Origin of the sequence: Cobetia sp. SIMBA_158, from assembly GCF_046566945.1 — a bacterium.
Classification (GTDB): domain Bacteria; phylum Pseudomonadota; class Gammaproteobacteria; order Pseudomonadales; family Halomonadaceae; genus Cobetia; species Cobetia amphilecti.
The window spans coordinates 57,672-115,342 of record NZ_JAWJYL010000003.1; the positions used below are offsets into that span (position 1 = coordinate 57,672).

Annotated in this window: 51 protein-coding genes (2 of these 51 cut by a window edge); 30 read left to right on the top strand and 21 right to left on the bottom strand. The window is 63.4% G+C overall.

Annotated elements, in window-relative coordinates; genetic code table 11:
• The 10 genes from cheA to R2R70_RS06290 form a co-directional block, all read left to right on the top strand.
• Positions 1–1,285, top strand: the 3' portion of a protein-coding gene (gene cheA, locus R2R70_RS06245) for a chemotaxis protein CheA (RefSeq protein WP_410977602.1). 1,007 nt of this gene lie to the left of the window's left edge; 1,285 of the gene's 2,292 nt are visible here — the last part of the coding sequence; its start codon lies off the left edge, out of view; it ends in the stop codon at positions 1,283–1,285.
• Positions 1,286–1,360: 75 nt separating this feature from the next.
• The gene (locus tag R2R70_RS06250) at positions 1,361–1,900 is read left to right on the top strand and encodes a chemotaxis protein CheW (protein WP_176503356.1); all 540 of its coding nucleotides are present in this window, start codon (positions 1,361–1,363) and stop codon (positions 1,898–1,900) included.
• Between the two features lie 280 nt (positions 1,901–2,180).
• Positions 2,181–3,977: a methyl-accepting chemotaxis protein gene (locus R2R70_RS06255; RefSeq protein ID WP_410977603.1), complete on the top strand. Its 1,797-nt coding sequence runs from the start codon at positions 2,181–2,183 to the stop codon at positions 3,975–3,977.
• Positions 3,978–4,048: 71 nt separating this feature from the next.
• Entirely contained in the window at positions 4,049–4,894 is an 846-nt protein-coding gene (locus R2R70_RS06260; protein ID WP_410977733.1) for a CheR family methyltransferase, read from the top strand.
• 176 nt (positions 4,895–5,070) lie between these two features.
• Complete coding sequence (locus tag R2R70_RS06265) at positions 5,071–6,306, top strand: protein-glutamate methylesterase/protein-glutamine glutaminase (RefSeq protein WP_410977604.1); 1,236 nt, start codon at positions 5,071–5,073, stop codon at positions 6,304–6,306.
• Between the two features lie 167 nt (positions 6,307–6,473).
• Complete coding sequence (cheY, locus tag R2R70_RS06270) at positions 6,474–6,863, top strand: chemotaxis response regulator CheY (RefSeq protein WP_131432094.1); 390 nt, start codon at positions 6,474–6,476, stop codon at positions 6,861–6,863.
• Positions 6,864–6,986: 123 nt separating this feature from the next.
• Positions 6,987–7,745, top strand: a complete 759-nt coding sequence (gene cheZ / locus R2R70_RS06275) for a protein phosphatase CheZ (protein WP_410977734.1) — start codon at positions 6,987–6,989, stop codon at positions 7,743–7,745.
• Positions 7,746–7,994: 249 nt separating this feature from the next.
• Positions 7,995–9,335 (top strand): flagellar biosynthesis protein FlhB, encoded by a 1,341-nt coding sequence (gene flhB, locus R2R70_RS06280; protein ID WP_410977605.1) that lies wholly within the window; start codon positions 7,995–7,997, stop codon positions 9,333–9,335.
• 159 nt (positions 9,336–9,494) lie between these two features.
• Complete coding sequence (flhA, locus tag R2R70_RS06285; protein WP_131432092.1) at positions 9,495–11,591, top strand: flagellar biosynthesis protein FlhA; 2,097 nt, start codon at positions 9,495–9,497, stop codon at positions 11,589–11,591.
• Positions 11,592–11,823: 232 nt separating this feature from the next.
• Positions 11,824–12,264 (top strand): flagellar protein FlhE, encoded by a 441-nt coding sequence (locus R2R70_RS06290; RefSeq protein WP_410977606.1) that lies wholly within the window; start codon positions 11,824–11,826, stop codon positions 12,262–12,264.
• Between the two features lie 262 nt (positions 12,265–12,526).
• Here the strand turns inward: R2R70_RS06290 and R2R70_RS06295 are convergent, their stop codons facing one another.
• From R2R70_RS06295 to flgA, 3 genes are all read right to left on the bottom strand, one after another.
• On the bottom strand, positions 12,527–13,000 hold the full coding sequence (locus tag R2R70_RS06295; protein ID WP_176677167.1) for a flagella synthesis protein FlgN: 474 nt from the start codon (positions 12,998–13,000) through the stop codon (positions 12,527–12,529).
• Positions 12,997–13,275, bottom strand: coding sequence for a flagellar biosynthesis anti-sigma factor FlgM (flgM, locus tag R2R70_RS06300; RefSeq protein ID WP_054556606.1), 279 nt, complete (start codon positions 13,273–13,275; stop codon positions 12,997–12,999). The genes R2R70_RS06295 and flgM overlap by 4 nt, the downstream gene beginning before the upstream one ends.
• A gap of 326 nt (positions 13,276–13,601) precedes the next feature.
• Positions 13,602–14,471, bottom strand: a complete 870-nt coding sequence (flgA, locus tag R2R70_RS06305; RefSeq protein ID WP_410977607.1) for a flagellar basal body P-ring formation chaperone FlgA — start codon at positions 14,469–14,471, stop codon at positions 13,602–13,604.
• Between the two features lie 380 nt (positions 14,472–14,851).
• Here flgA and flgB point away from each other — a divergent pair, with 380 nt between their 5' ends.
• From flgB to flgL, 11 genes are all read left to right on the top strand, one after another.
• Positions 14,852–15,247, top strand: coding sequence for a flagellar basal body rod protein FlgB (gene flgB / locus R2R70_RS06310; protein ID WP_318833290.1), 396 nt, complete (start codon positions 14,852–14,854; stop codon positions 15,245–15,247).
• Positions 15,247–15,723 carry a flagellar basal body rod protein FlgC gene (flgC, locus tag R2R70_RS06315; RefSeq protein WP_054556609.1) on the top strand — a complete coding sequence of 159 codons (477 nt, stop codon included), beginning with the start codon at positions 15,247–15,249 and terminating at the stop codon, positions 15,721–15,723. The genes flgB and flgC overlap by 1 nt, the downstream gene beginning before the upstream one ends.
• Before the next feature lie 54 nt (positions 15,724–15,777).
• The gene (locus R2R70_RS06320; RefSeq protein ID WP_131432086.1) at positions 15,778–16,467 is read left to right on the top strand and encodes a flagellar hook assembly protein FlgD; all 690 of its coding nucleotides are present in this window, start codon (positions 15,778–15,780) and stop codon (positions 16,465–16,467) included.
• A gap of 131 nt (positions 16,468–16,598) precedes the next feature.
• Positions 16,599–17,858 (top strand): flagellar hook protein FlgE, encoded by a 1,260-nt coding sequence (gene flgE, locus R2R70_RS06325; protein ID WP_410977608.1) that lies wholly within the window; start codon positions 16,599–16,601, stop codon positions 17,856–17,858.
• Between the two features lie 75 nt (positions 17,859–17,933).
• Positions 17,934–18,701: a flagellar basal body rod protein FlgF gene (locus R2R70_RS06330; protein ID WP_410977609.1), complete on the top strand. Its 768-nt coding sequence runs from the start codon at positions 17,934–17,936 to the stop codon at positions 18,699–18,701.
• A 26-nt stretch (positions 18,702–18,727) separates the two neighbouring features.
• A complete protein-coding gene (gene flgG / locus R2R70_RS06335; protein WP_054556613.1) occupies positions 18,728–19,510 on the top strand; it encodes a flagellar basal-body rod protein FlgG in 783 nt (260 codons plus the stop codon).
• 121 nt (positions 19,511–19,631) lie between these two features.
• Entirely contained in the window at positions 19,632–20,309 is a 678-nt protein-coding gene (locus tag R2R70_RS06340) for a flagellar basal body L-ring protein FlgH (RefSeq protein WP_410977735.1), read from the top strand.
• Positions 20,310–20,428: 119 nt separating this feature from the next.
• Complete coding sequence (locus tag R2R70_RS06345; protein WP_054556615.1) at positions 20,429–21,568, top strand: flagellar basal body P-ring protein FlgI; 1,140 nt, start codon at positions 20,429–20,431, stop codon at positions 21,566–21,568.
• On the top strand, positions 21,568–22,998 hold the full coding sequence (flgJ, locus tag R2R70_RS06350) for a flagellar assembly peptidoglycan hydrolase FlgJ (RefSeq protein ID WP_410977610.1): 1,431 nt from the start codon (positions 21,568–21,570) through the stop codon (positions 22,996–22,998). Before R2R70_RS06345 ends, flgJ begins: the two co-directional genes overlap by 1 nt.
• Before the next feature lie 158 nt (positions 22,999–23,156).
• Complete coding sequence (flgK, locus tag R2R70_RS06355) at positions 23,157–24,788, top strand: flagellar hook-associated protein FlgK (protein ID WP_410977611.1); 1,632 nt, start codon at positions 23,157–23,159, stop codon at positions 24,786–24,788.
• Between the two features lie 10 nt (positions 24,789–24,798).
• Positions 24,799–26,058, top strand: coding sequence for a flagellar hook-associated protein FlgL (gene flgL / locus R2R70_RS06360; protein ID WP_410977612.1), 1,260 nt, complete (start codon positions 24,799–24,801; stop codon positions 26,056–26,058).
• Positions 26,059–26,178: 120 nt separating this feature from the next.
• Here flgL and fliR read toward each other — a convergent pair whose 3' ends face one another.
• The 13 genes from fliR to fliF all read right to left on the bottom strand — a co-directional run bounded on the left by fliR (position 26,179) and on the right by fliF (position 38,052).
• Positions 26,179–26,976, bottom strand: a complete 798-nt coding sequence (gene fliR, locus R2R70_RS06365) for a flagellar biosynthetic protein FliR (RefSeq protein ID WP_410977613.1) — start codon at positions 26,974–26,976, stop codon at positions 26,179–26,181.
• 60 nt (positions 26,977–27,036) lie between these two features.
• Positions 27,037–27,306: a flagellar biosynthesis protein FliQ gene (gene fliQ / locus R2R70_RS06370; protein WP_054556620.1), complete on the bottom strand. Its 270-nt coding sequence runs from the start codon at positions 27,304–27,306 to the stop codon at positions 27,037–27,039.
• Positions 27,307–27,423: 117 nt separating this feature from the next.
• Positions 27,424–28,224: a flagellar type III secretion system pore protein FliP gene (gene fliP / locus R2R70_RS06375; protein ID WP_410977614.1), complete on the bottom strand. Its 801-nt coding sequence runs from the start codon at positions 28,222–28,224 to the stop codon at positions 27,424–27,426.
• Entirely contained in the window at positions 28,221–28,829 is a 609-nt protein-coding gene (gene fliO / locus R2R70_RS06380) for a flagellar biosynthetic protein FliO (RefSeq protein WP_410977615.1), read from the bottom strand. The genes fliP and fliO overlap by 4 nt, the downstream gene beginning before the upstream one ends.
• A gap of 13 nt (positions 28,830–28,842) precedes the next feature.
• Positions 28,843–29,313: a flagellar motor switch protein FliN gene (fliN, locus tag R2R70_RS06385; protein WP_107334750.1), complete on the bottom strand. Its 471-nt coding sequence runs from the start codon at positions 29,311–29,313 to the stop codon at positions 28,843–28,845.
• A complete protein-coding gene (gene fliM / locus R2R70_RS06390) occupies positions 29,306–30,322 on the bottom strand; it encodes a flagellar motor switch protein FliM (RefSeq protein ID WP_107334751.1) in 1,017 nt (338 codons plus the stop codon). Before fliM ends, fliN begins: the two co-directional genes overlap by 8 nt.
• A 6-nt stretch (positions 30,323–30,328) precedes the next feature.
• Positions 30,329–30,817, bottom strand: coding sequence for a flagellar basal body-associated protein FliL (fliL, locus tag R2R70_RS06395; protein ID WP_054556624.1), 489 nt, complete (start codon positions 30,815–30,817; stop codon positions 30,329–30,331).
• A gap of 177 nt (positions 30,818–30,994) precedes the next feature.
• On the bottom strand, positions 30,995–32,467 hold the full coding sequence (locus R2R70_RS06400; protein ID WP_410977616.1) for a flagellar hook-length control protein FliK: 1,473 nt from the start codon (positions 32,465–32,467) through the stop codon (positions 30,995–30,997).
• Between the two features lie 26 nt (positions 32,468–32,493).
• The gene (gene fliJ / locus R2R70_RS06405) at positions 32,494–32,943 is read right to left on the bottom strand and encodes a flagellar export protein FliJ (RefSeq protein WP_410977617.1); all 450 of its coding nucleotides are present in this window, start codon (positions 32,941–32,943) and stop codon (positions 32,494–32,496) included.
• Positions 32,944–32,983: 40 nt separating this feature from the next.
• The gene (gene fliI / locus R2R70_RS06410; protein WP_410977618.1) at positions 32,984–34,342 is read right to left on the bottom strand and encodes a flagellar protein export ATPase FliI; all 1,359 of its coding nucleotides are present in this window, start codon (positions 34,340–34,342) and stop codon (positions 32,984–32,986) included.
• A gap of 10 nt (positions 34,343–34,352) precedes the next feature.
• Complete coding sequence (locus R2R70_RS06415) at positions 34,353–35,258, bottom strand: FliH/SctL family protein (RefSeq protein ID WP_410977619.1); 906 nt, start codon at positions 35,256–35,258, stop codon at positions 34,353–34,355.
• Positions 35,259–35,282: 24 nt separating this feature from the next.
• A complete protein-coding gene (fliG, locus tag R2R70_RS06420; protein ID WP_176503331.1) occupies positions 35,283–36,281 on the bottom strand; it encodes a flagellar motor switch protein FliG in 999 nt (332 codons plus the stop codon).
• Entirely contained in the window at positions 36,274–38,052 is a 1,779-nt protein-coding gene (gene fliF, locus R2R70_RS06425; protein WP_410977620.1) for a flagellar basal-body MS-ring/collar protein FliF, read from the bottom strand. The genes fliG and fliF overlap by 8 nt, the downstream gene beginning before the upstream one ends.
• A gap of 269 nt (positions 38,053–38,321) precedes the next feature.
• Here fliF and fliE point away from each other — a divergent pair, with 269 nt between their 5' ends.
• The gene (gene fliE / locus R2R70_RS06430; RefSeq protein WP_284726055.1) at positions 38,322–38,684 is read left to right on the top strand and encodes a flagellar hook-basal body complex protein FliE; all 363 of its coding nucleotides are present in this window, start codon (positions 38,322–38,324) and stop codon (positions 38,682–38,684) included.
• Positions 38,685–38,889: 205 nt separating this feature from the next.
• Here fliE and R2R70_RS06435 read toward each other — a convergent pair whose 3' ends face one another.
• Positions 38,890–40,179, bottom strand: coding sequence for a FliC/FljB family flagellin (locus R2R70_RS06435; protein ID WP_410977621.1), 1,290 nt, complete (start codon positions 40,177–40,179; stop codon positions 38,890–38,892).
• A 426-nt stretch (positions 40,180–40,605) separates the two neighbouring features.
• On the opposite strand from R2R70_RS06435, the gene R2R70_RS06440 reads away from it, so the two are divergent.
• A complete protein-coding gene (locus R2R70_RS06440) occupies positions 40,606–41,364 on the top strand; it encodes an RNA polymerase sigma factor FliA (RefSeq protein ID WP_410977622.1) in 759 nt (252 codons plus the stop codon).
• Positions 41,365–41,564: 200 nt separating this feature from the next.
• On the opposite strand, the gene R2R70_RS06445 is transcribed toward R2R70_RS06440, so the two are convergent.
• Positions 41,565–43,166, bottom strand: a complete 1,602-nt coding sequence (locus R2R70_RS06445; protein WP_410977623.1) for an MFS transporter — start codon at positions 43,164–43,166, stop codon at positions 41,565–41,567.
• 739 nt (positions 43,167–43,905) lie between these two features.
• On the opposite strand from R2R70_RS06445, the gene R2R70_RS06450 reads away from it, so the two are divergent.
• From R2R70_RS06450 to R2R70_RS06480, 7 genes are all read left to right on the top strand, one after another.
• The gene (locus tag R2R70_RS06450; protein WP_279838796.1) at positions 43,906–44,895 is read left to right on the top strand and encodes a DctP family TRAP transporter solute-binding subunit; all 990 of its coding nucleotides are present in this window, start codon (positions 43,906–43,908) and stop codon (positions 44,893–44,895) included.
• A 232-nt stretch (positions 44,896–45,127) separates the two neighbouring features.
• Complete coding sequence (locus R2R70_RS06455; RefSeq protein ID WP_410977624.1) at positions 45,128–45,634, top strand: TRAP transporter small permease; 507 nt, start codon at positions 45,128–45,130, stop codon at positions 45,632–45,634.
• A complete protein-coding gene (locus R2R70_RS06460) occupies positions 45,624–46,919 on the top strand; it encodes a TRAP transporter large permease (protein WP_410977625.1) in 1,296 nt (431 codons plus the stop codon). The genes R2R70_RS06455 and R2R70_RS06460 overlap by 11 nt, the downstream gene beginning before the upstream one ends.
• A gap of 444 nt (positions 46,920–47,363) precedes the next feature.
• Positions 47,364–47,606 (top strand): DUF1656 domain-containing protein, encoded by a 243-nt coding sequence (locus tag R2R70_RS06465; RefSeq protein ID WP_054556634.1) that lies wholly within the window; start codon positions 47,364–47,366, stop codon positions 47,604–47,606.
• A gap of 105 nt (positions 47,607–47,711) precedes the next feature.
• Positions 47,712–48,692: an efflux RND transporter periplasmic adaptor subunit gene (locus tag R2R70_RS06470; RefSeq protein WP_410977626.1), complete on the top strand. Its 981-nt coding sequence runs from the start codon at positions 47,712–47,714 to the stop codon at positions 48,690–48,692.
• Between the two features lie 3 nt (positions 48,693–48,695).
• Positions 48,696–50,945, top strand: a complete 2,250-nt coding sequence (locus R2R70_RS06475) for an FUSC family protein (RefSeq protein ID WP_410977627.1) — start codon at positions 48,696–48,698, stop codon at positions 50,943–50,945.
• Between the two features lie 140 nt (positions 50,946–51,085).
• Positions 51,086–51,409 carry a hypothetical protein gene (locus tag R2R70_RS06480; RefSeq protein ID WP_054556636.1) on the top strand — a complete coding sequence of 108 codons (324 nt, stop codon included), beginning with the start codon at positions 51,086–51,088 and terminating at the stop codon, positions 51,407–51,409.
• Between the two features lie 151 nt (positions 51,410–51,560).
• Here R2R70_RS06480 and R2R70_RS06485 read toward each other — a convergent pair whose 3' ends face one another.
• The 3 genes from R2R70_RS06485 to R2R70_RS06495 form a co-directional block, all read right to left on the bottom strand.
• Entirely contained in the window at positions 51,561–52,949 is a 1,389-nt protein-coding gene (locus R2R70_RS06485; protein ID WP_410977628.1) for a GntP family permease, read from the bottom strand.
• A 522-nt stretch (positions 52,950–53,471) separates the two neighbouring features.
• Positions 53,472–55,460, bottom strand: a complete 1,989-nt coding sequence (locus R2R70_RS06490; RefSeq protein ID WP_410977629.1) for a beta-galactosidase — start codon at positions 55,458–55,460, stop codon at positions 53,472–53,474.
• A gap of 70 nt (positions 55,461–55,530) precedes the next feature.
• Positions 55,531–57,671, bottom strand: the 3' portion of a protein-coding gene (locus tag R2R70_RS06495) for an alpha-galactosidase (protein ID WP_410977630.1). The gene runs 82 nt beyond the window's last position; 2,141 of the gene's 2,223 nt are visible here — the last part of the coding sequence; its start codon lies off the right edge, out of view — the gene reads right to left on this strand; it ends in the stop codon at positions 55,531–55,533.

Below are 57,671 nucleotides of genomic sequence, written 5' to 3' on the forward strand. Positions count from 1 at the left end.
GAGTGGCGAGCGACGCAGCCAGCCGGGGCGGCGCGCCACTGATGCGCCTACCGAGCAAGGCTCCATCCGCGTCGGCGTCGACAAGGTCGATACCATCATCAACCTGGTCGGCGAGCTGATCATCACCCAGTCGATGCTGGAGCAGACGGCATCGGCGACCACGCCGCCGGATCAGGCCGCGCTGGTCAGTGGCATCAGTCAGCTGCAGCGCAATGCACGAGATCTGCAGGAAGCGGTGATGTCGGTGCGCATGATGCCGATGGACTACGTATTCTCGCGGTTTCCGCGCCTGATTCGTGACCTTGCCTCGCGGCTGGGCAAGCAGGTCGAGCTGGTCAGCCAGGGGCATGACACCGAGCTGGACAAGAGCCTGATCGAGCGCATCATCGATCCGCTGACCCATCTGGTGCGCAACAGCCTCGATCATGGCATCGAATCGCCCAGCGAGCGTGAGGCGAGTGGCAAGAGCGCCCACGGCACCCTGACGCTGTCTGCCCGCCATCAGGGCGGCAATATCGTCATCGAGGTGATGGATGACGGCGCCGGCCTCGATCGCGCGCGCATTCTGGCCAAGGCGCGCAGCAACGGCCTGGCGGTCAGCGATGGCATGAGCGACGACGAGGTCTGGCAGCTGATCTTCGCCCCCGGCTTCTCGACGGCCGAGCAGGTCAGTGACGTCTCGGGGCGTGGAGTCGGCATGGATGTGGTCAAGCGCAACATCCAGGCGCTGGGCGGGCATGTGGAGCTTGCTTCCGTGACTGGGCAGGGCACCACCACGCGTATCGTGCTGCCGCTGACGCTGGCGATCCTCGAGGGCATGGCCATTCGCGTCGGCGAGGAAATCTATATCCTGCCGCTGTCGGTGGTGGTGGAGTCGTTGCAGCCGCAGGCCGACATGCTGTTCAGCATGGTCGGCAATGATCGCCTGCTGAAGGTGCGAGACGAATACCTGAGCCTGGTCGCCTTGCATAAGGTATTCGCGGTACCTGGCGCCCAGACCCAGCCCGAGCAGGGCATCGTGGTGGTGGTGCAGGGCAAGGGGCGCCACTACGCCTTGCTGGTGGATGAGCTGATCGGTCAGCAGCAGGTGGTGGTCAAGAATCTCGAAAGGAATTATCGCAAGGTGCCGGGCGTCTCTTCGGCGACGATCCTGGGCGATGGGCGGGTGTCGCTGATTCTGGATGTCTCGGACCTGCATCGCCTCGCCAACCAGATGCCAGCGGTGCAGAGGCAGGCAGAGGTCGTCACTGAGTCCGCCATGCCCCAGGACGCCATTGTCAGCTGAGGCGATGGCCGTTCACCGGCCGCATCCTCGCCCCTTGCGCCTCGGCGCGAAGCTCCACCCCATCACAGACAGGAGATGAGCATGTCTCACACTCAAGTTGCCGCGGCGCAGACGTCCAATGTCGGCCTGGCGCAGGACCACGCCTCCAAGGTCAATGACGGCGGCGAATACCTGGTATTCAGCCTCGGCGAGGAGCACTACGCCGTGGATATCCTCAAGGTGCAGGAGATCCGCGGTTACGAGAACGTCACGCGTATCGCCAATGCACCGGCCTTCATCAAGGGCGTGACCAACCTGCGTGGTGTCATCGTACCGATCGTCGATCTGCGGCTGAAGTTTCAACTGGGCCAGGCTGAATACACCGCGCAGACGGTGGTGATCGTGATCAATATCGGTGAGCGTGTAGTCGGCATCGTCGTCGATGGCGTCTCCGATGTGATCAGCCTCGCGGCCGATCAGGTGCTGCCGCCACCGGAATTCGGTGCGCGCATGAACAGTGACTTCCTGGCGGGGCTGGCGACCGTCAATGATCACATGCTGCTGATCATGGATATCGAGCACATGATGACCAGTGATGAAATGGCACTGATGGAGCCCGCGGCGCAGCCGGCATGACCTGCTGTCTCGCGGCATGAGTCAGGCACAAAGCGCGGCATGTTGCCTGCGGCGTGTGCTCGCCTGATCTCGCGAGCTTTGCCACCCGTTTCGTCTCGAGCGCCGCTGGCCTGCTGGTCAGCGGCGTTCTGCGTTCAAGAACTGCCGACAGCGGCCGATAAGGTGTGCACCACAAGGTCGTGGGCGGCTGTACCGGGCAATGACGGTCATGCTGCCGGTCAGTGGTCTCGCCGGGTCAATGACGATCACGCTGTGACGAGTACGAGGCTAAGCAAGGGCAATGCGAAACAATCAGCCGGTGACGGCAAGGGAATACCCCATTGGTGAGCATGACTACCTGATCTCGCGTACCGATCTCAAGGGACGCATCACCTACGCCAACTCTGTCTTCATCGAGGTCAGTGGCTTCACGCGTGATGCCTTGATCGGTGCGCCGCACAATCTGGTGCGCCACCCCGACATGCCAGAAGCTGCCTTCGAGAATCTGTGGTCGACGCTCAAGCAAGGCGAAAGCTGGCAGGGACTGGTCAAGAATCGACGCGAGAATGGGGACTATTACTGGGTCGACGCCTGTGTGACGCCGCTGATCGAGCAGGGCGAGGTGATGGGATTTGCCTCGGTGCGCGTCAAGGCAAGTCGCGAGCAGATCGCCCAGGCCGAGCAGGTCTACGCGGGCCTCAAGCAGGGCAAGCGCGACTATCGCCTGATCAAGGGTCGCATCGTGCGTGCCGGCCTTACGGGGGCCTTCCAGCGTCTCGTCCAGTGGCGCATGGCGCCACGTATCGCGCTGCTGGCCGCACTGCCGCTGGTGGCCGGAGCCATGATGGGCAGCGAGCTGCTGCAGGTGCTGGCCGATAGCCAGGCGCATGCACGTACCGTGCTGACCCAGCTTGCCGCCGAGCTACCCGCGGCGCAGCTGGCGACGCTCGAGCAGCGCCAACAAGCGCTTGAGGCGAGCCATGCGCGTCTGGAGTGGGGGCTGTGGGCCGCCTTCGCTGGCGTGGGCGTGGTGTCGCTGTGGTTGGCACTGCGTACCTACCGCAGCCTGGTTCGCCCGCTGCGCAGCACCCTGGATTTCGCACGCCAGATCGCCGCGGGCAATCTTTCCCAGTCGATGACGCTGGAGGGCAATGACGAGATGGCACGCCTGGTACGAGCGCTGGACAGCATGCGCAAGTCGCTGGTCGGCATCGTCAGCGAGGTCAATGCGGGCATCAATGTGGTCAGGCCTGCCGCTGGCGACATGGCACACGGCAATCAGGAATTCTCGGCGCGGGTCGAGCAGCAGGCGGCATCGCTGGAAGAGACGGCGGCCAGCATGGAGCAGATGACCGGCACTGTGCGCCAGAATGCCGACAATGCCATCCAGGTCTCGCAACTGGCTGATCAGGCCACGCGCTCCTCCAATGAAGGTGGCGAGGCGATGCAGGCGGTGGTGGTGCGCATGCAGGGGATTACCGCCACCTCTGAAAAGATGGCCGACATCATCAAGGTGATCGATTCGATCGCCTTCCAGACCAACCTGCTGGCCCTCAATGCCTCGGTGGAGGCCGCACGCGCCGGTGAACATGGCCGCGGCTTTGCCGTGGTGGCCGGTGAGGTGCGCAATCTGGCCTCTCGCAGTGCCGAGGCGGCGCGCGAGATCAAGACCCTGATCGACACCACTCAGCGGGAGATCAGCGACGGCGGTGATCAGGTCGAGGCGGCGCGCGGCACCATGGAGGCGATCGTGACCGGCATCTCGCGGGTCAATGATCTGATCGCCGAGATCTCCTCGGCCTCGCGTGAGCAGAGCGGCGGCATCGAGCAGATCAATACCGCCATCAACGAGATGGACCAGGCCACTCAGCAGAACGCCCAGCGTGTGATGAGCAGCGCCCATCTGGCGCAGGATCTCGAGCGTTCGGTCGCGGGGCTGTCGCATGCGGTCAACGTCTTCCGCTTTGGCGGCGAAGGGCCGGAGCAGATTCCCGCACGCCTGCCGGGGGACGCATCAGCCGAGCAGTCTTCTTCTGTGCACACTCAAGCCGCGACTCGAGCGCAGGTGCCTGGTGGCTCACAGGGCCCGCGACGGTGACAGATCTCACGCCGCCACCCGTCTGGTCCGCCCCGTCACCGGCCTCCCATGCCCTCGGGCGGGACCTGGTGATGACCGATGACGACTTCGAGCGCATCGCGCGCCTCATCTATCAGCGCGCCGGCATCGTGCTGGCGCGTCACAAGCGTGAGATGGTCTACAGCCGTCTGTCGCGCCGGCTCAGAGTGCATGGTCTGACGCGTTTCCATGACTATCTGACCATGCTGGAGGCCAGCCTGAGTCGCAGTGATCACGACGAGTGGCCTGCCTTCATCAATGCGCTGACCACCAATCTGACCGCGTTCTTTCGCGAGCCCCATCACTTCGTCATGCTCGAGAACTTCCTGCGCGAGCGCCTCCAGCGCCAGGCGACGGGTCAGCGAGCGCCGCTGCGTATCTGGTGTGCGGCCGCCTCGACCGGGGAGGAGCCCTATTCCATCGCGATGGTGCTGCGCGAGGTGTTGGGGGCCGCGGCGAGTCAGGTCGAGCTGATCGCTACCGATATCGACACGGACGCGCTGCGGGAAGCCGAACTCGGCATCTACCCCTTCGAGCGCATCGCCAAACTGGGTGAGCAACGCTGCAAGCGCTTCATGCTGCGTGGCAGCGGCAGTCGCCAGGGGCAGGTGAGGGTGCGCCCGGAGATCAAGCAGCTGGTGCGCTTTCGCCACCTGAATCTGCTGGATAGCCACTGGGAGCTCGGTAGCGGCTTTGACGTGATCTTCTGTCGCAACGTGATGATCTACTTCGACAAGCAGACCCAGTCACGCCTGCTGGACCGCTTCGCGCTGATGCTCAAGCCCGATGGACTGTTGTTTGCCGGTCATTCCGAGAATTTCTCATGGCTCAATGATGCCTTCACGCTACGCGGCCAGACGGTCTATACCCTGTCTCGCCGCCGGACGGAGGGCGCGTGATGCGTCGTGATGGCTGGTCATGATTCCCTTTCCCTTACCCACTCTCCAGGAGTGTCTGGATGCCTACCCCCGCTTCATCGTCATGCTCGGTCTCAAGGTCAAATGCTGGTTCAAGGTCAGATTCGAACTCAAGTGCAGCTGCTGGCGCAGGCACGCCCCAGGCCGGGGCGGGGCGCATGATTCGTGTGCTGTGTGTCGATGACTCCGCGCTGATCCGTGAGTTGATGGCCGAGATCATCAATGCCCAGCCTGACATGCAGGTCGTGGCCACCGCGCCGGACCCGCTGGTCGCGCGAGACCTGATCAAGCGTCACGAGCCGGATGTGCTGACGCTGGATGTGGAAATGCCGCGCATGGATGGGCTGGACTTCCTCGAGCGCCTGATGCGTCTGCGGCCGATGCCGGTGGTGATGGTGTCTTCGCTGACCGAGCGCGGTGGGGAAATCACGCTGCGCGCGCTGGAGCTGGGTGCGGTGGATTTCGTCTCCAAACCGCGCCTGGGAATACGTGGCGGCATGCTCGAGTATGCCGAGACGATTGCCGACAAGATTCGCGCCGCCGCGCGGGCGCGTGTGCGGCCTGCGGGTCGCGCCGTGACGTTGCCATCTGCTGGCGGTGCACAGGCCGGCTCGGCTCTGTTCAATTCGACCCTATCCAATCCGGCTCAGTCCAGCCTGTCTCAGTCCAATCCATATCAGTCCAGTCTGGCAGACAGGTCAGTCGCCGCTTCGGTCAGTCAGGGTGCGGTCAGTCACGGTGCGGTCAGTCAGGAAACGGTGCCGCCTGTGACCGCTGCTGCCAGTCGCCGGCCATTGCTGTCGAGCGAGAAGCTGATCGCGGTGGGGGCCTCGACCGGCGGGACCGAGGCGATACGCGCGGTGTTGCAGTCGTTACCGGCGGATGCGCCGGCCATTCTGGTGACTCAGCACATGCCGCCGGGCTTCACGCGCTCGTTCGCCGAGCGACTCAATGGACTGTGTCGTATCGCCGTCAAGGAAGCTGCGCACGGTGAGCGCATCCTGCCGGGGCATGCCTATATCGCGCCTGGCGACGCCCACCTGACGCTATCGCGCAGCGGGGCCAACTATGTGGTAACCCTCGATCAGCATCCGCCGGTCAATCGTCACCGCCCATCGGTGGATGTGCTGTTCGATTCCGTGGCGCGGGTGGCCGGTCGCAACGCCGTGGGCGTGATCCTGACCGGCATGGGCCGCGACGGCGCGCGGGGGTTGTTGCAGATGCGCGAAGCCGGCGCCCACACCATCGCCCAGGACGAGCAAAGCTGCGTGGTCTACGGCATGCCGCGGGAAGCCGTCGAGCTCGGGGCCGCACAAAGCGTGTTGCCGTTGAGTCGCATCAGTGGGCAACTGCTCCACCTGGTACAGCTGGCCGGGCGTTCGCAACGCGTCTAGACCGCTTCGATCTGCCTGGGCGTGGAGGTTAAGTAGGAGTAAGTTGCCGGCAAGAAGAAGATGGGCGCAGAGGGTAAAGTCTGCCGGCTTGTGGCCGATAACCCCCTCACAAGGCTGGAATTTTCAGCCGTTCCCTCATGTGATTCTGGAAGAGAGCCCGACCGCTGATGGCCGACAAGAACCTGCGAATCCTCGTCGTCGACGACTTTCCCACCATGCGTCGGATCGTGCGCAACCTGCTCAAGGAGCTCGGCTTCACCAATGTGGAGGAAGCCGAAGATGGGCAACAGGCATTGGAGTTCCTGAATCAAGGCAGCTTCGAACTGGTGATCTCCGACTGGAACATGCCCAACCTCGATGGGCTCGAGATGCTCAGACGCGTGCGTGCCAATCCCGCCACGGCCACGTTGCCGGTGCTGATGGTCACCGCTGAGGCCAAGAAGGAAAACATCATTGCCGCCGCTCAGGCCGGCGCCAGTGGCTATGTGGTCAAGCCCTTCACGGCGGCGGTGCTGGAAGAGAAGCTGGGCAAGGTCTTCGAGAAACACGGCCTCTGAGCCATCGGGCCACGTTGGCCGGGCCGCGCTGGTCGCGTAGTTGGTCACATCAAGGAGGGTGTCATGAGTCATCTGGAATCATCATCTGAACCCCAGTCATCCTCGGGCGCTGATCCTGGTGTGATGGCGCGCGATGGGGCAGCCAACCTCGCCAGGACGGGGGATAGCAGCGAAGACCTGATTCGGCGTATCGGCCAGCTGACGCGCATGCTGCGCGACAACATGCGTGAGCTGGGGCTGGATCGCGAGATCGAGCGTGCTGCCGAGGCGATCCCCGATGCTCGTGATCGCCTCAATTATGTGGCCAGCAAGACGGAGCAGGCAGCAGATCGTGCCCTCAATGCCTGTGAGCGGGCCCAGCCGCTGCAGGATGCCCTGGCCAGTGAGGCGAAGTCGCTCAGCGGGCGCTGGGACGCCTGGTTTGCCGAGCCGGTGGCCCTGGATCAGGCGCGTGAGTTGGTGATCGATACGCGTGCCTATCTGGCCGTGGTGCCTGATCAGACCAGCGCCACCAACAGCGAATTGCTCGAGATCATGATGGCGCAGGATTTCCAGGACCTAACCGGTCAGGTGATCAAGCGCATGATGGATGTCATCCAGCAGATCGAGATGCAGCTTTTGCAGTTGCTGCTCGACAATGTCCCGGAGGGCCATGCACGTTCGGCGCTGGCGCCTTCCGGACAGGCCGCCACCACGGCGGCCGCTGCGGGGCTTTCGGCAGCAGCGCTTTCAGCCTCGGCGCTGGATGAGCAGGCAACCCCCGGCGACGTTGACGCCCAGTCTGGCGCCTTGCTCAATGGCCCCCAGGTGCGAGCCGATGCCCCGGGGGTGGTCGCCAGTCAGGATGAGGTCGATGACCTGCTGGATAGCCTCGGTTTCTAACCGCCTTCCCGGTAGTGGCACCTGCTGGTCCTTGTTCTTAATACTCTCGTCCTTCATGCCCTTGCCCATCACGCCCTGCGTGGCGGGCAAGGGCGTTTTTGGGCGCTATTCCGCGCTTTGATCCCCGCCGTGCTTGTCACAATGAGGCCCATTCTCGGCATGATGCGTTCGCCGTGCGCGCCAGTGTGAGCGAGCGTCATGCTCCCCGGCAGTTCAGGCAGATGCAATCCCAGGCAAGCGGAGTAGCCGGTGGCTGACGAGCAGAGCAGCGACGACAAGACAGAAGACGCCACGCCTCACCGAATACAGAAGGCCCGCGAGGAAGGGCAGGTGCCCCGTTCGCGGGAGCTTGCGACCTTTCTGTTGCTGGGCGGAGGTGCGGCAGGCCTGTGGCTGTTGGCGGGGCCGCTTGGCGACACCCTGGAGCGTGTGCTGGGCGCCTCGTTCGGCTTTGATCGCGCTCAGGCACTCGACAGTCGCGTGATGCTTGCCAACGCCTTGATGCTGGGCCAGGAGGCCTTGCTGGCACTGTTGCCGTTGTTCGCCCTGCTGATGGTGCTGGCGTTGGTCGGCCCGGTGTTGCTGGGCGGCTGGATGTTCTCCACCAAGTCGCTGGCGCCGTCGCTGGGCAAGCTCAATCCCGTCAAGGGGCTGGGCCGGATGGTGTCCTCCCAGGCGCTGGCCGAGCTGCTCAAGACCATCGCCAAGTCGATACTGGTCGGTGGCGTGGTGGTGATGTATCTGCATGCCCAGCGCCAGGAATTGATGGCGTTGATGATGATGCCGCTGGGCAACGCCATGGCGGATGCGCTGGCGATCGTGGCGCGCTGTACGGCGCTGGCGATATTGATGCTGATCGTGCCGACGCTGATGGATGTGCCGTACCAGCTGTGGAGTCACGCCAAGAAGCTGCGCATGAGCCTCGAGGAGATCAAGCGCGAGCACAAGGAGACGGATGGCGACCCGCAGATCAAGGCTCGCATCCGTCAGCAGCAACAGGCCATGGCGCGCGCGCGCATGATGAGCGCCGTACCCACTGCCGATGTCATCGTCAACAACCCGACGCACTACTCGGTGGCGCTGGTCTATCACGAGGGCGACATGCGCGCACCGCGGGTGGTGGCCAAGGGGCGTGATGAGGTGGCACTGCGCATTCGTGAAGTGGGCGAGGCGAACGGGGTGCCGATGCTGAGTGCGCCGCCCCTGGCGCGTGCCCTGCACACCCATGTCGATCTCGAGCAGGAAATTCCCATTGCGCTCTATCAGGTGATCGCCGAGGTGCTGGCCTGGGCGATGCGACTCAAGCGGGCCCGCCAGCAGGGTGGCCTGCGCCCGAGCTTGCCGCCAGATCTGTCCGTTCCCGATGAGTATCAGGTGCCCGAGGAGGCGCAAGGGACGGCTGAGGAGGCTGGTCCGCCAGGCGCCGAGCGTGATGACGGGGAGCCGGCAGCCGAAGCTGAGGCTTCAGCCACAGGCGCGATGTCTTCTGATCATGATTCTGATGACGCCGATGCCGGGGCGGTGTTCCAGCCCAGCGCCAAGCCAGGGCCGGACGGTGACGCGACGGCGGATCCTCGTGTCGGAAGTTGATGACCGCAGTTGATGGCCGAAGTTGAGGCCCGAACTTGATAACCGTCCTGCTGCCCGATGCTGCTGCCCGAACCCCATGACTGACCGCCATTTCCGCACCCCAAACCCGGGCCGCTGCGCAGCACGCGCAACGCCCTTCACGATCGATGAGCCGCTTGCATGAATACCTTGCTGACACTGTTTGACCGCGTGGGGCTGAACACCTCCAGCCAGCTGAAGGTGCTGGCCGGGCCGCTGCTGATCATGATGATCCTGTCGATGATGGTGTTGCCGCTGGCGCCCTTCATCCTCGATCTGCTGTTCACCTTCAATATCGCGCTGTCGATCATGATCCTGATGGTCAGCATGTTTGCGCAGAAGCCGCTGGACTTCTCGGCCTTCCCTGCGGTGCTGCTGTTCTCGACCTTGCTGCGCCTGTCGCTCAATGTCGCCTCGACGCGGGTGGTGCTGCTGGAAGGTCACAACGGCGGTGACTCGGCGGGCAAGGTCATCGAGGCCTTCGGCCAGTTTCTGGTCGGCGGCAACTTCGCCGTCGGTCTGGTGGTGTTCTCGATTCTGGTCATCATCAACTTCATGGTCATCACCAAGGGCGCCGGGCGTATCGCCGAGGTCGGCGCACGCTTCACGCTGGACGCCATGCCCGGCAAGCAGATGGCGATCGATGCCGACCTCAATGCCGGCCTGATCGGCGAAGACCAGGCGCGCGAGCGCCGCCGGGAAGTGTCGCAGGAATCCGATTTCTTCGGCTCGATGGACGGTGCCAGCAAGTTCGTGCGTGGCGATGCGGTGGCGGGACTGGTGATCATGGTGGTCAATATCATCGGCGGGCTGATCATCGGGGTCGGGCAGCACGACCTGAGCATGTCCGATGCGGCGCGCACCTATACGCTGCTGACCATCGGCGATGGACTGGTGGCCCAGATTCCGTCGCTGGTCATCTCGACTGCCGCGGGCGTGATGGTGTCGCGGGTCAACACCAATGAAGACGTCGGTCAGCAGATGATCGGCCAACTGTTCAAGAGCTCGCAGGTACTGTGGTTGGCCGCTGGCGTGATGGGGCTGCTGGGTCTGGTGCCGGGCATGCCCAACATGGTCTTCATCCTCTTCACCTTGCTGCTGGCGGGGCTTGGGTGGTGGGCCTCCCAGCGCGAGAAGGAGGTCAGCAGCGAGGCGAAGGAAGAGGCGGCGCCTGCGCCTGCGGCGGCCGTGCAGGAGGTCAGCGAGGCCAGCTGGGATGATGTGCGACTGGTGGAGCCGCTGGCGATGGAGGTCGGTCATCGCCTGATCGCGATGGTCGACATGCGCCAGGGCGGTGAGTTGCTGGCGCGCATCAAGGGGGTGCGTCGCAAGTACGCCCAGGAGATTGGGTTTCTGCCGCCGGTGGTGCATATCCGCGACAACCTCGAGCTCGGGCCCAATCAGTATGTGATCAGCCTGAAGGGCGCCGAGGTCGGGCGGGGCGAGGCCTATCCGGGCCGCTGGCTGGCGATCAATCCGGGCAAGGTGTCCGGCAAGCTGCCGGGCGTGGCCACCACCGAGCCGGCCTTCGGCCTGGCCGCCACCTGGATCGAGCCGGAAACCCGCGAGCAGGCCCAGGTCTATGGCTACACGGTGGTCGATACCCCGACCGTGATCACGACCCACCTCAATCATCTGATGACCCGCCATGCCGATCAGCTGCTCGGGCGCAGTGAGGTCAGCAAGCTGCTCGAGAAGCTGGGCCCGCAGGATGGCGGCCTGGTGGAGGAGGTGGTGCCGGCCTTGATCAGTCAGGGCACCCTGCAGCGTATCCTGCACAACCTGCTGGATGAGGAGGTCTCGATTCGCGACATGCGCACCATCCTCGAGGCACTTGCGGAACATGCACCGCACAGCAAGGACCCCAACGACCTGACCGCCATGGTGCGCGTCGCCCTCGGGCGCGCCATCACCCAGTACTGGTTCGGCGCCGAGCGCGTCTTGCGCGTGATCGGTCTGGAGGCGCAGCTCGAGCAGGTGCTGATGCAGGCCTTGAGCAGTGGCAATGCGCTGGAGCCCGGCCTTGCCGATACCTTGATGCAGCATGCCGAGAATGCCGTCGCCGCGCAGGACGCCAATGGCGAGCCCAGTGTACTGGTGGTCGGGCATGCGCTGCGACCCTTGGTGGGGCGCTTCCTGCGTCGTCGCTTCAAGAGTCTGGCGGTGCTGTCCCAGGCAGAGATTCCCGATGACCGCGAGCTGCGGGTCACCCAGATGATCGGGGGTCGTGCGGCGTGACGCCAGGGCAGCGCGACTCACCACCGAGCAAGACAACAACATGCGGCAAAGGCAGAGAAGTGCGACAGGGAAGGCGCCGGCGAGGGGTGTGTCGAGCGTCTGCAGCAAGACGGATCTGAAGGAGTCAGCGGTGCAGAGAAGAAGGCGAGTGGCGACAGGATTCAGGAAAGCCAGGGCGGGAGTGGCGTCGAGAGCGAAGCTGAGTGCGAAGCCTGGAAGCAGGACGGCACCGATGGCGGCCTTGATGACGGCAGCAGCGCTGTGGGCCGCGACGCTGGCCACGCCGGTGCAGGCCGCCAGCGCGGCGGTGATGATGTCCGTCGAGTCGCTGACCATCGCTCAGCGGGGGCATTGGTATATGCGCCCTCTGGCAGTGGCAGATGCCGTGCGTGATTCAGGTCTGATGGCGCCTGACAGGACGCGCGTCACCGCGATTCATTGGCGCTATTCGCTCACGAGTGCACCGGGGGAATGGCAGGTCATGCTCTGCCTGGAGGAGCGCTGCGCCATGCTTGAGGCGAGGCGTGGCAAGTTGACCCTGCCCACCCGGGAGCTGGCGACGGCGCCATTTTCGCTGAAGGTCTATCGCAATGGGCGTGGCGTACTCAAGCCGGCGGCACATCTGGATGACATCCAGCTGGTGATCGACGTCGAAAGCCTGGAAGGCGCGTGACAGGCAGCGTTGTCAGCGAAAGGGGGCTGTCTTTGAATGACTGGCGATGAGTGGCTGACGATCGCTGGCTGATTGGCTGGCGAGTGGAATGAATCAGCTGTATCTGGAGGCTCGGCAGAATGCCGGGCCTCGCGTGTATCTGGGGCTCGTGTGTTTCTGGGGCAGTAGGGGCGGCGTTGCAGTCTGGGTGTGCAGCCCGCGGGTCTCACGCCTGAGATATTCAAGCTGGGTCATTCAGGTCATGACATTCAAGCCTGGGCATTCAGGCCGAGACGTTCAGGCGTGAGGCTCCCGCCGCAGGCCGTCCATCGGCGCCGTAATGGCCGGGGGAACGTTGATGCAGGCTGTCGAGAATCTTGCTGTGCAGTGCCATGCGCTGACCGATCAGCTCACCATTCAGGCGATTGCGTGCCTGGGCGCGGCGCGTCAGTGTCACCAGATGCCACCACTGGGTGGCCAATACCGGCTGGCTAGCGAGCACCGTATGCAGTTCCAGTGGGTCATTGGTGAGCCCGGCGTTGCTCAGCCAGCTGCGCCGGCGGCTCTCCAGCGCTTCCAGTCGGGCGGCGTTGGCCAGCTTGGCTTCGCGCGAGGCCTCAAGGTCTGCCGCACTCGGCAGGCGTTGGCCCAGCAGGCGCTGTTCTTCCTCGAGCAGGGCGATGAAGTCATTCAGCTCCTGCTCAAGGCCGGAAAAGATCTCGCCCAGCAAGGCCGTCGAGGCGTCATCGAGTGTCATGCGTCACCCTCGAAGGCATCGATCAGCCCTTGTGCGATGCGGTCGACATCGATCTTGATGCTGCCATCGGCGATGGCCTGCTTGAGGCTGTCGACGCGCGCCTGGTCGATGTCCTGGCCTGCATCGATCGCGCTGCTGGAAAGCTCGACCTGGGTGGAGTCGGCCGTGGAGGTCGCCGCCGTGGTGGCGGTGGTGTCCTTGGCTGTCTCGGGACGCAGTTCGCGCGGGGCTTGAGTGTCGCTGCGCTGTATCGGGCCGCCATGTTCAATCTTCATTGACTGTCCTCTCTGGCCGTCGGGCCGGGCTCGACGACGAGCCTGTCATGGATGGGTTGCGTGCGTCATCTGCGCGCTTGAATCGACTATCGGCCATGCCAGCACAAGCTTTACCCCACACAGGCAATATGGTCCCTCAGGAATGAGGTATCTGGTGCCGGTGGCGGCTTGTCAGTATCAAGCATTTCGGCCTTCGAGCGTCAGCGTGTCGTTCCGGTGCGTCAGCATGTCTTTCCGGTGCGTCAGCGTGTCGTGGCCGGACGTGCGCAGTCAACAGGATGACTCGGATTGGCTTGGCGCGGCTTATCTCAACTCAACTGAAGTCATCATGGCGCTACCCGCCGCGGCCCGATGACGCGGGCGCGCACCCAGTCGCCCGGAGCGAGTTCGATGCGGATGCGCTCATCGAGCCCCCCAGCCTCCAGTGCCCGCGCACTGCGCTGCATGCTGAAGCCTGTGCCGCTGACCTGATAGGTCACGGTATCGCCGAAGTTTACCAGCGGGATGGCGCGCACGCTGTTGCGGGTGATGACTTCGCCGGCGCGCAGGCGTCGGCGTACCTCGAAACCTGACAGTGTCGCGGCGCTCTCGAAGCCATTGCCACGCAACTTGCCCAGTGGCGTCAGCACCGGCGTCAATCTCGCGGGTGCCAGCGGCGTGCCGCTCGCAAGTGGTTGTGGCGTGCTCTGGCGCCAGGCGTAGCGTTCCATGCGAACGCTGACGATATGTTGCTTGCCGTTGGCGCACAGCAGCTGCAGGCGTTTGAGTCCCGGTGCATGGCGGTCACTGCGCGCGGCGTTGAGGCTCAGTTGGGGTGCCGAGCATTCTTTCAGGCGGGCGGGCAGGCGACGCAGCTCGAGTTGTACTGAGGCCTCGCTGGGCGCGCGCAGTGGCGGCTCACCGGGCATGCGCACTCTGACGGAGCCGCTGTCCTCGGCGGTGAAGAAGTCGCTCAATTGCCAGCGCAGGGCCTCGACGGCGCGTGTCTGCGCGTCCTTGACTGAAGGCGCTGTTGTTGAGGCTATTGATGAGGTTGTTGCTGTTGCTGATGCCTGGGCGGCAGACGGCTGAATGGCAGAGCCGATCGTGTCTGAGGTGTTGGCATGCACAGCGGCCCCCGCGGGCAGCAGGACCAATAGCCCGGTGCTGGCGATGGTGCGCCACAGGCCTGTTGCCGTCGTCAGGCCTTTTGTCACAAACAGTCCTTTTGCAACAGACAGTCCTCTAGCCACAGACAGACCTTTCGCTACGCTGATTTTCGGCATGCTGTCTCTCATCGCGAGTGGCGTCCGGGGCGGAAGGCGGGGTCAAGCGCCCCTGGTTCAGGGCACAAGGTTCAGGGCGCTGGATCAGTGCCGCGAGAGATTGTAAGCCGCCCCTGATAACGACATGGCCAGAAATAGCCGCGATAAAGTGGCTTGTTCTTACCTTCATCCTGGCGCTGGCTGACTATTCTCAGTCCTGCTTTCCGTCATGCTCCCCTACGCGTGAGCTGATCGATGGATGTTCCCTCGCTCACATCAGGGCGAGGTGCCGACAGCGGGGCACTTCCATGTTTGATCGACTTGATTCCCTCATGAGCTTTCACCAGCAGGCGCTGGGCCTACGCGCCGAGCGTCAGCAGGTGCTGGCCACCAATATCGCCAATGCCGACACGCCGGGCTATCTGGCGCGCGATATCGACTTCTCCGCCACCCTGGCCAAGGCGACGGCGGGCAATGCCGCGCCGGGGCCGCTTGCGCTTAACACGACCCAGGCCGGCCACCAGGCCGCCAGCGGGGCGGGGCTGTCGCTGGGCGCGGACCTGCTCTATCGCGTGCCCACACAGCCGAGTCTGGACGGCAATACCGTCGACATGGATGTGGAGCGGGTCAATTTCGCGGACAACAGTCTGCATTACGAGGCCAGCCTTGAGCTTCTGACCGGCAAGATCCAGGGCCTGCGTCTGGCCATGCAATCGGAGAACAGTTGATGGCAGCGTTCAGCATCTTCAACGTCGCGGGTTCCGCGATGGCGGCCCAGTCGCAGCGCATCAATGCCGTAGCCAGCAACATGGCCAACGCCGACAGCGTGGCGGGCCCGGATGGCAAGCCCTATCAGGCGCGTCAGGTGGTGTTCGAGTACGCGCCCCTCGCGCGTCAGGCCAATGCCTCGCTGGCGACGGCCAACCTGGCCGGTGGCGGTCTGGCGACACAGATGGCGTCGCGTAGTGCAGGTCTCGGTGGTGTCAGGGTCAGCTCGGTGGAGTTGAGCGATGCCCCGGCGCGCCAGGAGTATCGCCCCGATCATCCCCTCGCCGACGAGCAGGGCTATGTGACCTTCTCCAATGTCGATCCGGTCGCCGAGATGGTCGACATGATCGCGGCTTCCAAGTCCTACGAGGCCAATGTCGAGGTCTTCAATACCTCCAAGTCCCTGCTGCGCAAGACGCTGACGCTGGGGGAATGATCCTCGCTCGGGGCTTTGGCCTTCTGACCGCTTTTTCTGATTTCGGGTAACCGCATGGCGACGCTAGACACCAGTGTGCTCAATAGCATCAACCAGACCACCACGACCTCCGGCGTCACCGACAGCACGCAGTCGGTGAGCAGTACCGAGGAGCTCAATGATCAGTTCATGACCCTGCTGGTGGCGCAGATGCAGAACCAGGACCCGATGGACCCGGTGTCGAATTCCGACCTGACCGCGCAGCTGGCCCAGATCAGCACCGTCAGTGGTATCGAAGAACTCAACACCACCCTTGAGGGCATCACGGCGCAGATTTCCAGCAGTGAAGCGCTGCAGGCGGCCAGTCTGCTCGATCAGGGCGTGCTGGTCGGCGGCAATGCGGTGCTGGTGGGCAACGCGACCTCGACACCCTTCGGCCTTGAGCTGGCCGACGATGTCGACAATGCCACCGTCGAGGTGCTGGGCGCGGATGGCAGTGTGGTCAAGACCTTCGAGTTGGGCGCATTGGAGGCGGGTATTCATGGCTTCGTCTGGGACGGTTTGCTGGATGATGGCACTGAAGCCGCCGATGGCTCCTACCAGCTGGCCGTGACGGCCGAGCGGGCAGGCGAGAGCTATGACGACCTGCAGACGCTGAGTTATGGCGTGGTCAGTGGCGTCAATCAGACCGACAGTGGTGCTCAGCTGGACCTGGGCCCGGTGTTGGGCGTCGTCAGTCTGGACGCCGTGCGTCAGGTGCTTTGAGCTGAGCCCATGGCGTAGGGATAGCGCCAGCGAGCCCGCCGGACGGGCCACCAGTTTCAGGCCTTTTGGCCGCCCCGAGCTCGCTGACAGGTCTCGGGCTTTCATCTTCATCGCGATCAAAGGGACAGACCATGGCGTTTTCACAGGCATTGAGCGGCTTGAGTGCGGCGGCAACCAATCTGGATGTGATAGGCAACAACATCGCCAACTCGGAAACGGTAGGCTTCAAGTCCTCCGAGACCCAGTTCGCGGATCTTTATGCCAGTTCCCAGGCGGCGGGTATCGGGGTCCAGGTTGCCTCCATCTCCCAGGACTTCTCGACCGGTTCGCTGGAAACCACCGGGCGTGATCTCGATATCGCGATTTCCGGCGAAGGCTTCCTGCGTTTTGCCGACAGCACCGGTCAGGTGGTCTATTCGCGCAATGGCCAGCTCAATGTCGATGCCGATGGCTATATCGTCAATACGCAGGGCGCCCAGCTGACGGGCTATTCCGGCGAGCGAGTCACTGGCGAGCCCGTCGTGCTGCAGGTGCCGACCGCGCCCCTGGCGGCCAGTGCGACTCAGGATAACCTTGCCAACAGCATCTACGGCGCGCAGATATCCATCAATCTGGATTCCGAAGCCGAGCCGACCACCACGACCTTCGATCCGATGGATCCGACCAGCTATGACTACGCGTCGTCGATGACCGTCTATGACAGCCTGGGCAGCGAGCATGTCGTGACGTCGTTCTATACCAAAACCGGCAGCAACACCTGGGATGTTCAGCATGTCATGGACTTCGCCGGCAAGTCGGCCGAATACCAGTCGGATGTGAATGCCGGCATCACCCCGACGGTGGATTTCGATGTCCAGGTGGAGCCGATCAGCTTCGGCACCAATGGCCAGCTGAATAGCGACTACACCCAGACAGCCATGACCTACACCCTCGCGAACGGTGCCGAAGACATGAACTTCAGCATCGATCTGACGGGCAGTACCCAGTACGCCAACGACTACGAAGTCACCTCGCTATCCCAGAACGGCTACACCTCGGGCAGCCTGGTGGGTATCTCCATCGACGGTGACGGGCGGGTGATCGGCAGCTACTCCAATGAACTGACCCAGACGCTGGGCACCATCGCGCTGGCCAACTTCGCCAACGATCAGGGCCTCAAGCCCAATGGCGACAACAGCTGGCTGGCGACTGCGGAATCCGGTGAGCCGCTGGTCGGCGTGCCGGGCGAGGGGGTATTCGGTGATGTGGTCTCGGGTGCGGTGGAAGCCTCCAACGTCGACCTGACCACCGAGCTGGTCGATCTGATCATCGCCCAGCGCAATTACCAGTCGAATGCCCAGACCATCTCGGTGCAGGACGAAGTCCAGCAGACCGTGATCAATCTGCGTTGATCCGGGCTGACTGATGCCATGTCGCCTGACAGCGCCAGCGCTGCGCGTGTTATCTGACCAGATCGGAGTCGGCTGATGGATAGAATGCTCTACACCGCCATGAGCGGCGCCCAGCGCAGCCTGGCGGCTCAGGATGTCGCCAGTCATAACCTGGCCAACCTCTCGACCACCGGCTTTCGCGAGATGCTGACGCTGTCGCGGGCGGTGGATGTGCAGGGCGAAGGGCTGGCGACACGCATCTCCAGTCAGCTGACCACCGCGGGGGCCTCGATGGCCCAGGGCACGATCCAGACCACGGATCGCTCGCTGGATGTCGCGCTGGACGGCCCCGGCATGCTGGCCGTGCAAGGCGCGAATGGCGAGGAGCTCTACACCCGCAACGGCGCGCTGCAGATCGATGCCGATGGTGTCCTGACCTCCAGCGGCTTGCCGGTGCTGGGCGATGGCGGGCCGATCGAGCTGCCGCTCAACGCCATCGTGCATATCTCCGCCGATGGCAGCGTGAGTGCGCGCTCGGCGGCGGATGCACCTGACACCATGGTGCTGCAGGCCCAGCTCAAGCTGGTCAATCCCGAGGCCATTCCCGGCAGTCCGGCGCTTGTGCGCGGCGAGGACGGCTATTTCCGTCAGCCGCCGACTGCGGCGGGAGAGGCCGCGCCACCGCTGGCTGCCGACCCGCTGGTGCGGGTCGTCTCCGGCGCCCTGGAGAGCAGCAACGTCTCGGCGACCGACGCGATGGTCGCCATGATCAACAACGCGCGCAGTTTCGAGATGCAGATGAAGAGCATCGATACGGCAGAGCGCATGGCCGAGCGTGGCAACAGCCTGCTTGGTACCGACTGACCCCGTAATCACGGCGGAGCCCCCTGATGATTCGTGCCCTATGGACAGCCAAGAGCGGCCTTGAAGCTCAGCAGATGCAGATGGACGTCACGGCCAACAACCTGGCCAACGTCTCGACCAATGGTTTCAAGCAGTCGCGCGCGGTGTTTGAAGATCTGCTTTACCAGAACATGCGCCAGCCCGGCGCTGCCTCCTCTGCCACCACCGAGCTGCCCTCGGGGCTGCAGGTGGGCACCGGGGTGCGCACCGTGGCCACCGAGCGTCTGCACATCCAGGGCAATCTGGAGCAGACCGAGAACTCCAAGGATGTCGCGATCAATGGTCAGGGCTTCTTCGCGGTGATGCTGCCGGATGGCACCAATGCCTATACCCGCGATGGCTCCTTCCAGCTCGACAGCACCGGCCAGATGGTCACCGCCAGTGGCTACCCGCTGGACCCGGCGATCGTCATTCCGGCCAATGCCCTGAGTGTCGATATCGCCTCTGATGGCGTGGTCAGTGTCACCCAGCCCGGTTCCACCAACAGCACCGAGGTCGGCCAGCTGCAGCTGTCCACCTTCATCAACCCGACGGGCCTGTTCAGTCGCGGCGAGAATCTGTATTCCGAGACCGACGCCTCGGGGCCGCGCAGTGACAACGTGCCGGGCTTCAATGGTGCGGGCACTCTCTATCAGGGCTTCGTCGAGACCTCCAACGTCAACGTGGTGGAAGAGATGGTGGGCATGATCCAGAACCAGCGTGCCTACGAGATCAATTCCAAGGCCGTGACCACCACCGATCAGATGCTGGAGCGTCTGGTCCAGATGTAAGGGTTGTCGCATGTCGCTTTCGCGTGATCTCCCGGTGGTGGCACTGCCATCCCTGTCAGCTGTTTGCCCAGGCCAGAATGGCTTGGCGTTGCCTGGATTGGTATTGCCTGGCTGGCGTCGCATGCGCCGCGCGCTGGCTGGATTGGCGATGCTGGCCATGACGCTGGTAGGCGCCGGGTGTGCCCATATCCCCAGCGAGCCTCTGGTCGATACCACGCCAATGGAGTCGACGATGCAGCCGCGCCCGGAACCGATGGCCAATGGCGCCATCTTCCAGCCGCTGTATGGCAACCAGCCGCTGTTCGAGGATCGCCGCCCACGTGCCATCGGCGACATCATCACCATCCTGCTCGACGAGAATGTCAGCGCCAGCAAGAGCTCGGCCAGCAATGCCAGCCGTGACGGCAGCCTCGGTTTCTCGCTGACCGCCATCCCCGATTTCATGACGGGGCTGCTGGATGGCACCGATGCCGATATCGAGGGCGAGAATGACTTCACCGGCAGTGGTGGCTCGAATGCCAACAACAGTTTCACCGGCACCATCACCGTGACGGTCAGTCAGGTGCAACCCAATGGCAATCTGGAGGTGCGCGGCGAGAAGCGCATCGCGATCAATCAGGGCACGGAGTCGATTCGCTTCTCCGGGGTGGTCAATCCGCGCACGATTTCCTCGGCCAATACGGTGCAGTCCACCCAGGTGGCCAGTGCACGCATCGAATATGTCGGTGATGGCTATATCAACGAGGCACAGAACATGGGCTGGTTGCAGCGCTTCTTCCTCAATCTGGCGCCGTTCTGAGCCTGGCGTGCTGATTGCCGCGCAATGTCCTGGAGAGACTTGTTCTGCCGCGAATTGCCTCGCCCTGAATGGCCCGTCCCGATTTCTCACCACGCTGTCCCATCATGAGTCGCTATCCGATGCCTGAGATGCTCCCTTATCCCCGCTGGCGCGCTGCGCTGGCCGCCTGCCTGATGCTGGTGAGCTGCCTGACCTTGACGTTGCAGTCGGCGCAGGCCGATCGCATCAAGGACCTCGCCCAGGTGCGCGGCGTGCGCGACAACCCGCTGGTCGGCTACGGCCTGGTGGTGGGGCTGGATGGCAGTGGGGACCAGACCACCCAGGCGCCGTTCACCGGCCAGAGTCTGACCAACATGCTCTCCCAGCTGGGCGTGACGGTGCCATCGGGCACCAACATGCAGCTCAAGAACGTGGCGGCGGTCATGGTCACCGCCAGCCTGCCGGCCTTTGCAAGCTCCGGTCAGCCCATCGATGTCGTGGTGTCGTCGCTGGGCAATGCCAAGAGTCTGCGCGGTGGCACCCTGTTGATGACGCCGCTCAAGGGCGTGGATGGCCAGGTCTACGCGCTGGCGCAGGGCAATCTGATCATCGGTGGCGCCGGTGCCCAGGCCGGCGGTTCCAGCGTGCAGGTCAACCAGCTGACCGCCGGGCGCATTCCCAGTGGTGCGACGGTGGAACGCGGTGTGCCGACGCGTCTCGGGGATGAGAATGGCGTGATCCATCTCGATCTGTTCGAGGGCGATTTCAATCATGCCCAGAACGTCGCCAGCGCCATCAACCGCAACTTCGGCGGCTCGCTGGCCTCGCCGCTCAGCAGCCGCGATATCGTGGTGCAGGCACCGCGTGACCTCAGTCAGCGTGTCGGGTTCATCGCCAGGCTCGAGAACATCGAGGTCGCGCTGGGCGTGCCGCGTGCGCGTGTGGTGGTCAATGCGCGGACCGGTTCGGTGGTGATGAACTCCGAAGTGCGCCTGGCGCGCGCTGCGGTCACCCACGGCAATCTGTCGGTGGTGATCGACGCCAATCCGGTGATCAGTCAGCCTGCGCCGCTGTCCCAGGGGCAGACGGCAGTGGTCAACGACCCCGATATCAGCGTGAATCAGCAGGGCGGTGCGCTGCGCATGGTCGAGGGAACTGCCAGTCTGCAGGAGGTCGTCGATGGCCTGAATGCGCTGGGCGCCACGCCGCAGGACCTGGTCTCGATTCTGGAAGCGCTCAAGGCAGCCGGTGCGCTGCGTGCTGATCTCGAGGTGATCTGATGAGTGTGCTTGGTAGCGGTGCCAACGTGGATGCCGGTCGTCTGGCCTTCGACACCCAGGGTCTGGCGAGCCTCAAGGGGGCGGCCAGCAGTGGCGGCGAGCGTCAGCAGGAGGCGCTGGAGGAGAGTGCGCGTCAATTCGAGGCCTTGATGCTCAACATGATGCTCAAGCAGATGCGCTCGGCCACCGAGAACTCAGCGCTGACCGGCTCCCAGCAGCAAGAGATGATGACCTCGATGCTGGACCAGCAGCTCTCCCAGCAACTGGCCAGTGTCGGTGACGGTATCGGCCTGTCGAAGATCCTGATTCAGCAGTTGTCCTCCAGCACGGCAACAGGTACGAACACGGATAGCAGCACCGCAATCTCCCCTAGCGCAGCAGTGGATAGCGAGCCGGTCGCTGAACAGGGGGCCGACGGCTGGTTGTCGGCGGTGGGCCTGACCCCGGAGGTGGGCGCGGCTCGCGAAGGTGACTGGCAGGCGGCGGTGGAGACACGCGACGCAGATGAGGTCACCGGCTTCATGGCGATGCTCGATACGCTGGCCCCCGGCGGCATGGCGCGAGGCGTCTATGCCGAGCTGCCGATGGCGACGACAGGCAAGGATGACGTGTCTGACACCGTCAGCCCGGTGGCAGTGACCGACGTGGCAGCGCTCAGCGAGCAACAACGTCGTCAGCCCGAGAATGTGCAGCGCTTCGTGGCGGAATTTGGTCCCGCCGCACAGGCGGCCAGTCGCGAAAGCGGGCTGCCCGCAGAATTGATTCTGGCGCAGGCCGCGCTGGAAACGGGCTGGGGTGAGCGCCGTATCCACACCGAGGCCGGCACCGATAGCCATAACCTGTTCGGCATCAAGGCTGGCAGCAGCTGGCAGGGCGACAGCACCACGGTGCTGACCACCGAGTACCGCGATGGGCGTCGCATGCGTCTCGAGGACAGCTTCCGCGTCTATCCCGATCAGGCCAGTGCGCTGCGCGATCATGCCGCGCTGCTGACCGGCGCCCAGCGTTATGCCCACGTGACCCGGTCGCCGGACGCCCAGAGTGCCGCGCGCGCCTTGCAGGAGGCAGGCTACGCCACTGACCCGCACTATGCCGACAAGCTGATCTCGATCATGAGTCGGGTTGGCCCGCTGGAGGCCAGCGGGCCTCTCGAGACAGCGGGGACCCGCCTGGCGTCACGCGATACCGTGCCTGCGTCATCGTCTGTCGCAACCGCCAATTCAAGCTCCCCGCGCGGGCTGCTTGAGGCCTCCGCGCCGCTGTTTGCCCTCGACGCGCGCGATGCTCAGCCGCTGGTCGAGCTGGCGTCTGCGGCGGATGTGGCGTCTGTGGCGTCTGCGACGAATAAAGAGGTCGGTACTGGCAACGAAAGCACTGCATCAGGGGCCATCCAGTTGGCGATGGGCCGTTCAGAGCCGCTCTTCCGCTAGAGCCGCTGATGACGATTCACTGTCGATGAATTGCTGGCAACTATTGCTGCCTACGGTCTCAAGTTGGCGTCTGGCGCGCCGATAATCACAGCATCCGTACGCCGGTGTGGCGTCATTCACCTTCTCCCTTTTCCCATTGTTCCTTTCAGGTAAACGCCATGGCCAGCAGCATGTTGAGTATCGGTGTCAGTGGTCTGCAAGCCGCCCAGACGGCGCTTGCCACCAACAGCAACAACATCGCCAACGTCTACACGCCGGGCTATAGCCGTGAAACGGTCGAACTGAGTGGCAGCAGTGGTGGCGGTGTCAGCGTGGCGTCGATCAGCCGTCAGACCGACAGCTATCTCTCGGCGCAGCTGGACAGTGCCATGAGCGCCAGCACGGCGCTTGAGACCCATGAAGCCAACATCAGCCAGATCGACAATCTGCTCGCCGATGACGAGGCGGGCCTGGCGCCGTTGATGCAGGAGTTCTTCGGCGCCATCGAAGGCGTGGCCAGTCAGCCGAGTAACCCGGCGGCGCGCGAGAGCCTGCTGGGCAGCGCCGAGAGCCTGGCCGGGCAGGTCAATGCCTTCTCCGCCTATCTGGATGACATGGACTCTGCGGTCAATTCACAGCTCGGCGATGTGGTCGGCGACATAAACACTGCCACCAGCCAGATCGCCTCGCTCAACGAGCAGATTTCCCTGACGCGTGCGCGTACCGGCGAAGAGCCACTGGGCCTGCTGGACCAGCGCGATCAGGCGGTGACCGACCTGCAGTCGCTGGTCGGCGTCGAGGTGCAGGAGCAGGATGGCCGGCTGAGCGTCAGCCTCGGCAATGGCCAGCTGCTGGTCAACGGCAGCAGCAATTACGAACTGGCCGTGGAGCCAGACCCGCAGGACATGAGCCGTTCGGTGGTCACCTACAGCGTGGCGCCGGGCGTGACCAGCGCCATCGATGAGGCGCAGCTCGAAGGCGGCACCCTGGGCGGGCTGTTGAGCTTCCGCGCCGATAGCCTCGAGCCGACCCAGAATCAGCTCGGCCAGTTGGCAGCGGGTCTGGCGTTGACCTTCAATGCTCAGCACGCCGACGGTGTCGACGCCAATGGCAACGCGGGGGGCGACTTCTTCACTCTCGGCGATCCGGAAGTGCTGCCGGCCAGCGGCAATGCCGCCGGAGCGGACCTTGAGGTGACATTCGCCCCCGCCACCCAGCAGGACGGTGACGATTTCTACAGCGTCGCGCTGACCGGCGATGACTACCGCCTGAGTCTTGACGGCGGCACCTATCAGCTGGAAAACCTCAGCAGCGGCGCCGTGCAGACCCTGACCCCGGACAGCGAAGGCGTGATGCGCCAGGATGGCCTGGTGTTCACCGCCACCGGCATGGCGGACGGTGACAGCTTCACCATCCAGCCGACGCGCAATATCGCCGACACCTTCGGGGTCGCGATCGATGAGGGCGCCGAGATCGCCGCGGGTTCCAGCGACGCCAGCCTCGACAACCGCAACATTCTCGCCCTGCAGTCACTGCAGAGCAGCGACGCCCTGGGCAGCGCCGGCAGCTTCAATGATCACTACGCGTCACTGGTCAGCCAGGTCGGCAACCAGACCCGCCAGGTGCAGGTCAACCTGGAGGCTCAGCAGGGCCTGACCGAGCAGCTGTCGGCGGCAGACCAGTCGATCTCGGGGGTCAATCTGGATGAAGAAGCCGCGGACCTGATCCGTTATCAGCAGTATTACCAGGCCAACGCCCAGGTCATCCAGACCGCATCGACGGTGCTGGATACCATTCTGAACATCCGCTAACGAGGCCGTGATGCGCATCAGTACCCAAACCCTCTATGCCCAGGGCGTCACCTCGATGCTGGATCAGCAGGCGGCGTTCTCCAAGGTGTCCGAGCAACTGGCCACCGGCAAGCGCGTGGTCAATCCCTCGGATGACCCGAGCGCGGCCAGCCAGGCGGTGACGATCTCGCAGTCCCAGGCCGTCAATGAGCAGTTCAGTGACAGCCGCACCACGGCGCGCAACAACCTGTCCATCGAGGAAAGCGCGCTCAATCAGGTCACCGACACCATCACGCGAGTCCAGAGCCTGATCGTGCAGGCGGGCAACGGCACCCTCAGTGACAGTGACCGTGATGCGCTGGCCACCGAGCTTGAAGGCAGCCGCGAAGTGCTGCTGGGGTTGGCCAACAGCACCGACGGCAACGGCAACTATCTGTTCGGCGGCATGAGCGGTGACACGGCGCCCTTTGGCGAGGATGGCACCTATCGCGGCGATGATGAGCAGCGCCAGCAACGCGTCGACAGCTCACGCCTGATGGAGGTCAATCATACCGGCAGCCAGATCTTTGGCGGCGTGGCATCCGGCAATCAGCAGCTGGCCCGCCAGACCAGCGAGAGCGAGTCGTCACTGCCGATCACCTTCAAGGGGCCGGAAGTCGTCGATGCCGCGGCGCGGGTCGATGGCGCGGCCTACAGCGTGAGCATTGATGCCGCTGGCGTCACGATCAGCGGCACCGATGCCGATGGCAATGATCTTTCGGTCCTGGATGACGAAGGCAACCCGCTGCCATCGCCCATGGCGTACAGCGATGGCATGACGCTTGAGTTCAATGGCCTGTCGATGACGCTGTCCGGTGATGAGCAACAGGTCGCTGAAGCTCAGACCTCCGGCAAGGCAACCCAGCTGGTGGTCGAGGAGGGTGAGGCCAGTGCCAATCTGTTCGCCAACCTGGATGGCCTGATCACTGCGCTGAGCACGCCGATCGAGAGCGAGGCCGACCAGGCCGCCTTCAACAACGCCATCTCGACCGCCAGTCGCCAGTTCAGCAACAGCCTCGACAATGTGCTGACGGTGCGCGCCGATGTCGGCACCAAGCTCAACGAGCTGGATTCGCTGGATATCATCGGGGATGACCGTGAGCTCAACTATGCCTCGACCCGCTCGGACCTGATCGATCTGGATTACAACGAGGCGATCTCCGACTACTCGCTGACCCAGGTGGGGCTGCAGGCCTCCCAGCAGGCGTTCTCGGATATCTCGGGCATGTCGCTGTTCGACTATCTGCGCTGAGTGATGGCGTGACCGCGTTCGAGGAATGATGAAAAAGCCGCACTGGATACTCGCTCTCGCGATGGCATTCGGTGCGGCTCTTGCGTGCTGGTGGTTGCTTTTCAGATCACTGCTTGCGTGTCATGGCATCGTGCCCAGGCCTTCATGCACGGCCTGGAAGGCGCCCAGCGCCTGACGGAACAACAGCGACAGCCAGTCCGTCATGCCCGGCATCATCAGCCACAGCATCGCGATGCCCAGCAGCAGGGTCAGCGGGAAGCCGATCGAGAACACCGACAGCTGTGGTGCCGAGCGGTTGAGTACGCCCATCGCGAGGTTGATCGCCAGCAGCGAGGCCACCAGCGGCAAGGCCAGCAGCAGGCCGGCGCTGAACAGGCTGGCGCTCCACAGCAACAGATTCTCGAGCCCGACGGGCCCCATGCGGCGCAGGTCGAGGGGAATCTCGTGGAAGTGGGTGACCAGGATTTCCAGCACCAGCAGATGGCCATTGAAGGCCAGAAACAGCAGCATGGCCAGCATGCCCAGCAGACGCGACAGCACCTGGGTATTGGTGCCGGTGTCGGCCGAGAAGAAGCTGGCGAAGGCCAGACCCATCTGCAAGCCGATGAATTCCCCGGCCGCCTCGACGATGGCGAAGGTGATGCGCATCACCAGGCCCAGTGCCAGGCCGACGCCCATCTGCAATGCCAGCTGCCAGACGGCGGCCGGGCCGAGCACATCCACCGGGGGCGGGCTCTCGACCAGCGGCGCGATGATCAGCGCCAGGCCAAAGGCCATCAACAGGCGCACCGGCGTCGGCATGCTGCGGTGACCGAACAGCGGCGCGCTGATCATGAAGCCTGACAGGCGCGCGAAGGGCCACATCACGCTCAGCAGCAGGGCCTGGAGGTGCTCCGGGGACAGCAGGTCATTCGGCAATGGAGCGGCCTCCCGCCGGGAGTGCGTCGGGCTTTACGGTGACGCTCATCGGTGCATCGCTCATCCGATCAGGTGCGGGAAGCCGGTGAAGACGCTGCGCGTGAAGTCCATCAGCGTCTCCAGCAACCAGGGGCCGGCCAGTACCAGGGTGCCGAACACGCCGAGAATCTTGGGGATGAAGGACAGGGTCATCTCGTTGATCTGGGTCGCGGCCTGGAACAGGCTGACGATCAGGCCGATGAACAGGGCGCTGGCCAGCAGCGGGCTTGCCACCAACAGGGTGATGTACATGGCATGCGAGGCCAGGCTGGTGATGACTTCAGGTGTCATGGCGGCGCGTTCTCGATGGGCAGATGGGAGGTGTCGAGGCTGGCAATGCACGGTTGCGCGGCACGGTTGCGCGTCACGACTAGAAAGCCCGGTGACAGCGTGATGTCTGGGCCTGGCTCAGTAGAAGCTCTCGGCCAGCGACCCCAGCAGCAGCTGCCAGCCATCGACCATCACGAACAGCATCAACTTGAAGGGCAGCGAAATGGTGGCGGGTGGCACCATCATCATCCCCAGCGCCATCAGCACACTCGCCACTACCAGGTCGATGATCAGGAAGGGCACGAACAGACTGAAGCCGATCTGGAAGGCGGTCTTCAGCTCGCTGGTGACGAAGGCCGGCAGCAGCACCCGCCACGGCACGTCCTGCGGGGTCTGGATTTCCTCGACCTTGGCCAGGCGCGCGAACAGCGCGATATCCGGCTCGCGCACCTGACCGAGCATGAAGTCGCGCAGTGGATCGCCACCGCGTTCGATGGCTTCCTGCAGGCTGATGGTCTGGCTGTCATAGGGTTGCCAGGCTTCGTCGTAGATGCGCTCCAGCACCGGCGACATCACGAAGAAGGTCAGAAACAGCGCGATGCCGACCAGCACCTGATTGGGCGGCGCAGACGCGGTGCCCAGCGCGGTGCGCAGTAGGCCCAGCACGATGATGATGCGGGTAAAGGCACTCATCATCAGCAAGGCTGCCGGCAGCAGGGCGAGGCCACTGAGCAGGATCAGCGTCTGGATATTCAGCGACCAGGACTCGCCGCCGTCCGGCAGTGGCTGGCTGGTCAGGCCGCTGAGCACATCGGCATGCGCCGATTGGCTCGTCAGCAGGCATGCCGACAATGCGATCAATAGCCCTGTCAGCAGCTCTCTTGTCTTCAGCCTTCCTGCTTTCTTCAAGCCCGGCGACAACCTCACCAGCCACGTCATGAGCGAGGCTCCGCGTCATCTGTCTTGTCTGAGGTAGTAGTTTGCGTCACATCAGAGGGCGTCGTGGCAGCCGACGAGCGTCTGGCAAGACGATCGCGCAGCAGCTCGGCGAAGCCGGCCGCGGCGCCGCTCCCGCCTGTTGCGGAGGCAGGCGAGGCCAGCGATGCGTCGTTCGGAGTGCTGCCATCGTCTGCGGGCACCAGGCCGCCATTCTCGGCCGTCAGCTCACCGAGGGAGGTGATGCCCGCCGGCCCGACGCCCAGCAGCAATTGCTGGTTGCCCACCGCTACCACCACCAGGCTCTGCTTGTGACCCAGCGCCAGACGCGCCAGCGGGCGCAGGGCAATGCGATTGCTGCGCAGTGTCTGGGCACCCCCGAGCGTCTTCATCAGCCATGCCAGCAGCAGAATCACGCCGATCACGGCGGCAAGCGCCAGCCCGGTATTGACCAGGCTGGCCGCGCCCAGCGGTGAGCTGTGGCCTGTGTCGGCAGTCAGGTTTGCGTCGCTACCGAGAAAGGCCGGTGACGGCGCCTGGGTGGTGGCGTTGGTATTGGGGCTGGCATCCGGCAGCAAGATCGCGCCGTCAGGGGCATCGGGGGTCATGACAGGAACAGCCTTAGCGGTTGAGCTTCTGTACCCGCTCATTGGGGGTGATGATTTCCGTGATGCGGATACCGTACTTGTCCTCGACCACGACCACCTCGCCCTGGGCGATCAGATAGCCGTTGATCAGGATGTCCATCGGCTCACCGGCCAGGCCATCCAGTTCGATCACCGAGCCCTGCGACAGCTCCAGCAGCTGCTTGATGGTCAGGCGCGTGCGCCCCAGCTCCACGGTCATCTTGACCGGGATGTCCATGATCATGTCCAGCTCGCGCGGGCGTGCGCCGCCACCGCTGCCATCGAGGGGCTCGAAGATGTCGCCGCCCTGGGGGGCAGCCTCGCTCTGCTGTTCTTCCAGCGCCTTGGCCCACTCGTCGCCCATCTGCTCGGTCATCGCATCGGCCCAGGGGTCGTCAGTGCCGGATGTCGGGGAATTCGGGGTGGCCTTGGGCGCGGGCGCGTCTGGCGAATTGGGCTCACTCATCGCCGCTGTCCTCGCTGGCAGTGTTGATCGGATGATTGATGATGCGGGTCACGCGCAGGGCGCGGTGGCCATTGGCGCGACCGAAACCGGCTTCGAGCACCGGCACATTGTTGACGTAGGCGTTGACGCGCTCGGGCTTCTCGATGGGCAGCACATCGCCCACGGCAAGTTCGGCCAGCGCGCCCAGCGTGGTGGTGATGCTGGCAAAGTCGGCGTGCAGCTCGACATCGGTGGCGCGCACTTCTTTGCGCAGGCGCTCGCCCCAGCGACTGTCACCCTCGGCGCTGGTTTCCTGCAGCGGGCTCGAGAGCAGCTCGCGGTGCGGCTCGATCATCGAGTAGGGCAGGCAGATCTGGAAGTCGCTGCTGTGATTGCCGACCTCCAGATGGAAGCTGGTGCACACCACGATCTCGTTGGGAGAGCTGGTGATATTGGCGAACTTGACCTGCATCTCGCTGCGCAGATAGTCGGTTTCCACGGCATAGACCGCCGACCAGGCGTCGCGGTAGGCATTCAAGGCCAGCTGCATCAGGCGCTGGATGACGCGTTGTTCGGTGCGTGTGAATTCGCGACCCTCTGACTTGGTCACGAAGCGGCCATCACCACCGAACAGGCTGTCGACCACCATGAACACGAGACTGGGCGGAAACACCAGCATCGAGGTACCGCGCAGCGGCTTCATGGTGAACAGGTTGATGTTGGTCGGCACCGGCACGTTGCGGGAAAATTCGTTGTAGCTCAGGAACTGCACCGGCCCGGCAGTGATATCGGCGCCGCGGCGGATCAGGTTGAACAGCCCCATGCGGAACTGGCGGCTGAAGCGCGAGTTGATGATATCCAGAGCATGCAGGCGATCCCGGATGATGCGGTGCTGGCTCGCCGGGTCGAAGGGGCGAATGCGCGCTTCGCCGGGCGTGCTCGAGGCGTCAGCCGTCGCACCGCTGTCACCGTTCACGCCGGAGAGCAGAGCATCGATTTCGTCCTGTGACAGCAGATCGTCTTGAGCCATGGCCAGTTATTGCACGATGAAGTCGTTGTACAGCACGCCGGAGATGGCCAGTGGCTGGCCGCCTTCACTGTAGGGGCGCGAAAGCGCCTCGGTCAGAGTGCTCTGTAGCGTCTGCTTGCCGGCCTGGGTGATCAGCTCATCCGGGCTCTGGCCCGACAGCAACAGCAGCAGACGACTCTTGAGTTCGGGCTTGAGTTCTTCCACACGCGCCACCGCGTCCTGGTCGGCCATCTTGAGCGTGATGCCGATATAGAGCAGGCGATTGCCGCGCGGGCTTTCCAGGTTGACCGTGAAGGGCGCCAGCGGCATGAAGACCGGCGGTGGCACGACCACGACTTCCGGCTCGGCGTCCTGTGCGGCCTTCTGATCACTGAGCATCGGCAGTGCGAAATAGACGGCCACTAGCGCCGCGATCACGGCACTCATCAGGCTGATGACCCCGATCAGCAGCCAGGAGCGACGCTGACTGGCGGGGGTGGTGATAATCGTTGACATCGTGGTGCGGTGTCCCTGGAGTCGGTAGCGGGGCCAGTATGACCGAAGGCGTGGTGATCGAACGGCGGAATAACGCCACGTGCGAGCGCTTACTTGAATGATGACGCGCCAGGCGGACTCATCTGACAGCTACCTGACGGGGCCGCTGACACAAGCACCTGGCAAGCGCCAGGCCCATCATGCCTGCCATTCACGCTGCCCCCAGGCTGCCTGGGATGCACTTGCAAGATTGCCTGTGAGATTGCTTGTGAGATTGCTTGTGAGATTGCCCGCGGCGAGGCTTCCCTCCATGGCGTCAGCGCTTGTGCTGGCATCACTCGCCGGCTGACCCTCTAGGTGCTGGGCGAACTGACCCTGATTGGCCGAGTTGTCCGCCGCCTCGTCCGGTGTGTCGCCCGGTGTGTCGTCCTGAGCACTGAAGCTGATCGCCATCAGCTCGTGCCCTTGGGATTCCAGCGCCTGACGCAGCTCGCTCAGGGATGACTCGACAGCCGAGCGCACCTGTTGGTGGCCCGCGACGAAGTGCGCACTGGTGCCCTGTTCGCCGATGTTGAGGCGAATGGTCAGCTTGCCCAGGTTGGCCGGATTGAGCGCGATCTCGGCCTGTGGTGACTTGCTCAGCTGCATGCGTACCACCTGCTCGCTGAGTGCCTGTTGCCAGGCCTGAGTGCCGACGCTTGCGGGAATCAAGGCTCCCGTCTGTGATGCCATGCCCGCTGGATTGGCTGTTGGACTGCCTGTGGCATTGAGCATGGCGGCGCTGCCTGCAGCGGTCGAACTCGACGCGCCGGCTGACACGCCAGCAGATGACGCACCCGAGAGCTGGGACTGATCGCCACCGCTACGTGAAGAATTCGCATCAAGCAGGGCGCCGTCGGCCTTGGCGGTGACGCCTTCAATGGCCTCCTCGGTCAGCGGGCCTAGCGCGCCATCCGTCAGTGAGGAGGGCGCATCCGTGCTCAGGCTGCCTGCCGCTGTCGCGGAGCTCCTGTTGCTGGGCGACTGATCCGCAATGGCGCCATCCAGTCCCGCCGCCGCAGGATTGCGCAGCGCGTCGATCCAGTCACCTTGCAGCGTCGTGCTGCCCGAGGTAGAGAGCGCCTGCGCCCCAGCGGGCGTTGTCGCTGCCGCTTTCAGCGCTGCCTCGTCGCTGCCAGAGGCGCCTTGGCCGCCTTGCGTGAGTTGCTGCAGCTGTTGCATGCGCGAGATGCCGCGCTCGACGCTGCTATCCAGTCGTGAGGTCTCAAGTGGCTGCGCTGATGGCTGTCCTGCTGTCTGGCTTGCCGATGAGGACTGGGCAGGCGGGAGGTTGCCATTCTGGAGGGCGGTAGTGGCGGGGTCCGGCACGGGTGAGGTGTCTGACGATGCTGCCTGAGCCTGCTCGAGGTGCTGCGCATGCTTGTCTTCAGCCGCCTCGCGACGCTCGACACGCTGCTGCTGTGCGTCTTTCGTTTCTGTCTGTATCGCTTGCCTGTCCTGCTGGCGATCCTCACGCTGGGCGCGTGACAGATGTGCCTCGAAGGCGCTCTCAGAGGAAGCCGAGCTGACGTCGTCGCGCGAGCGAGTCTCCTCAGTGGAGGCCTTGGCGCTGGTCGGCGTCCTGGTTGGCGAGGTGGCCGACAACATCGAGATGCGTGCAGTGTCCGTCATGGTGTCACTCCTCCGACTGGCCGTCTTCAGCCATTGGCACGGCGTAACCAGGCCTGGGTGGCTTGCTCATCGCTCTGGCGTTGCTCGGCGGTACGTGTCTGCAGCGCGGCGCTCAGGCTGGCGCGATCCGCCAGGCCCTGCCAGGCCGCGTGGGTCTGCTGTTCCTTCACCAGTCGCTGATGCTGATGGTGCGTCTGGGTCTGTTCCTGGGCTACCCGTGCGCGACATTGGGCAATCGCCTTGTCCAGCGAGACGATGAAGGCCTGATAGTTGTACCAGCTGGCCGGGTCCAGCCCCTGAGTCAGGCGTGTCTGCATCTGCTGGCAGTAGTCGAGACGGTATTGCTCGAGGGTGACCAGTTGCTGGGCGGCGGTTTCCTGACGCTGACGCTGGCTGGTGAGCTGACGCGCAGCGCCATCACGCCGGCGCTCGCTCAGCTGGGTCAGGGTGTCGAAGCGTGACGATGAGATGGCCATTCAGTGAGAATTCCCGATCAATGACAGGTGAAGGCGGCCATCATGGCTGGGCCAGCAGTTGTTCGAGCATGTTCGTACTATCGGCAAGACTTGCGTGCTGTGTAGTGCCTTGTTGCAGGAAACGTCCCATCGGCTCGTGCAGGCGCACCGCGGCGTCGAGCACCTTGTCGTTGCCGGGCTGGTAGGCGCCGATGGCGATCAGGTCCTGATTGCGCTGATAACTGGAATAGAACTGCTTGAAGCGACGGGCGCGGGTGAGCTGCCGCTCCGGCGCCACCGCCGACATCGCGCGGCTGATCGAGGCTTCGATATCGATGGCCGGGTAGTGGCCACTTTCCGCGATGCGCCGCGACAGCACGATATGTCCATCCAGAATCGCGCGGGCACTGTCGGCGATGGGGTCCTGCTGGTCATCGCCTTCGGTCAGCACGGTATAGAAGGCGGTGATCGACCCGCCGCCACGCCGGCCGTTGCCGGTGCGTTCCACCAGCGCCGGCAGCTTGGCGAAGACCGAAGGCGGATAGCCCTTGGTGGCCGGTGGCTCGCCGATGGCCAGGGCGATCTCGCGCTGGGCCATCGCGTAACGGGTCAGCGAATCCATGATCAGCAGCACATTCTGGCCCTTGTCGCGCAGGGACTCGGCGATGCGCGTTGCGTAGCTGGCGCCCTTGAGGCGATGCAGCGGCGTCATGTCGGCCGGCGTGGCCACGACCACGGCGCGCTTGAGGCCTTGTTCGCCGAGAATGTTCTCGATGAATTCCTGCACCTCGCGTCCACGCTCGCCGATCAGGCCGACTACGATCACATCGGCATCGGTGAAGCGCGCCATCATGCCCAGCAGCACACTCTTGCCGACGCCAGAACCGGCGAACAGCCCCATGCGCTGGCCACGGCCGACGCTCAGCAAGGCGTTGATGGCGCGAATGCCGACATCCAGTGGCGTGTCGATGGGCGCGCGCTCCAGCGGGTTGAGCGGACGGCTCTCCAGCGGTGCATGCTCGACATCTTCCAGCGGGCCGAGGCCATCCAGCGGACGGCCCACGCCGTCGACGACCCGTCCGAGAAGCGCTTCGCCGACCGGATAGCGTCGCTCGCCGACATTGCCATGCCCGAGGGGAAACACCCGCGCCCCCGGTGCGACGCCACTGAGCGGGTCGATGGGCATCAGGTAGAGGGTCTGATCGGCGAAGCCGACCACCTCGGCCTCGGCCGGCGGCAGGTTCGCGCCCAGCTCGACCAGACAGCTGGCGCCCACCGGCAGGCGCAGGCCGACCGCTTCCAGCACCAGGCCGGTTGCGCGCACCAGGCGGCCATTGCTGCGCTGGGGGTCGAGGCTCTCGACGCGCTCACGAATGGCGCCCAGCGCGCTGCGCCATTGCTGTGCGGAAGAGGTGCTCATGGCGTGTCACTCATGTGCGATCTCCTGCCAGCTCAGTGAGTGCCTGATCTGGCTGTGCATGTTCTGACGACTGGCGTTGCACGATGCGCGAGCCGCTGGCCTCATCCTTGCCATGCAGGCTGCCGTCGGCGCTGCCGCGATGGCGCAGCTGGCGTGACAGCATCTCCAGGCGGCTTTCGAGGCTGGCATCGTGACAGCCGCTGTCGGCTTCGGCGCGACACCCGCCGAGGCTCAGGCTGGCATCCGGCAGACATTGCCAGCCCAGCTTGGCGAGCTGTTCGCCCATCGCCTGCTCGACGCGCGGCAGGTCGTCCGGATTCAGGTAAAGACGCGGACGGCCGATCAGCGGCGGATCCGCCGCCAGCAGGCTGCGCACGCTGTCGATGATGTGCTCTGGGTGGGCACGAAATGCCTCACGGGCCAGATGCTGACCGACGCTGATGGCCAGTGCCGCCAGTTCATCGCTGATCTGCTCATCCAGGCATGCCAGTGACTGCTGCAGGTTCTCGATCAGCGGTGCCAGCTGGGCGGCCTGTTGCTCAAGCGCCTGCTGGGCGGCCTCGGCCTGACGCGCCGCCTGCTCGGCGGCTTCCTGCCTTGCACGCGCCAGACCCGCTTCATAACCGGCTTTCTCACCCGCGGCATAGCCCTCGTCACGCGCCGCCTGTTGCTGCTGTAGCGTCTCCTGCTCGAAGGTCGAACGGGCACGCTGCGCCATGCGCCGAATCAGGCCGACATCCGGCGCCGCAGTGTGCGGTATGCCGGCTTGAAAGCCGCCACCCGACTGGGGCGACGCGGGCTTGCCATCCAGCGCGTCAAGTTCCAGCGGCTGCCACTGATGCATGTCATCGCTGCCTGCCACGTTGCGCTCGGCCCACGGGTCAGGCGCGTCATGATGCGGATCAGAACTGGACATGGTCCTCACTAGACATGGTCCTCATTAGACATAGTCCTCGCCACCGCTGTTGATCACGATCTCGCCGCTGTCGGCCAGTCGACGCACCGTCTGCAGGATGCTCTTCTGCTCGGCTTCCACTTGGGTGACGCGCACCGGCCCGCGCGCCTCCATGTCATCACGCAGCATCTCGGCAGCACGCTGCGACATGTTCTGCAGGAATTTCTGGATGATCGCCTCGGGGGATCCCTTGAGCGCCGTGACCAGCGTCTCGTTGTCGATTTCCTTGAGCAGCAGCTGGATGGAGCGATCCTCGAGTCCGACCAGGTTCTCGAACACGAACATCTCGTCGATGATCTGCTGCGCCAGACTCTCGTCGTGGTTGCGCACCGCCTCGAGGACCTGCTCTTCCTGCTGTCCCGGCATCAGGTTGAGTATCTCGGCCGCGGTGCGAATGCCGCCCATCTTGCTGCGCTTGAGGTTCTGCCCGCTGAGCATGTTGCTCAGCACTTCGGTCAGCTCCTGCAGGGCCGCCGGCTGCACGCCACTGAAGGTGGCGATACGCAGCAGCACATCGTTGCGCAGGGTGTCGGAGAAATGCTCGAGAATCTGCGAGGCCTGATGGCGCTCCAGATGCACCATGATGGTGGCGATGATCTGCGGATGTTCGTCGCGGATCATCTCGGCCACCAGCGGTGGCTCCATCAGGTTCAGCGTCTCGATGCCATTGTTCTGACCGGAGCTCTCGTAGATATCTTCGAGCAGCGAGCTGGCGCGCTCCTGCCCCAGCGCCTTCACCAGCACCGAGCGGATATGGTCGGTAGAGAGCAGATTGACGGCGCTGAACTGCTCGCTGTCGGCGTGGAATTCCTCCAGCGTCTTCGCCATCTGCTCCTGGGTGACCTGCGGCATGTTGGTCATCGTCGCGCTGAGCCGTTGGATCTCCTGGGCAGACAGGAACTTGAAGACCTCTGCGGCGCTGTCCTCGTCGAGGCTCATGATCAGGGCCGCGCTGCGTTCCATGCTTGTCAGTGTCTTACTCATGGTGACTCATCCAGTTCTTGAGGATCATGGCGACCATGCGTGGGTCATCGCGGGCCATGTCACGTGCATCCTTGAGGTTCTGCTGATAGGTGGTAGGCGTGCGCGGGCCACTGGCCGGCGCTGTCTGGCTCGCCATCATGCTGCCCAGATCGCCATTGGCCGTCGCCAGACCAGACTCCATGCCGCCGATGCCACCCACTGCGCTGCCGGCGGTCGCTGTGCCGGGCGGCTGACCGATGGTCTGGTATGCGTCCTGCGGACGCAGCAGCGGCTGCAACAGCGGACGCAGCAACTTGCGATACAGCAGCCAGGCGATGAAGCCGATGATCAGGTAGCGGCCAAGCTCGATGGCCAGCGCCTGCATCTCGGGATTGTTGAGCCACTTCTCCCACCACTGCTGTGGCGGGCCGGCGTTCTGCTGCTCGGCGGTCATGAAGGGCGCATTGATCACGCTCAGGCTGTCGCCACGCTCGGCATTGAAGCCCATCGCCTCGCGCACAAGCGAATCGATCTGTGCCAGCTGGTCGTCCGCCAACGGTTCGCTGGTCGGGTTGCCGTCACTGTCCATGATGCGACGGTGATTGATCACCACTGCCACCGAGAGATTGTCGAGGCGTCCCAGGCGCGCACGGGTGTGGCGCACGCGCTTGTTGACTTCATAGTTGATGGTGCTGCTGCGCTGATAGTTGCTCAGACCGCTGGCCGCGTCGTCAGTCTGTGTGGTGCCGTCACCATTCGCCGCGTCATCGGCATTGATGGGCGAGGCGGCAATCCCCGGGGGCGTGTTGGAGAGGGCGCCTGGCACGCCGCCGATGCCGAGCATCTCGCCGGCGCCGGTATTGTTGAGCTGTTCACTGCGCACCGCTGCGCTGCCCGGTTGCTGGTTGGGCGTGTAGTGCTCTTCGGTCTCTTCGGCGTGGGAGAAATCGAGCTGGGCGCTGACCTCGGCGCGGAAATTGTCGCGTCCCACCAGTGGCGTCAGCAGGGCATTGATGCGCGATTGATAGCTGCGCTCCAGTGCCTGGGCATATTCCAGCGCGCTGCCATCGAGATTGAGTGCATCGCCTGCCGGGCGCGACAGCGGATTGCCGTCCTGGTCGACGACGGTGATGTCTTCGCTGGCCAGGCCCTGCACGCTGCCGGCCACCAGATGCTGGATGGCCTGGATCTGACGTGCCTTGAGCTGCTGGCCGCCCTTGAGCTCTACCACCACGGAAGCGGTCGCTGGGCGGCGCTCGCGCACGAAGACGGAATCTTCCGGCAGTGCCAGGTGCACACGGGCGCTGGACACCGGCTCGAGGCTGGCGATGGTGCGCGACAGCTCGCCGGACAGGGCGCGCTGATAATTGACGTGTTCGGTGAACTGGCTGATGCCGAAGGCCTGGGTATCCATCAGCTCGAAGCCGGAACCGCCCTGACTGGGCAGGCCCTGCTGGGCAAGTGCCAGACGCAGGCGATAGACATCTTCCTTGGGGACCTCGACAGTGGCGCCTTCATTGCTCAGCCGATAGGGCACGCCGGTCTGCTCCAGCTGCGCGACGATCTCGCCGCCTTCGCTGGCGGGCAGATCACGATAGAGCACACTCCACTGGGTGCCAGCGCCCCACAGCAACAACGCGACGATGACAGCCACGCTGAAGGCGGCCGCCATGATGAGCGGTAGACGTGGCAATGCCGCCAGGCGCGCCAACAAGGGGTTGGCTGGCTTGTCCGATGATTCTGACGTCGTCGAGGTGCCCGACTGGGGCGCTGTCTGGCTGGGTGTACTCATGCAGATGTCCGATAAGCGCCGTGGTCTGAACTCGCAGCGGGTGATTCCAGCAAGCAGGGCGAAACATGAAAACGATGGATCAACAATGTCGCGTTTCGCAGCGCCTTCTTGCGTAGGCTGGCCATTATCGAAGCTGGGCGCACATCCAATCAGACGAATAGCGTCGCAAAACAGGGGTATTAGTCACTTTCAGCCGCTCGACTGACTGGTAGTCTGAGCCCCACTGAAAGCGGCAGACGAATGGCGCACGTTGAGAAAGGAGAGGCGAGATGGCGATTGAGGCAGTCGGCGCGGCGATGTCATCCGCGATGACGGGCAGTCTGCAGCAGCTCGATCAGATGGCGGCGCAGGCGGCCGGAAGCAACGCTCAGTTGGCGGGCGCAGTGTCAGAGGCCAGTGGCACAGATGCACAGGGCTTTGCCGGCATGCTCAAGGATTCTCTGGCGCGCGTCAGCCAGTCACAGCAGGTCGCGGCAGGCCAGGCCAGGGCCTTCGAGCTGGGCAGTCCGGATGTCAGCCTCGATCAGGTCATGGTGGCGGGCCAGAAGGCCTCACTGGAATTCGAGATGACCGTACAGGTGCGCAACAAGTTGCTCAGCGCCTACAAGGAAATCATGAACATGGCGGTGTGATTCATGTCCACATTCCAATGAAAAAGGGCAGACGCGATGCGTCTGCCCTTTTTTATTTGCTGCTGCTGGATATCGCTGGCGGAGGTTGAAATGCACGAGCGCTGTTGACTAAAAGGACCAATATCAACAAGGCCACTATCCTCTGCCAGCGACCGGCCTGCCACTCTTGCTGAATGACAGGCCTATGCAGCATGCGAGCCAGAGATCAGCCCAGCAGTGACAGCACGCTCTGCGGCACCTGGTTGGCCTGGGTCAGCATGGAAGTTCCCGCCTGCTGCAGAATCTGTGCAGTGGTCATGCTGGAGACTTCTTCCGCGTAATCGGCATCCTGAATACGCGACTGGGCAGAGGCCAGGTTTGTTTCAGTGGTTGCCAGGTTGGTGATGGCAGAGTCGAAACGGTTCTGCACGGCACCGAGGTCGGAACGCATGCTGTCTACTTGCTTGAGTGCGTCATCGATTGCGGATAGTGGATCAACAGTCTTGCTGTCAGTACTTAGTTCTTTGCCCACAGTTACTACGCCAGTTGAAGAGTCAATGTTGGCTTCATAATATTTCGTATTACCAGCCTCATTGGTATCTGTAATGACATAGTCTGGAGAGCCATCAGCAGTGTCTTTATAGTCGTTTAGTGTTTGTCCACTTTTCAAGGCGGACGTGTCTACGGAAATTTCAGATTTTATGGTTGTGATTTCTTCATCTGTATTCAGGCTTGTGCTAGATGTATCTATCTCTGTAGTTGATGAATCCCATGCTACACCACCAGAAGCGTCTATAGTAGCACCGTAGTATTTGCCGTCACTTGCTTTAACAGCGTATCCGGTACCATCTGTGTACTGATAAACTCCCTCGCTAGTTTGAGCGCTGTTTGTATCTGTAGCGACGTTAAGGGTTAACTTACTTCCAGCATTGACATTTGCTCCATCGGCTGTTTCGGTGGTATCAACTTTGGAAGAATCAATGCCGTCTGCAACACGAAGGCTATCTAAGCCAAGTGTTTCTGAATTGACCTTTTGAAGATCTATTTCAATAGTCTGCCCATCCTCAGCACCGACTTGAATGCTGAGGGCATCATCGCTCTTCAATACATCAATACCATTAAAGCTCGTCTCTTCAGAAATACGATCGATTTCGTCAAGGCGCATGGTAATTTCGTCTTGGATGGAGCTCAAGTCATCTGCATTGTTGGTTCCATTGGCTGCTTGAACAGTCAGCTCACGAACTCGCTGCAAGTTATCGTTGACCTGATTCAAAGCGCCTTCAGCGGTCTGTGCGACAGAGATGCCGTCGTTGGCGTTACGCTGTGCCTGGGACAGGCCGGTGATCTGGGAGTCCATGCGGTTGGCGATGGCCTGGCCGGCGGCGTCGTCCTTGGCGCTGTTGATACGCAGGCCGGAGGAGAGACGTTCCATAGAGGTGTTCAGGGCGTTCTGGGACTGATTCAGGTTCTGCTGAGTCACCATGGAAAGCGTGTTGGTATTGATCACTGAAGCCATGTGTCACTTCCTGTCGTAATGGGGAGATAGATGGCGTGTCGCCAGTAACGACTCCTGTGCCGTTGCTTCAGTTATCGTCGCGGCGCGACAGAACTTTAGAAATTTTTTGCGTCCTTTTGACCATTCTCATTCTGGCTTTCCTTACGCGCTCTCCTTACGGGCGCTCCTCGTGACATTCTGTCGACCGGCTGGCGGGGGTTGTGCATGTCTCGTCTTCCCTCACTGTCTCTTTACGTCTGCCTTCATCTCTGCCTCCCCGAGGCGGAGTTGCGACGTAAGGCAGGAAAGCCGTCGCTGAGGGTAGCTATTCGAGCGAATGGTTTGTGGCGGGGGCGCGACAATACGCTGGGAACAGGAGTCCCGAGGATGGGGGCACGACCCTGAGTCAAACGACCCCGAGGGATGCAAGCGAGGACCAGGACGCCGATGTATACCGCCAATGGGCGCATGGCCCAGCAGGATATCTACACCGAGTATCAGCCGCTGGTGCGCCGCATCGCGCTGCAGTTGCAGGTGCGCTTGCCAGCCAGTGTCGATCTCGAGGATCTGATTCAGGCTGGCATGTTGGGGCTGTGTGAATGCGTGGGCCGCTATGAGCAGGGCCACGGCGCCAGCTTTGCCACCTATGCCAGTCAGCGCATCCGCGGCGCGATGCTCGATGAGCTGCGCTCGCGTGACTGGTTGCCACGCAGTGTGCGACGGGCCGGGCGCGAGCTTGAGAGCGTGATCCAGCAGCTGGAGCAGAGCCTGGGCTATCCGCCCGAGGAGACCCAGATCGCCGCTGCCATGGGGCTTGAGCTGGAGGACTATCGCCGCCTGCTGCTGGACACCAACAACGGCATGGTGATGTCGCTGGACGAGATGATGGATGAGGAAGGCGGGCTGGCGGGTGGTTATGCCTCGCCTGAAACGACGCCCTTCGCCACGCCGTTTGCCTTGCCGCATGATGCCCTGGAAGAGGCCGATACGCGGCGCGCCTTGAATGAGGCCATCGCGCGGCTACCGGAGCGCGAGAAGCTGTTGATGGCGCTCTATTATCAGGAGAAGCTCAACCTCAAGGAGATCGGCGCGGTACTCGATGTCACCGAGTCGCGTGTCTCGCAGCTGCATTCCCAGGCCGTGCGTCGGCTGCAGGGTGTGCTGGCACCGCATCTGGTGGCGCGGGCGGGCAAGCGTCGTCGCTGAGTCTCTATCCTGAGCCTCTATCGTTGTGAGCCTTCTTCGTTTCCCCGAGCTTTATCCTCTCGCTGAACCGTCTTGCTGTTACGCCTGCCTTCTTTCTCCTATCTCAGTTTCTCCTGTCTCAGTTTCGCCCGCCCCAACCAAGAACACCGCCCTGAGAGGCGGTGTTCCTGTCTATCACTCGAGCATGTCGTCAGACGTGATCAGTAGCTCTCACGCTCCGGTTCCGACTTGACGCGGCGTTCCTCTTCGCTGAGGTGCTGGGCCTGTTCGTCGATATGGCCATCCAGATGCCAGTCGTCTTCCATGCCGGTGACGCGGTCGTTCATCACGCCTTCCTCATTGTCGACCTGCTGCACGACACCTTCTTCTGATTCAGAGGAGGTTTCCTGTTGCTGGGCAGCGAGTTCTTCTTCGCTCGGTTCAGGCTCAGGTTCGGCATCGAAGTCGAATTCCAGCTGACCGGTTTCCGGCTCGGTGATGGCTTCCTCGACCCAGGCGGCGCTCAGCGGACTGGTGGTGGAGGGCGCCACCACATAGTGGCCGGGGTGATCACCTTCTTCGGCATCCAGTTCCTGGCGCGGCTTGCTGGTGACACTGGCGGCCAGAATCACGATCAGCACGTGAATGGCGGTCAGGGTATAGAGGAAGCCGACGGCCCCGAAGCGCTCCATCAGCAGACCCGCGGTGAGCGGGCCCAGAATCGCGCCCGCGCCATGCATCAGCACCAGCGTGCCGCTGGCGGAGATGATCTGTGGCGTGGTCAGCAGGTTGTTGGCCGCCGCCAGGAACAGCGAGTACTGGGTCAGGATCAACCCGCCGAGACCTGCACCCATCAGCGCCATGGTCAGCATGCTGCCACCACTGAACGGCACGCCACCGATGGACAGCGCGATCGCCCCGAGACTGCAGCCCAGAATCACCTTCTTGGCCGAGAGCTTGTCGGAGAGCTTGCCCAACGGCCATTGCAGCAGGGCGGCACCCAGAATGAAGGCGCCCATGAACCAGGAGACTTCCTGCACCGGCAGGCCGGCGCGGTCGGCATACACCGCGCCCATGCCGAAGACGGTGCCGTTGGCGATACCGGTGGCGAAGCCGCCCAGGGTGCCCAGTGGTGCCAGGCGCAGCAGACGAACGATCCCCATGGCCTCCGGCTGCGCGCCTTCCGGTTGTGGTGAGGCGGACAGCAGCATCGGCACCAGCGCCAGCGACATGATCACCGACACCAGGATGAACAGCAGATAGGTATCCGGGTTGGCGACGTTGAGCAGCAACTGGCCGCCGCCCATGCCCAGATAGGTGATCACCATGTAGATGGCCAACAGACGGCCACGCATCTGGTTGGTCGCCTGGCTGTTGAGCCAGCTCTCCGCCACCACGTAGAGGCCGGCGAAGGCGAAGCCGGTGATGAAGCGCATGGCGATCCACACCTCGGGCACCACATAGAGTGCGTGGATCAGGATGCACACCGAGGTGATGGAGGCCAGCGCCGCGAAGGTGCGCACATGGCCGACCCGGCGCAGCTTGCGGGGTGCAAGTGTCGAGCCGAGCAGGAAGCCGGCGAAGTAAGCCGACATGATGATGCCCGTCATGGTGTTGCTGAAGCCTTCCGAGGAGGCGCGAATCCCCAACAGACTGCCCTGCAGTCCGTTGGCCAGCATCAGCATCCCCATTCCCAGCAGCAGCGACCACAGAACGACCGCTGCGCCGAGACTGCTGGTCGGCTGCAGTCGTTTGCGCGAGGTGTCGAGCGGCTCGGTCTCGAAGGTGGGAGTGGGTATGGCTTCCTGCTGGGGGTTCGGCATGGAAGGGGGCCTCATCGGTCAGGGTCGGGACCGTGGGAGCGGTGCCGACGAGATGTCAGGTACGACACTTGCGTGCGTGATGTTGGTCAGTCGTGGTCGGTCCTTGCGGGAACGGCGCTCAGTCTACCGACCGAATCCGGAGTCTGCGACCCGTGGTGCGCCATTGTGTGGTTGAAAGGCGACATATCGTGAAATTTGTCTCAAGGATGTAACGGGGTGTATGAATATACAGTATCTCGTGAAATCCTGACCCGACTCGGACTCGGGACACGCTGGCGCTGTAAAAGCACGGCATCTCGCAAAGGGCAATATCGTCAAACTCCCTGCTGGCGGGGCCTGCGCGAGGGTTGGCACTCTTGAGTCGCTGGGCACACTCCTTGGCAACACACGCTGATGACACCACATGGTCGAGCGTTTCGTACGCAAGAGGTCTCGGAAAACCCGAGGGGTGGATGAATATACAGTCATCGGTAATGCAGCGAGTTAGCATGTGAGCGTCGAAAAAGCGCCGATCTGTCGCATGGTCGAATGGTCAGCGACCAAAGTAGATGCGAATCTGCCTCTGGACACACTCAACAACATCATAATCAAGAGGTTATTCATGACCCTGACCGCTGCACACGCCAACGCTGGCCCCGCCTCTCGTCATCTGCGTCACCGCTGTTCGGATCATTCTCCGGCTCTTTCTCAAAGCCATACCGCGCGTTCGCGTGTCGCTGCCACGGGGCGCTCTGTCCTGATGGCTGGCGTGCTTGGCCTGGCCTTGCTGTCACCGCTGATGGCCAGTGATGCCGAGGCGCGTGAGCTTTCCGTCTCCACCGTGCTGTCGGATGCCTTCCCGTGGGGCCAGGCGGCCGAGAAGTGGGCGGAGCTGGTAGAGGAGCGCTCCGGTGGCGAGCTCACTCTGCGTGTCTATCCGAATGCCCAGCTGGTGGCGGGAGACCAGACCAAGGAGTTCTCGGCCATGCGTCAGGGGCTGATCGATCTCGCGGTGGGCTCGACCATCAACTGGTCGCCCCAGGTGCCGGAGCTCAACCTGTTCTCGCTGCCGTTCCTGATGCCGGACCACGCCGCCATCGATGCGCTGACCCAGGGCGAGTCGGGCAAGCAGGTCTTCGCCGCCATCGAGTCCAAGGGCATCAAGCCGCTGGCGTGGGGCGAGAACGGTTTCCGTGAGGTGTCCAACTCCTCGAAATCGATTACCTCGCCGGACGACCTGAAGGGCCTGAAGATTCGCGTGGTGGGCTCGCCGCTGTTCCAGGATACCTTCACGGCGCTGGGCGCCAACCCGACCCAGATGAGCTGGGCGGATGCCAAGCCGGCACTGACTACCGGCGCAGTGGATGGGCAGGAGAACCCGCTGTCGGTGTTCGATGTCGCGCGCATCGATCAGGTCGGTCAGACCCACCTGACCCTCTGGCACTATATGGCGGACCCACTGATCTTCGCCGCCAACCAGCGCGTGTGGAAGTCGCTCAGTGAGCAGGAGCGCACTCTGCTGACCGAGACCGCCAAGGAAGCGGGTGCCTGGGAGATCGCCATGAGTCGTGAAGGCAATGCCCAGCGGCTGGCGGACATCGAGGCGCGCGGCGTGAATGTCGTCAAGCTCGATGAGGATGCGATGCAGACCTTCCGTGACGCCACCCAGTCGGTCTACGCCAGCTGGACACCCAGGATCGGCGAGGCGCTGGTCGAGACGGCACGTGCCGAGGTCGAGGCCTCGCGCTGAGTCGGCCAGGGCCATCATCGCCGCTGCTCACTGAGCAGATGACATCGGGAATAATGCGGTCTGTGCGCGTTATTGAGTGAAGAACCACGCCGGGGCCTGACAGCCTCGGCGTTCGTGTGGATCGCGTGTCATGTCGCAAAAGTCGCAACAAACCCCTCAACAAGCATCACCACAAACCTTGCAAGACGGCGTCAACGGAGCGCCTGCTCCCGCAGACAGGCCACCGCCACGCGTGCGGCCGGAATCCTGGCTGGCGGCGTTGGCGCTGGGGCTGATCGGTATCATCAGTCTGGCCAATGTGGTGGTGCGCTACGCCACCGATGCCTCCTTTGCCTTTACCGAGGAATTCTCGGTCTTCCTGCTGGTGTTGTTGACGCTGGCGGGCGCCTCGGTGGCGATTCGCCGACAGGCACATATTCGTATCGCATTGCTGGAAGACGTGCTGCCGTTGCCGCTCTGGCGACTGGTCGTGGTAGTGCAGACCCTGGCGGTACTGGTCGTGCTGGGGCTGGTGGTGTGGTTCGGGGGCACCTTCGCGCTGGAGGAGTATCAGTGGGACTCGCTGTCACCGGGGTTGGGCCTGCCCAACTGGTGGTACGTGATCTGGCTGCCGATATTGGCGCTGGCGATGGCCTGGCGTCAGCTGCAGCAGTGTGTCGAGCGTCTTGCGCAAGGGCCTGGGCAGGGGCCCGGTCAGAATGCGTCGCCGGAGCACAAGGAGTCAGATCATGAGTCCTGATCTCTGGTTGCTCGCAAGCTTCGCCGCGCTGTTGATTCTCGGCGTGCCAGTCGCCTTCGCGCTGGGGCTGTCGGGGGCGGTGGGTATCGTCGCGGGGCTGCCGGTCAGCATGCTGGCCACCCTCGGTACCAACACCTACAACAGCATTGCCAAGTACCCGCTGATCGCCATTCCGCTGTTCATCCTGACAGGTCTGGTGTTCGAGCGTGCCGGAGTGGCGGCGCGGCTGGTGCGCTTCGCCCAGGCGCTGATCGGTCCTCGGCATGGCGGTCTCGCGCTGGTGGCGGTGCTGGTGTGTCTGATCATGGGCGGCATGAGTGGTTCCGGCCCGGCGGATGCCGCCGCGGTGGCGATGGTGATGATCCCCAGCATGACGCGGGCGGGCTATCCCAAGGCGTTCTCGGCGACGCTGATTGCGGCCTCGGCCTCCACGGCGATCCTGATCCCGCCGTCCATCGCGCTGATTCTTTACTCCATCGTGGTGCCCGGGGTGGATCTACGTGCGCTGTTTGCCGCGGGTCTGATTCCGGGGCTGCTGGTGGGCGTGGCCTTGCTGCTGCCGGCCTGGATCCTCTCGCGTCGCTATTGCTGGGAAGACCCGACTCAGGTCGAGCGTATCGCGCTGGGTCCGGCGTTCCGCTCGGCGATCCCGGCCCTGCTGGCGCCGGTGATCATCCTCGGCGGGCTGCGCTCAGGCCTCTTCACCCCCACGGAAGCGGCGGTGGTCGCGGCCGCCTATGGGCTGTGTGTCGGGCTCTTCATCACTCGCGAACTCAAGCTCTCTCAGGTGTGGGAGCTGCTCAGAGAGGCGGCCGTGATCTCCGGTGTGGTGATGCTGATCATCGCGCTGGCGGGCATATTCGCCTGGGCTGGCACCATGCTGGGCACCTTCCGACATCTGGCCGAATGGCTGATCACACTGTCGGATAGCGGAACGACGCTGCTGATACTGGTGATGGTGGCGGTGCTGATTGCCGGGATGCTGCTGGATGCGGTCTCCATTTACCTGATCCTGATGCCGGTGCTGATTCCGGTGATGCAGCACTTCGGCTGGCATCCGGTGTGGTTCGGTATCCTGCTGGCGATGAATATCGCGATCGGGCAGTTCACCCCGCCAGTCGCGGTCAACCTGATGGTGACCAGTAGCGTGGCCGGAGTAAGACTCGAGAAGACGGTCGGGTGGGCGATGGTCTTCGTGGTGGCGATGCTGGCGGCGCTGGCGGTGGTGATGCTGTTCCCTGAGCTCGCCTTGTGGCTGCCACGCGTGCTCGGCTACGCGGTGTAGTTGACCCTCACGATCATCACTTGATGTCTTCACTGTGCGAAATGAGACGGCTTGCCTTATGGGTAAGCCGTTTTGCGTTTCAGGCCACCTTGGCCGCTGCTACCACCTGAATACCTGGTGTCCAGGCTGGTTGTGCCGGTTAGCGCTCAGCCAAATGGTGAACGGATTCTGGTCGCGCGCTGTGCAAGGAATGGGGTGATTCTTCTCACGCAACGGTGTAGGCCGGCGAAAAATGTTAGCCTGCATATATTCTCAGCGATGACGCTGCCCTCAAGATTCGCGCAGTGGAACAGTTCACCCGCGGGCCTTGAATGCACGCCAGGCAGCCACCATCGTTGAACGCTGATTGCACGCATGGCAGTGGGGTCTCAGATCTCGCATAAAGAAAGCCCGCTATCGCATACGCAAGCCAGCTCTCGCACAACGCAAGTCAAGGACATCTCGATGAAGGAAATCGCCGCAGGCAATGATGTTACGTCTGGCTTCAATGCGCTGCATGAAATGGTGGTCGGGGAATTCCTGATCAGCCCGATGCTGGTCTATGCGCTGGTCGCCCTGCTGGCGGCGGGTCTCATACGCACGCTGTTGCATCGTCTGCTGGCCAATCACGAGCTCTGGTTCGAGGCCTGGTTCGATATCTCGCTGTTTGTCATCTGTCTGGCGGCGGTGGTGGCCCTCGTGACCTGACGTACGTCATTGCCCCAGCGTCTCGCCATTCGTCATCTCGATTTCCCCGCGAACCCTTTCGCGGCACCCATTTCCTCCAGCCCCTCTATCCCCCAAGGAAACCGCATGCGCAACCTGCGACAGAAAGCCGTCAAATGGATCATCACTCTATGTCTGGTGGCGGCTGCAGCCTGGTGTGCGGTGTGGCTGTGGAATACCTACATGTACAGTCCCTGGACGCGTGACGCCCGGGTGCGCGCCGAGGTGATCACGCTGAGCCCGGATGTCTCCGGCTGGGTGCGTGAGCTGAACGTGGCGGATACCACGCGGGTCAAGGAGGGGGATGTCATCCTTCAGGTCGATCGTGCGCGCTATGAGGCGGCGCTTGCCAAGGCCGAGGCCAGTCTCGCCAGTGCCAAGGCGACTCTGAGCCTCAAGGAGCATGAATCCAATCGCCGTGGTCGCTTGACCAATCGTGCCATCAGCGAGGAAGAGCGCGACAGTGCGCGTCTGGAGGCCGAGGTCGCCCGCGCTGATGTGCAACAGGCCGAAGCCGCGGTGCAGTCCGCGCAGCTGGATCTCGATCGCACGCGTCTGGTGGCGCCCGCCGACGGTAGCATCCTCAACATGCACCTCAGTCAGGGCAATTACGTCACGGCAGGCACGGCGGTGATGGCGCTGATCAAGGACGACTCCTTCTACCTGAGCGCCTACTTCCAGGAGACCAAGCTGCAGCATGTGCGTCCGGGCGATCCGGTCCAGATCACGCTGATGAGCGGCAATGAAGACTTCAAGGGGCGAGTCGTGGGGATAGGCCAGGGCATTGCCGATGACAATACCGCGACCAATGCCCAGCAGCTGCCTCAGGTCAGTGCCACCTTCAGTTGGGTGCGTCTGGCGCAGCGCATTCCGGTGCGGGTGGAGTTCGATGATATCGAGGCGGTACGTGCCTCAGGTGTCAATCTTGCTGCCGGGATGACGGCGAGTGTCAGGCTGATCACTGCGGAAGATGGCAATGATGAGGCGACGCAGGCCAAGGCGGCACCTGTCGAGGCGAAACCGGTCGAGACAGCTCAGGCCGTCCAAGACGCAGACGGGAAGCACTGATTCATGTCTCCCGCTCTGGCCGCCTTCTTAAGGCCTTCGCCGTTCGCGCTCAAGTTCGCCACCAAGGGTGTGCTGGCGATGGCGCTGGCCCTCTACGCCGCCTTCTTCTTCGATCTCGATCGACCCTATTGGGCGCTGATCTCGGCGGCGTTTCTGCAGACACGTCCGATGTCGGGCATGGTGGTCGAGAAGGGCATCTGTCAGGTCACGGGTACCTTCGTCGGAACCTGTGTGGCCGTGGTGATCATGGGCTGCTTTGCCCAGGTGCCGGAACTGGCGCTGGGTTCGGTCACGCTGTGGATCGGGCTATGCATCTATGGCGCCTCGTTGACGCACAACAATCTGTCCTATGGCTGTGTGATGGCGGCGGTGGCCTGCATGATCATCGTGGTGCTGACGTCCTCGGCGCCGGATGACTTCTTCTCGGTGGCGCTGGCACGTCTCAGCGAGCTGAGTCTGGGCGCGCTGTGTGCTGTCGTCGTGAGTGCGCTGGTCTGGCCGATACGCGTGCGGGATCATCTCGGCCAGCTTTCGGACACGGCGGTGAATGCTACCTTCCGTTATATGGCGCTGGCCTTCTCGATGCCGCTCGAGCAGGACAGGGCCGTGAACCGAGATACTGCCGGTCAGTCACAAGGTCATTCACAAGACCTGTCACAAGCTCAGCAACGTGAACGCATGGCGATGCTCGAGCAGATGATGACCGGGCTGGATGCGCTCAACAATCTCGAGATCGACGCCCACTCGGCGCGTTATGAAGGCCCCCAGGGCAAGGGGCGAATTCGCGGCGTGCACCTGCTGACACGGCGAAGCATGCGTCTCTACGCGACCCTCAAGGCCCTGCACCAGCTGCGCCATCCCGAGTTCTTTGTGCCATCACAGCGCGATGACGGTAAGCCGAGCGCACCGACGGGTGAGCTGAACCAGACCCACAGACAGGAAGCCGAACGTTTCAGTCAGCCGACGCAGGACCTGATGCAACGCCTGGGCGCGGCCTTTCAGAGCATGGCCGACAATCAGGGCACGGCCCAGGCGCGCAAGACGCTCAAGGAGCTGCGTGGGGAATGTCTGCGCCTGTCACGCGGTCAGCGAAGCATCACCGCACTGGAAGCCCGGCTGCTGTTCAGTCTGCGTGAGGTGCTGGGGCATGCGCTGGTCATCCTGCAGGCACGCGAGGTCATCAATCATCCCGGCCGTCATCAGCTGCGTCAGCCAAGCATGAGCTGGCACCGCGATCACGGACGTGCCGCCATCGATGCGCTGCGCGCGATGGCCATCTTCAGTGCCACGGCGATCTTCTGGCTTGCGACGGCGTGGGACAACGGGGCGGTGGCCATGCTGCTGGGCACGCTGTTCTCGGGTATCTTCGTCAGTCGCGGTGATCCGGCACCGATCATTCCGATGGTGCTCAAGGGCTTGCTGCTGGCGGTGCCGAGCGTATTGCTGTTCGGCAATGTCATGCTCAGTCACGCCCAGCACTTCGTGCCCTTCGTGATCATCTTCAGTATTCCCCTGTTCCTCGGCTTGATGGGCTCCGTCGTGCCTGCGCTGGCGGGGATCGCCTTGCCCTTCGTGGTGTTCAACATTCTGCTGGTGATGCCGGACAACGGCATGACCTTCGATGTCGCCTACACCCTCAATCGGAGTCTGGCGGCCGGGATCGGTCTGATCGTGACCATCATCGGTTTCCGCCTGATTCCCGTGCCGGGGGCCGGCTGGGACAAGCGCCAGCTGATTCGCGCTACTGCGAGTGATATTCGTGAGCTGGCGGAACGCTCCACCGAGCGCCTGGACAGCTGGTTCGGCGGGCGCATGGGCGACAGGCTGCTGCGTCTCGCCCGGCATGAACAGACTCGCAGTCGTGAACAGGAAGCGCGTCGCAGTGGCGAGAATGCAAGTGGTCAGCCGGATGATGCTCAGCAGCAAGTGCTCGGCATGCCGCTTCTGACGCTGGGGCTGACAGGGATGGATATCGGACGCGGCATAGGCTTCGTGCGGCGGGAATTGGGCAACGATGTGCCACGCCCGGTACAGCACGCCTTGCGCGAATTGATCCATGCGCTGGCGGATGATTATCAGCGCTGTGCCCGAGGAGAGAGTCCCACCAGGATGCGGGCGGCCGGCGACCGATTATGCGAAGTGATCGAGCAACATCGCACCATGAGTCGGCATAAGCAGGCGCTGCTGGCGGGCTGGCTGACGCGAGTTCAGCTAACCTTGCAAAGTGATGCCCTGCGCCAACAACGCAGCTGATATTGCGTCAATGAGCGCCACATGCAGGTTCCAACAAAATGTTCTTATAAACCGGCCCGCAGCATATCTTCTGCGCTATGATAAGAAGGTCAGCTCAAAAATGAGCGAAATGTATTAGCGCCTTACTGTAGGAGAGAGCCATGGCTTTCATGAACGATATCAGCAACAGTGGGCGCAATGTTCCCGAGCGTTTTCGGCGCGTGACCTTCACGACGCAATATCTGCATGAGTTGAATCTCTATGTATTGCCGGCAAGCGAGGTATTGTTGCGCATCTCTCAGGCGGGCGAGGACCTCATGCTGCTGCAGTTCGACGATGAGTTTCATGCCGAATTCATTGCCTCGCGTATCGTCGAGTGGGTCGCCGAGAATCCCGGCGCCGACCGCGATGACCTGACGCTGTGGATCAAGACGCGGGCACGCCATGAGACGCTGGACCCGAAGCGGGCTCACCACGTCTATTGAGGTGTCAGCGCGTCGCTTGCCAGCATGATTGCTCAACAAGAAGGCCACCCGAATGGGCGGCCTTCTTGTCATTGGCCTTCTTGTCATAGGCCTGGCGTCATTTTGCTCCACTCATGTTCGAAAACTTCCCACTGTTGTGGAGCTTCAGGGCTCAGAAGCTGCCGACCAGGCTGCCCAGGGTCACGACCGCAATCAGGGCCAGCATCGGGAAGGCGACCGTCATCATGAACATCTGGCCGTAGGACTGGCGATGAGTCAGCTTGCAGATCGCCAGCAGGGTGATGACCGCGCCGGAGTGCGGCAAGGTGTCCATGCTGCCCGCCGCCAGCGCCGCCACGCGGTGCATCAGTTCCAGGTCGATGCCGGCATTGACGGCCATCTCGCGGTAGGTCTCGCCCAGAGTCGACAGCGCAATGCTCATGCCGCCGGATGACGAGCCGGTGATGCCGGCCAGCACATTGACTGCTACCGCTTCCGAGATCAGCGGGTTGGCCGGATACAGGCCGAGCACCGCCTCCTTGACCATCGCGAAGCCGGCCAGGCTGGCGATCACCGCGCCATATCCCACCTCTGAGGCGGTATTGAAGACCGGCAGCATGGCGCCGAAGCAGCCATTGTTGACGGTGGTCTTCAGGTCGGCCCACTGCTTCCAGCGTGAGATGACCAGCCAGGTGGAGGCGAAGGCCAGCGCGATCAGGATCGACCACATGCCGGTGGCGCCCGCCGGGTCAAGCTCCGGGAAGGCCTCGCTCAGGTAGGAGAAATCGATGCGCGGGAAGACGAGATAGGTCAGCAGGGCATTCAGGCCGATGACCATCACCAGCGGAATCAGCGCCGTGATCATGCCCATCTGTGCGGCGGGCGCCGGGGATTCCTCAAGCGCTTCGTCCTTGTGGACCCCGTAGCCTTCCCCCTGTGCCTGAGCCTTGCCGGCACGTCCCTTCAGCCACCAGGTACCCAGCCCCAGCATGATCAGGCCTGCGATGATGCCCAGGCCTGGCGCCGCGAAGCTGTTGGTCTGGAAGTAGGGGATCGGAATGGCGTTCTGGATGGCAGGCGTGCCGGGGAGTGCCGTCATGGTGAAGGTAAAGGAGCCGAGGGCGATGGCCGCAGGCAGCAGTCGCTTGGGCGTGCCGGTGCGCTGGAAGAGCTGGGCGCCAATCGGATAGACGGCGAAGGCGACCACGAACAGCGAGACGCCCCCATAGGTGAGCAGTGCACAGGCCAGCACCACGGTCAGGATCACATGGCGTGTCCCCAGGCGTTTGACCAGATCTTCGGAGATGGCATGCGCGGCCCCGGAATCGGCCATCAGTTGACCGAACAGGGCGCCGAGTATGAACAGCGGGAAGAACTTGGCCAGATAGCCGCCCAGCTGACTCATGAAGGTCACGGTGTAGCTGGGCAGCAGGGCGGCTGCATCTCCTGACAGGACGACGGCGAGGGCGGCCATCAGAGGGGCGAGCAAGAGAACGGTGATACCGCGGTAGGCCAGGAACATCAGCAGCCCGAGCGATATCAGAATGGCAAGAATACTCATGGGGGTATCTCGTAGTTGGCGTTATCGTAGTCGTGGGTCGTCTGCCATTGACGACGGTTGTCCTGTCTACAGGTGCGTGGCCTGTTGTTTTTGCTATTTATTGGCTTATATACAGAGACATCCAGCACACTAGAGATTGTCTGACATGAGAACAATGCGCCATAAGTGGCAGCGCTGTGCGGTCAGCGAGCACTCAAGGGCAAACTCCATCTGGCCTTGCGCAGCGAAAAGAGAGATCGTTTTACATTAAAAAATATACCGTTATCTCCTTTCTACTTCATTGCAGTAATGTGGCAACCTCAGTCATCCGGTAAGCAGAGGAGTTGTGTCAGCACGCTGTTGTAGTCACTCATGAAGCCTGGGCAGGTGACATGCAGACCCAGAATAGCTGTTCAAAAAAGCGGCGCCCGAAGGCGCCGCGGCAAGTGATCGAACAGTCTGCCGGTCGCGAAATCCGAGAGATGTCCTGCTTTCAAGCAAAGTCGATTTTCGCGTTGAATGAGTGGGCAGGAGCCGCCTCACTCAGGGGCGCTTTTCGTCACTGAACCAGATACAGACGTCAGCGGGTGCCAGCACCCGGCTACCGGCCAGCAGCCCGCTGTCATTGACGAGGCCTTCCGGCAGCCAGCGCGGCTCGGGGGCATAGTTGAAGGCGAAGCAGAGCGGCCCGCGCCGCCGCAGACGCACCCCGTCGGGCAGCGCATGGGTGGTGATGCCGCAGGCCTGGCACTCCGCCTGCAGAATCGCCACCAGACTGTCTTCACTCAGCCAGGCGGTCAGATAGCTGACGCCACGATGATGCAGGATGGCGGGTTCGCCATCCTCGAAGCGCGTTACCACCTGTGCGCAGGTGCGCTGATGATCGAGCAGGTCGCGCCAGCGCAGGGCGTGACCGCGTGCGCCGTTGGTCAGCGTGACGGTCGGCTCAGCGCCCGGGCGCAGGCCATCGACTCGATCGACCGTGACGCCCGTCAGCTCGCTGAGTGCGCCGGGCGCCAGCTGCGCGGGTATCTGAAACTCCGGCGTGCGCGAGCCGGAGCGTGCGCCGATCACCACGCGACTGCCTGAATCGCGCGCCGCGCTCAGACGCGCCGCCAGCGCCTCATCGGCGATCACCTGACAGGGCAGTACGATCAACGAATAGCCACTGAGCGCGTCGCGCGGTGAGACGATATCGACATCAAGCCCGAGACGCCGCAGCGCGCTGTACCAGCTCAGGTACAGCTCGAGCGGGTTGAAGTTCTCGGCGTGGGGCTGGATCTGACAGGCCCAGATGGAGGCGTAATCGAACATCAGGGCGACGGGCGCCTGCTGGGCAGTCGTCGTGTCATGTTTCGCGAGTGTCGCCAGCTCATCGCGCAGCTGCAAAAGCTCCGGCCAGGCCGAGGCGGGCGAGCCGTCCGGGCGCAGCAGGCCAGCGTGCATCTGCTCCTGGGCGAAGGGCGCCTGACGCCAGCGGAAATAGGAGACGACTTCGGCGCCATGCGCGAAGGCTTCGTGGCTCCACAGTCGCACCATGCCGGGCAAGGGCGCGGCGTTGCTGATCGCCCAGTTGACCGGGCCCGGCTGCTGCTCCATCACCCACCAGCGGCCCTTGCACATGGCGCGGTAGAGGTCGTGATGGAAGCCGGCAAAGTCCGGATGGCCTTGCTGGCGATAATGGGCCTTGGTGGCATCGTCGTGGGCACCGCGCTCCAGAAAGCCCAGCGGGTAGCTGTCCCAGCTGGCGATATCCAGGTCCCGGGCGACATCGAAGTGATCGAATTCGGTGAACAGGCCCATGAAGTTGTGCACGATATCGCCGCTGACACCCGCGGCACGCAGGGTGTCGACCTGCAGGCGGTTGTATTCGACCACCATGTCGGAGCAGAAGCGTCGATAATCGAGCACGATGGCCGGATGCGGTTCGGTCACGGTGCCGACGGGGGCCTCGACCTGGGAGAACTCGCTGACTTCCATGCTCCAGAACACCGTGCCCCAGGCCTGATTGAGGGCCTCGACCGTGCCATAGCGCGCCTCGAGCCATGCGGGGAAGCGGGCGCGGGCGGCCGCGGAGTAGCTGAGGATGGTGTCATGGCAGCCGTACTCGTTGTCGGTCTGCCAGGCGATGATCGCGGGATGGCGCGCGTAGCGCTCGCCCATCAGGCGCACGATGCGCTCACTCAAGGTACGAAACGTCGGCGAAGAGAAGCAGTAATGACGACGCGAGCCATAGCCACGCGTATCGCCATTCTCATCGACGGCCAGAATTTCCGGATGGGCATCCACCAGCCACTTGGGCGGTGTCGCCGTGGGCGTGCCCATCACGAGCTTGAGACCAGCCGCCGCCAGGACCTCGACGGCCTCATCCAGCCACTCGAAGCGCAGGTCACCCGCGCTGGGTTCCAGGCGACTCCAGGCGAATTCGCCGATACGCACGACACGAATGCCGGCTTCCATCATGTCGCGAGCATCCTGCGGCCAGCGATCACGTGGCCAGTGTTCCGGGTAGTAACAGACACCGAGCTGCATGGGGGTCATCCTTGATGCTGAAAATGGGGAGCAAGCGCGGCGCAGGCCATCACGGCCGGCGCGGCACGGGTCATGCCGTAACCGCCTGAAGGTGAATCAGGATTGCCTGGTCGGGGTCCAGCACCGGCAGGGCAAGGCCTTCACGCATCAGGTACTCACCGGAGACGACGACCGGCTCGCCGGCCTGTTGTCGGCTGATCCAGGCGGGCAGCTGCTTCATGCGTCGCTCCGGGTGCTCCGGAAGTTCCAGCAGCTCGAGCCGGTAGGCCGTGTCGGCTTGCAGGCCGGTCAGCGGCTGGGCGGCGGGCACGGCGTGACGAGGCATGGCCAGCTGGCTGATGCTGAAAAGGGCCTGCTGGCCATCCTGACTGACCACGCCGTGGGCATGCTGATGGTCATCCAGGCAATCCAGACGCCAGCTGATACCGTTGTGCAGCAGGCCACGCAGCGACTTGTAGCGCGCTATCCAGCCGCGCAGCTCACTGCGCTCCGCCTGATCGAGCTGGCTGACATCCAGCTCCAGCCCCAGATGACCGAACAGTGCCGTGGAAGCGCGGAAGGCGAGCGTCGTGCGCCGCGAGGTGGTGTGGGCGTGTTGCGGCCCGATATGGGCGCCCAGAAGCTCCGGCGGCAGTACGCGACTGGCCCCACGCTGGATATGCGTGCGCTCGTGGGGGTCGTTGCAGTCAGACGTCCAGACGCGATGGGTGTGCCGCAGAATGCCGTGATCGGTGCGCGCGCCACCCGAGGCACAGCTCTCGATCTCGACGCCGGGATGCGCCTTTCGCAGGCGGGCCAGCAGCGAGTAGAGCGCGCTGACCTGAGCATGCGCGGCAGGTTTGCCGCGACCTTCCTCCGACTGGCCGCCCGCGTGGGTCAGGTCGCGATTCATGTCCCATTTCAGATACTTGATCGGGTACTCACTGAGCAGCGCATCGAGGCGCGCAAACAGGTAGTCACAGACCTCGCGGCGGGTCAGGTCCAGCACGCATTGATAACGTCCCAGCGGCTGCTCACGCCCCTCCAGCCCGAGAATCCAGTCCGGATGGGTGCGGAAGAGTTCACTGTCCGGATTGACCATCTCGGGCTCGACCCACAGGCCGAATTCCATGCCGTGCGCCTGGACGGACTCGATCAGCGGCCCCAGCCCCTGCGGGTACTTGCCGGTATCCAGATACCAGTCGCCCAGGGCGGCGCGCTCGCCATCCCGGCCGACGAACCAGCCATCATCGAGCACGAAACGCTCGGCACCCACCTCACCGGCGGCAACGACCAACTCCTCGAGACGCGTCGCATCGTGATCGAAGTAGAGCGCTTCCCAGGTGTTGACGTGTACCGGACGCGGCTTGTCGGCCACCGGCCAGTCAAGGCGCGCGCGCAGGGTGCGATGCATGCGCTGGCTGGCGCCATTGATGCCCGTATCCGACCAGGACATCACCACTTCCGGGGTGGTCACGCTGTCGCCGGCGGCCAGCCTCTGCTCGCCGGGCAGCAGCAGGGCGCCCATCTGCAATTGGGTGCTGCCATCGAACTGTCGCTCGATCAGGGCGCGATGGTTGCCACTCCACGCCAGATGCGCGGTGATGACTTCGCCACGCTGCTCGCTGAAGCCTGGCGTGCCGGTGATCAGCGTCGGCACGCGTTGATGCGAGCTGCGCCCGCGACGGTTCTCGAGCGTGAAAGTGCCTTCGCTGACACGATGACGCGTCTCGGTGAATTCCTGTACCCAGCGGCCACCGAAACTCAGGCATTCCTCGAAGCGGACCGGCAGCGGCAGGCAGGCGGCCGCCAGCCATTCGAGCCGGTAGGGCGCTGATGACTGATTGCTCAGGGTCGTCTGCTGACGCAATACGCCCTCGCGGGTGACGGTCAGCGCGAGTAGCACTTCCAGCTCACTCAGGCTGTCGCGAAGCGTCAGGCGAGCGTGGGCGCCGGTGGCATCCGTCGAGCAGACCACATCGCTCAGACGCATCGCCGTCAGCCAGTCGCGGCCTTCGCGGTCACCGATCAGCGCGGGATAGCCGGCAAAGCCGAGCCCGGCATCATTGAACAGGGTGTTGGGCGGCAGCTGATCCAAACTCGCCTGGGGCGTGGCGGCAGCGCTCATCAGGCGGTGCTGATCCGGATTGATGGGCGCGATGCGCCCGAAATGGGCCAGCTTGAGCAGGCCATCGGCGAGATCCAGCTGCAGCTGGATGCCATCGGCACTCA

Bases quoted from the DNA above. Each gene is read 5' to 3' on its own strand.
- R2R70_RS06250 (WP_176503356.1), top strand. From the start codon at position 1,361: ATGAGCATGTCTCACACTCAAGTTGCCGCGGCGCAGACGTCCAATGTC.
- R2R70_RS06255 (WP_410977603.1), top strand. From the start codon at position 2,181: ATGCGAAACAATCAGCCGGTGACGGCAAGGGAATACCCCATTGGTGAG.
- R2R70_RS06260 (WP_410977733.1), top strand. From the start codon at position 4,049: ATGACCGATGACGACTTCGAGCGCATCGCGCGCCTCATCTATCAGCGC.
- R2R70_RS06265 (WP_410977604.1), top strand. From the start codon at position 5,071: ATGATTCGTGTGCTGTGTGTCGATGACTCCGCGCTGATCCGTGAGTTG.
- cheY (WP_131432094.1), top strand. From the start codon at position 6,474: ATGGCCGACAAGAACCTGCGAATCCTCGTCGTCGACGACTTTCCCACC.
- cheZ (WP_410977734.1), top strand. From the start codon at position 6,987: ATGGCGCGCGATGGGGCAGCCAACCTCGCCAGGACGGGGGATAGCAGC.
- flhA (WP_131432092.1), top strand. From the start codon at position 9,495: ATGAATACCTTGCTGACACTGTTTGACCGCGTGGGGCTGAACACCTCC.
- R2R70_RS06290 (WP_410977606.1), top strand. From the start codon at position 11,824: ATGGCGGCCTTGATGACGGCAGCAGCGCTGTGGGCCGCGACGCTGGCC.
- R2R70_RS06295 (WP_176677167.1), bottom strand. From the start codon at position 13,000: ATGACACTCGATGACGCCTCGACGGCCTTGCTGGGCGAGATCTTTTCC.
- flgM (WP_054556606.1), bottom strand. From the start codon at position 13,275: ATGAAGATTGAACATGGCGGCCCGATACAGCGCAGCGACACTCAAGCC.
- flgB (WP_318833290.1), top strand. From the start codon at position 14,852: ATGAGCTTTCACCAGCAGGCGCTGGGCCTACGCGCCGAGCGTCAGCAG.
- flgC (WP_054556609.1), top strand. From the start codon at position 15,247: ATGGCAGCGTTCAGCATCTTCAACGTCGCGGGTTCCGCGATGGCGGCC.
- R2R70_RS06320 (WP_131432086.1), top strand. From the start codon at position 15,778: ATGGCGACGCTAGACACCAGTGTGCTCAATAGCATCAACCAGACCACC.
- flgE (WP_410977608.1), top strand. From the start codon at position 16,599: ATGGCGTTTTCACAGGCATTGAGCGGCTTGAGTGCGGCGGCAACCAAT.
- R2R70_RS06330 (WP_410977609.1), top strand. From the start codon at position 17,934: ATGGATAGAATGCTCTACACCGCCATGAGCGGCGCCCAGCGCAGCCTG.
- flgG (WP_054556613.1), top strand. From the start codon at position 18,728: ATGATTCGTGCCCTATGGACAGCCAAGAGCGGCCTTGAAGCTCAGCAG.
- R2R70_RS06340 (WP_410977735.1), top strand. From the start codon at position 19,632: ATGCGCCGCGCGCTGGCTGGATTGGCGATGCTGGCCATGACGCTGGTA.
- R2R70_RS06345 (WP_054556615.1), top strand. From the start codon at position 20,429: ATGCCTGAGATGCTCCCTTATCCCCGCTGGCGCGCTGCGCTGGCCGCC.
- flgJ (WP_410977610.1), top strand. From the start codon at position 21,568: ATGAGTGTGCTTGGTAGCGGTGCCAACGTGGATGCCGGTCGTCTGGCC.
- flgK (WP_410977611.1), top strand. From the start codon at position 23,157: ATGGCCAGCAGCATGTTGAGTATCGGTGTCAGTGGTCTGCAAGCCGCC.
- flgL (WP_410977612.1), top strand. From the start codon at position 24,799: ATGCGCATCAGTACCCAAACCCTCTATGCCCAGGGCGTCACCTCGATG.
- fliQ (WP_054556620.1), bottom strand. From the start codon at position 27,306: ATGACACCTGAAGTCATCACCAGCCTGGCCTCGCATGCCATGTACATC.
- fliP (WP_410977614.1), bottom strand. From the start codon at position 28,224: ATGACGTGGCTGGTGAGGTTGTCGCCGGGCTTGAAGAAAGCAGGAAGG.
- fliO (WP_410977615.1), bottom strand. From the start codon at position 28,829: ATGACCCCCGATGCCCCTGACGGCGCGATCTTGCTGCCGGATGCCAGC.
- fliN (WP_107334750.1), bottom strand. From the start codon at position 29,313: ATGAGTGAGCCCAATTCGCCAGACGCGCCCGCGCCCAAGGCCACCCCG.
- fliM (WP_107334751.1), bottom strand. From the start codon at position 30,322: ATGGCTCAAGACGATCTGCTGTCACAGGACGAAATCGATGCTCTGCTC.
- fliL (WP_054556624.1), bottom strand. From the start codon at position 30,817: ATGTCAACGATTATCACCACCCCCGCCAGTCAGCGTCGCTCCTGGCTG.
- R2R70_RS06400 (WP_410977616.1), bottom strand. From the start codon at position 32,467: ATGACGGACACTGCACGCATCTCGATGTTGTCGGCCACCTCGCCAACC.
- fliJ (WP_410977617.1), bottom strand. From the start codon at position 32,943: ATGGCCATCTCATCGTCACGCTTCGACACCCTGACCCAGCTGAGCGAG.
- fliI (WP_410977618.1), bottom strand. From the start codon at position 34,342: ATGAGCACCTCTTCCGCACAGCAATGGCGCAGCGCGCTGGGCGCCATT.
- R2R70_RS06415 (WP_410977619.1), bottom strand. From the start codon at position 35,258: ATGTCCAGTTCTGATCCGCATCATGACGCGCCTGACCCGTGGGCCGAG.
- fliG (WP_176503331.1), bottom strand. From the start codon at position 36,281: ATGAGTAAGACACTGACAAGCATGGAACGCAGCGCGGCCCTGATCATG.
- fliF (WP_410977620.1), bottom strand. From the start codon at position 38,052: ATGAGTACACCCAGCCAGACAGCGCCCCAGTCGGGCACCTCGACGACG.
- fliE (WP_284726055.1), top strand. From the start codon at position 38,322: ATGGCGATTGAGGCAGTCGGCGCGGCGATGTCATCCGCGATGACGGGC.
- R2R70_RS06435 (WP_410977621.1), bottom strand. From the start codon at position 40,179: ATGGCTTCAGTGATCAATACCAACACGCTTTCCATGGTGACTCAGCAG.
- R2R70_RS06440 (WP_410977622.1), top strand. From the start codon at position 40,606: ATGTATACCGCCAATGGGCGCATGGCCCAGCAGGATATCTACACCGAG.
- R2R70_RS06445 (WP_410977623.1), bottom strand. From the start codon at position 43,166: ATGCCGAACCCCCAGCAGGAAGCCATACCCACTCCCACCTTCGAGACC.
- R2R70_RS06450 (WP_279838796.1), top strand. From the start codon at position 43,906: ATGGCTGGCGTGCTTGGCCTGGCCTTGCTGTCACCGCTGATGGCCAGT.
- R2R70_RS06460 (WP_410977625.1), top strand. From the start codon at position 45,624: ATGAGTCCTGATCTCTGGTTGCTCGCAAGCTTCGCCGCGCTGTTGATT.
- R2R70_RS06465 (WP_054556634.1), top strand. From the start codon at position 47,364: ATGAAGGAAATCGCCGCAGGCAATGATGTTACGTCTGGCTTCAATGCG.
- R2R70_RS06470 (WP_410977626.1), top strand. From the start codon at position 47,712: ATGCGCAACCTGCGACAGAAAGCCGTCAAATGGATCATCACTCTATGT.
- R2R70_RS06475 (WP_410977627.1), top strand. From the start codon at position 48,696: ATGTCTCCCGCTCTGGCCGCCTTCTTAAGGCCTTCGCCGTTCGCGCTC.
- R2R70_RS06480 (WP_054556636.1), top strand. From the start codon at position 51,086: ATGGCTTTCATGAACGATATCAGCAACAGTGGGCGCAATGTTCCCGAG.
- R2R70_RS06485 (WP_410977628.1), bottom strand. From the start codon at position 52,949: ATGAGTATTCTTGCCATTCTGATATCGCTCGGGCTGCTGATGTTCCTG.
- R2R70_RS06490 (WP_410977629.1), bottom strand. From the start codon at position 55,460: ATGCAGCTCGGTGTCTGTTACTACCCGGAACACTGGCCACGTGATCGC.